Here is a 46,151-nt window from a genome sequence, read left to right as displayed (position 1 = left end):
CTCTGTGTCATCTTATGAGGGCGGTTGCGGATTTGAGGTAAGACTCTTTCTCTTCTGTATCTTTATACGTGCATAGCATTCTGCTATACATATCGGTTGTCTAACAAATATCTTTATGCCCATGCCAAGTTCTTTTATAACAAGAGATTTAGTTGTTGATAAATTGATTCGGGAGCGCTGTAAGTATGCCGATTCAAAATCCCAAAGAGAAAAAAAAGACGAATTTCTCAGCAAGATCAGTTTATCTGATACAAAGCATAAGGTAACTGAAATTGAAAAAGAAATCAGATCAATGTTTCCGCCAAGAAAACAGTGGTGTGGTTTGGGAAAACAACGTCAATTGCAGGATTCTGTTACCAGAAATATTTGGAAATTGCGATATACCTATCAAAAAGCAAAGAAAAATCATAGTAATGAATTATGGTATTTAAATTTATGTGACTATGCAGATAAGATAGTGAGGATAGTTTCAAGCTCGGGTTTTGGTATCAGACCGCCAAGAGTAAATGTCATAGAGAAGAAAGTTGATAAAGAACACGGAATAATCGAGTGCCGGCCAGTTTGTACATTTAGCCTGAAAATCAAAATTATCCTATCATTATTGAATAAGTATTTGACAAGGATTTTTGATGGCTACTTTTATGATTGCTCGCATGCGTTTAGATTGCCAAATAAGAACAAAAATAATCTTCAACATCTCAATGCTGTAACTCTAATCAGAGATTATAGGTTGTCACACTTGGATCAATCATTATTTGTTGCAGAATGCGATATGCAAAAGTTTTATGATACGATAAGTCATCGTATTATTAAAATGCGCTTTTCTTTGCTATTACATAGAGCAGTTAAAGATAATAAGATATCCAGAGATGAAGCGAAAATAGTTAAGCGTTGGTTCTTTTGGTATATAGATTGTTTTAATTTCTTAGACAATGTATATTGTAAAAACAAGCTGCCCTCATCACATCCTTTTTGGAGGAATATAAAAAATCCTTATGGGTATGAGTGCAGGATCAAATGGTTAAACAATGAGGACTTCGGGGATGGATATAGATCATATGTTAAGATGGCGAGAAAGCGAAAAGGTTTTGTTGGCGTTCCTCAGGGTGGGGCACTCTCTGGGCTGATAGCCAATATAACCATGCACAGTGTAGATAAAGCTGTATATAGTGCAATCAATGATAAAGATGTTTTGTATTGTCGATTTTGTGACGATATGATTTTAATAGGTCCTCAACAGAATGTAGTAAAGGATGTATTTAATGCATATAATCAGGCAGTAATATCAAGTCTTCTTGTTCCACATCCAAATAAAACAATATCATTGGAACATATGAAAGATTTCTGGAAAGGTAAAACAAGAGGACCTTACGAATGGAATGAAAAAGGACATAATGTCTTTCCGTGGATTACATTTGTAGGATTTGATATAAACTGGAAGGGTAATCTTAGAATAAGGGCAGGTTCATTTAAAAGACAGATAGAAAAGCAGAACAAGGTAGCCAATGATTTACTTGTACCTTATGATAAAGGTAAGATTCCTCGATATTGTTCTGCTTCTATAAAGGCAACTTTAGTCAAGAAACTTATTGGCATGAGTGTAGGGCGCATTAACTTGTGGGATTACCAAGATAATAAAAATATTCATAGTTGGATGAGTGCTTTTTCCATTCTTGATGAGAATCCATGGTCGTCAAAACAATTAAGAGAATTGGATAGGCATCGTCAAATTGTAATAGCACGAGCCTGCAAAAAAATATCTAAGATAAGATGTACAAATAAGAAACAAAAAGGTAATACAAGAGATCAACAACGCACTGCCTTTATATATTCGGGAAGTCCCTTCAGTTACTACGGACAGTGCTTTATATATAAAAACAAAAAAAGCAAATAAGCTTTCAGCCTCTAATAGGGTTGGCAGTTTTCAAAAATGACAAATTATGAAACTTATTGGAAATTTAGACACTTTAAAAAGAGATGCGTGATGCTATATATATAGGATGTATAGGGGGGATACACAGTACTTGCCGGAAAATGAGGCTTTAACAAGTGCTGTAGAATCATATTACTCAGACTCAGAAAAGCCTGTAGATAAAATATTGAGAGACAACCAAGTGTATTTTGAATCTTTATCAAATATTGAGATTATATATGTATGGGGAATCTCTTTCTCTAAGGTTGATAAGCCTTATATCAAGAAGATAATTGAGGTGAATGCTGATAAAGCCAACTTGCAATGGTATGTAAGCGCTTATTCTGATACAGATCATGATAGAGCTTTAGACTGTCTTATCTCTTTTGGGATACCAGAATCAAATATACATTTTAAATCAATGGCAGAATTCTTGAAGAGTTCAAGCTTTCATTAGATGTATAACTAGAGTATGGTTAATCATCTTATGATAACTTGATATGGTAGTTGCAGATGCTGGCTAATCATAAGTTAACACTGCTGCAGATATTGAATAAAATAGAATTTATTGATTGTTCAATGTGAGAAACTAATAAGGCGGTCCCATCCCGCAAAAACTGGCGAAGACCTTTGATGGTCCGCCAACCTTAGAGCGTAGCGGTTCTGAGCACCGGAGGGCGGTTACATCCTCTCGTCCCTGAGGGTTTCTGTCCCCTAGAAGGGGAACCGAAGGGGTCGTAAAGACTATTGAAGAGAGGCTTGGTGAGAAAGGTGGAGCCTTCCTTAAGGGTAAGGAAGGACGGGTAGGTTTTCGAAAAAAGCCTTTTTAAATGGTAAAGAAGGACGGGTTGATTTTAGAAAAAATACTATTATGGCAGATAAACAAGTTTTAGAGCGAATGCTCTCAATGCTCCCTGAAGAGTTTCAAGACATTTACTATGATACGATACCAGAGGCAAAGGAGATACGCTCGAAGATGGTAGTACTTTCTTCGGAAGTAAGGTTGTGAATGATATGAACATATTCAAGGCACAGAGCCATGCGATTATAGCCAACCGCTATGACCCGTGCCTTGACGATGTAGAGGATAAGGTATATACACGAGATATATTTAGGAGAGACTAAATATCCTCAATGTAACCGAAGATATGATTAGCATCCAGACAAGGACACTCCTTCGGTGTAGTGCCAGGCAAGTCACGATGCCCCACAATCTTCGCTTTCGGGAACAGTTTATGAAGCCTCGTCAAGACATCAACGATTCTTTCCGTCTGCTCAGGCGTACGAGTATCGCATGGTTTACCATGTTCATCCAAACCACCCTCATAGCAGATGCCGATAGAACAACGGTTATACGGTCTCGCATGTGCCCCCACTTCGAGCAAGAAGCGATGCTGCGTCATGGTCCCATCCTTTCGGATATAAAAGTGGTAGCCGATGTCATAGAAACCACGGCTCTTATGGTCACGTCGAAGCTGTTCCACACTATAGTCTTGATTGCGTCGTGTAGCCGAGCAATGCAACACCAAGAATCTCACGGAGTCGGCAGACATCATCATCTTGCCGTCCTCCACTTTAGAGAGGAGTGCCCGTTCATTCCGCACCATCTCCTCCCCAATACTCAAAGGAAATTTCTCATTAATCATCCTCATTTCTAATTTGTAATTTCTCATTAAGGTAGTCCATTTCTAATTTCTCATTTCTAACTTCTCATTAAACGAAGTTTGCACAAGAACTTACTCCTAATGCTGTCAGTGCAGCAATAAGCGCCTGAACAACAGCATTCACGATCGAAACCCAAGAAATCTTCTTGGAACCATTGTTAGGATTTTCATTTTGATTACTCATGTATAGATAGAATTAAAAGTGAAACATCATTTTGAAAATAAGAATTTGTTAGCGGTAGCCGCACCCGACACGAAGTCGGGCACGGCACGGCATTTACTAAAGCTCGTTGTCTTCACCTGTTCCGCTATCGGTGTTGCCAGAGTTTTCGCTGCCCTCACTACCGGATGGAGTGTTGCCACCGGAAGGAGCGCCTCCTGTAGGAGTATCACCTCCATCGCCCGATGGCTTGTTGTCACCATTGCCAGAAGAGGTAGGCTTCTTCTTAGCAGCTTCCAAATCGACAGTCTTCTCATTCGCCTTTTCAGCCTTGAGAACAGCAGCTTGTGCCGCACGGCTTGCCACAAGAGAGAACTCCGCTTTTGGACGAAGATCCATCAAATCGATTCCTGGATTGAAGTTGATGTTCACCTCCTTGATGTTGTCTTCGGTAAACTTGTCGAGCGACTCCGCACCCTCGCAACTGATGGAGAGGCTAAAGATACCAAACTCACCGAGTTTAATTTTGTTGCCGTTGAGCAGTTGCTCCACCAAGCAGTCGCACATGTCCGACAAGATGGCTTTCACCAAACCACGGCTGTAGCCGGCATTGTGTGAGGCGATGTGTTTGCAGAACTTGTTCAAGTCCCAGATTTCACGCACTTGGTTCTTGGCATACGCCTTAGGAGCCTCCTCCGGTTTGATAGGATTCCCCATCATGTAAATAGAATACTCAATCATAATTGATCCTTTCTTTTAAAATTGTGAATACTAAAGTTTGTCAGCTACTCCAAACATCGAATGTCGAGTGCCCTGGGTATCGAATTCATCACTCATCACTCTTCGTTCTTCGTTTAAGCTGATGCAAAGGTACGACATTCAGAAGGCGAAATCAATTCTATGGAAAGGCGTTGAAAAACGTTGAATATCTATTGAAAAATATGAAGAGAATCAAGAAGCTATCATAGGCAGCAAGTCATTTTTTACTTTTTTACCCTTTTACTTTTTTACCTTTTATAATATGGCAGATGTAACTTTCAACATATACGGAGGCAACAACCAAATCCTCCCCAATGCAACAAAGGCAGAGCAAAACTTCTTTGGCGACCAGTTCGCAGAGGAGAAGCTTGCCAAGGATGGCGAAGCACCTCAACCTCTCACCGAGGAAGAACAGGCTTTGTCTATATATATAAATAAGGTGGAATCCTTGCGAGGCTATATCACCCTCCTCCGCTCCTGCAAGACTGCGAGAGATTTGGGCGAGGTGGTGGCAACCATGCGCCAGCAAGAGCCGTCCCTCACGGATGAACTCATCGTCAAGCAGAGTTTCATCTCCCTCCTCCTTCCCTTTGTACCCACATGGGAAAAGGGACAGACCATTGACAACATCCGAGTGGCAATCAATAGCGCTTGGGCAACTCGCAAGAAAACTCTTCGCCAGTCAGGGCGACAAATCCCCTGAAAAAAAGTATCCTAAGATACATGGACAAGTATCTTAAGATACATCGCTAAGTATCCTAAGATACTTTGGAAAGTAACTTAAGCATCCTACTAATAAATGAAATCTTGAAAATGGCAGATACATCATTTGATATCAATAACGGAGTCAATCAAATCGCTCCCAACGCAATGACCCAACAGCAGATTTTCTATGGCGATCAGTTTGCCCGGAAAATATTGGGGAGTAAAGAAGAACCATTCACATTGGTTGTGCTTGGTGCAGGAGTAGATGCTACCATGGGACTTCCGACATCAGCAGACCTCATACCTCGCATTGTCGATTTCTTGGAAACCGATGAAGGCAAGACGCTTGATGCTATTTTGCGCAATGCCATAGGCAGAGTACATTTCCACTTTGACAAATTTGTGAGTACAGCCATCGACCGCTTGGCAAAGGACTTGGACAGGGAAATCGTTTCCATTTGCCATAATGTCAACGACGAACTTGCCAACAATGCAAGCCTTGATGAATCACAACGCAAGTTGGGGATGCTTATCGTTCGCCTTTTCAAGAAAGTGTTGGACTTCAAGAAGGGAGCAGAGATAGATGCCGAGACCATGAACTTGATAGAAGAGGTGTTTGATACAGTAGTAAAAGATGACAGCATCATAGATTTGAGCCACCTCAACTATACCGACACATTCAAGAACATCATAGTGGAAATACTTCAGAAGAGCATCCATGAGTCGAACAATCCCATCTTGCGCCACATCTACAAGAATATGCTCGATATAGAGCAATTGCTCTCACAATATTTCTATGGCTTTTACACTGGTCAGACCAGTTATATCCGCGACTATCTATACATATCCTGGATTCTTTGGGCATACTTGGTAAGCGAAGAACATCGAAAGGCGCAAGAGGATGTGGCTGTAGAGAATAAAGACCACCACAGCATTTATGAACAGCTGGAAGGCAAAGACTGTCAAGTCATCACTTTCAATTATACATCGTATGCTTCCCAAGCCTCTTCGACTGCGCTGTATTTCCATGGATCACTCAAAGAGTATGTAGATGTAGAGAACAAGAACGATTTTCAGCATGAAGACTTAGCGACCATTGATATAGAAGATTTCTTTAAGAATCAGCTTGCCGCAGAGATAAGTTTCGATCCTGATCACAAGTCTATACCCATTCCATCCTTCTTGCCACCATTAAAATTACGCCCTGTCATTTCCAAGCATTACATTGATACATGGTATCATGCTTCTCAGATGGTGCTGCGTGCAAGTAAGATAATCATTCTTGGTTATTCATTCTCATCTGCTGACAACTATTTCTGTGAAATGTTGCGAGAGAACCACGACGCACAAATCATCATTATCGACAAGAACATGGAGACAACAAGTCGTAATGTGTGTCGCGTACTCCAGTTGGATGCCCATCGTTATTCCAAGCAAATAAAGGATGGAAATGAGGTACGCAAATATAATAATCGAGTGACTATCATTGGTACCGATTTATTGACAGTAGAATTATCTACCTACCTTCCAATCCCTTCTATTTCAAAGGAAATGGGTCAAAGAATATAAAAGAACCATCTAATCACCCCCTTCAGCAATGCCGTCCACATCCCGCAATCAGCTGTTTGCGTCCTTGCTTTGAGCCAGCCTTCAGCAAGGCGGTCCCATCCCGCATAAGAAATATGGCGAGGGCTCTGATGCCTCGCCAACCTTAAAGCGCAGTGGTTAAGAGCGACAGGAGGAGCGGTTACATCCCTTGCCCTTTTGGAAAGGGCGAGGGCTTGGGAGTGGGTTAAGGACCCCCTCTTCGCAAGAGGGGGACAGGGAAGTCGAAAAAATTATGATAACAACAAGAATAGAACCACCATTACTGCCCCGATCATTTATACAGATTTACCTACGGAATAAGATACGTTAAAATCCGATAAATCCTTGGCGGTTTAGTAATAAAGTTGTATCTTTGTCAAATTCAAGAAGAATAAGACAATGAAAACAAAAGATCAAATATTAAAGATTAAGGCTGTGGTGCTTTACATTCTGAAGGCATTTCCAGAAGGAGTGGATTATATCCACCTCTTCAAGGTAATGTATTTTGCCCAGCAGAATCAGCTGAAAGAGTATGGCTTGCCAATCGTCTATGATACTTTTGTGGCAAGAAAGCATGGACCAGTTCCAACGTTGACCTATAAGGTCTTGCGTGGTGTAGAAGGAAAGACCGAACTTTCTTCAGAATTGAAAGACTTTGCCACTTCTTTGGATATTGAACTATCTAAGGAAGGTCATCAACTTATTTTGGCTTCAAAGAATGCAGTTTGTGATATGGACGAACTTTCAGTTGCAGACGTCAAGATGCTTGATAAGTGGATTGACAAATGTAAGGATGTAGATTCTTTTGACTTGTCGGACAAGTCCCACGAGGATAAAGCTTGGAAACGAGCGAAGCGTCAAGCAGACAAAACGGGTGAGGACACCAAGATTACTATGTATGACATGGCTGATGCTGCTGGTGCCAGCAAGGCTATGTTGGCAGTTATCCGTGAGCGCCAGTCTGTTCAAAAGGCTTTGGCATGGATTTAAGGGAACTACAAAAGGCTTATCTCGACAATCTTCGTCAAGTTACAGAAGAGAAGTTGGAGATAGGTTCATTAATCAGAACCATCATTTCTGTTGACGAGGGTTTGGTGTTTAAGGATGGAAGAAAGCAGAAGCCAAAGAAGTTGGTTATTATAGGAGTTGATAAGTTAAAGAAGGTTTGTTATGGTTCTGTTTTGGTAAATACCAAGATGAGTCCTAAATCAGCCTATTCTGCCTCATTTCTCTCTGCCCAGTATCTCCTTCATCAGACCGATTACCCTGAATTCTTGAAGTATGACAGTTATGTGGATTGTGGTATGCTTTTTTCCATTCCGTTGGAGAAACTCATGGAAGGAGAGTACTTCGGCTCCCTGACCGATTCAGACCTTCAAGGCATTTTTGATATTCTCAAAACAACTGAGACTCTTACGAACAAGGAAAAAAAGAGATTCGGTATTATTTAGTAAGGTCTTTGTCATAATGATGTATTATGAAAGATGGGGATAAGGACTATAAGTCTATGCTTCTATGTTACTATGTTGAGAAATCCGATGAGGTGAAGGAGTGCGCTCAGGCAATCCTTCATCCTAAAAGATAATGCAAACGAGCGCAATGAAAGCTGGCTTTCAAATTGCCGAGTGCAGCTTATCTTATGCAAAAACGATACAAAATATATTTTAAAAAACTGATAGGTGTAACTACTTGTAAAACAGTGGGGACGCTGTATTGGTGATATACTGTACAATTTAAAACATTAATATTATGTCATTTGATGCAAAACCACTTCAGATAAAAAGCTTGTTTACCAAGCATATATTTACGATTCCTCGCAATCAGCGTAGATATGTTTGGAATAAAGAAAACTGGTCAGAACTTTATGAGGACTTGAAGTTCTTAATAGAAAACAAAAAGGGTGATGCTATTCCTGGTCATTTTCTAGGCAGCTTTGTTCTTCAAAAGAAAAAAGAAGATAATGATGTTACATATTTTGAAATAATAGATGGGCAGCAACGTTCTATAACTATCGTACTCTTCTTGGCTGCGATTATGCAGTATTTCAAGGAGTATGATATGAAGGACTTTTTTGATGGTTGCCGTGATTTCTTAAAGGTGAAGGATGCTGTTAGCAAAGAGCATTGTGTTATAGAAACCGATTATTATGATGCAATTGAGAAAATCGTAGATAATGTTTGCGATTGGGAAAATCGGATTTCTGACGTTAATAAGTTCATAAAAACAATATCGGTAGGTAATATCAATTCAAAATTTGCTGACTGTTTCCTATATTTCTATAAGCTCTTGCAAAGTCAATCAAAAGATTTTGTGTGGAATGTGAGACGTGCTTTAGCTGATGCAAAATACATTCATATACAAGCTGACAACAATGAGGATTCATATACAATATTTGAAATTTTGAATGCCCGAGGAATGGCATTGGAGGATTTTGAACTTATCAAAAATTTTATCATGCGTTATATCTTGCCGCAAGAAGAAACCATGGTAGATAGGGTAAAGGAGTTGTGGAAGGAGAAAATAGAGAATCCTTTGAGCACGAATATCTCAAAATTCTTTCAGCATTATGCTAAGCATAAGTACAGAATGGACATTAATCAAAAAGATGTATTCAATTTGATTAAAAAGACAGCACGTAAGAATGTAAATGACTTCTTCGATGATTTATTGTTGAAAGCAGGTTATTATAAGCTAATTATCTCTCCTGGAGACACGGAGACATCGGATAATCTTTCTGAAATAGAGAATTTTGTTTTTTCTTTTTTGCGAAAGAAGCGAGCAATACAGTTTAGACCAATACTCATGAGCTTGATGCATTTGAAGGAAATTGGAGATTTGACAGAAGAAGCTTATAATGAAGTTTTGTTGTTTATATATAGATTCTTTGTTTGTTACAATATTATTGGAGAAGAAAAATCTAATAAGCTAGAGGATGTTATACGAAAATATGCTCCTCTTATAGAAAATGAATTCTCGGAGCAGGTGATAGACGAATTTGAGGAAAGTTTGAAAAAGAGAATTCCTGATTTCAATACTTTTCAAAATGCATTTAGGAACATAGGATGGTCAAATCATAATACTTTCTATAAAGACTCAAAACTCAAAAATCGAGTTGTAATAGTATTGGAACTAATTGAGTCCTATGAGTCAAGATGCCAGGATGTTCATTCTTTTACCATAGAGCATATAATTCCAGATTCATCAAATAATCCTGAAGCTTATAACATAGGTAATTTGATACCTTTGGAAGAATGGATTAATAAAGGTTTGAAAGACAAGCCAATAGACGAAAAGGTTCAAGCTTATAGAGATTCAGGCTTTAAGATGGCACGAAATATCGCTGGTTATTATTCATCTAACTTTGATCCAATAAAGCGGAATATACTTATGGCAAAGAAAATATATCATGATATATTAAAACTTGATTTGCCGGATGAATAAAAAAGTAAAATGCACTTTGCAAAATGCTCTTTATAATGGTCATGTTGCTATACACAAACCGAGGCATATTTATGTAGGGAGCGGAATGCATAATCGTAATCAGTTGAAAGGCATAAATGATTGGAATAATCCGAGAACTACAATGCCTAGTAACTCAAACTCGGATCCTGATGACTTTCGGCGAGAGCGGCAGATTAGAAGAATAGCGAAGTATCGCAATAATTGTTATTTTGTTGGCAGTCCGGAATCAGGTGTGCGTTTTGCTCGCCTGATATCCCACTTTGCCAATATCCGTAAGCACAATTTGGATCCTGTGGAGTATCTTTGTGATGTGTTCCGCAGGATCAAGAAAACGGCAAAGGACAAATTGGTAGACTTACTCGCTCATAGATGGCAGCTGGCTACTGTTACTGCTTGGGCATAAAATCAAATGATTTTTCTTAAAAGATAATAAAAGGCATTCATTTTATGGCTTAACGTACCTAAAGTGACCGCTTACGAATAAATATAAAAATGTCATGGCGATATATCGCCATGACACATCCTAATTTTAAACACTTTGTGACAATCTTACCCTATCACAATGGGTATCTTCTCTAAAGCGGAGAGAATGCTAAGGTTTTAACCTCTTGGTGGGAATGGGTCATTACCGTGTGAATCTCGCTCTCTGATTCTGCCGTGTCTGTCATGAATAAACAATTCTGATTGTTGATTCCTTGAAATGTTGCGAGCTGCGTCTATGGCATCACGCTGGCGGTCAAAAATCTGGGTGTATTTTGAGTTTCCTTCACCCTTAATTCCCCATTTGTCACCTGTCGGGACTACATGTTGGTTTCTCCCCATAATTAACACCTCCTTTCTGTGTTAGGATTTAGACACATATGTCTCAACACATAATATGCATAAACAAAATTCGTACCATGTGTAAAATATGAACAAGTGTATATGCCATTAATTTTGAGGAAAAGTGCAAGGTGACATATTGTCATTTAAACCCAATGATTCTGTCATTATGGCTGTAATGTAAGTATTCGGTGAAAGCCGTATTGTGCGCCTAAATAAAGTTTCGTACCTTTGCATCGTTAATTTAAATATTCTAATTATGGTACAAGGTAAGAAACAATTAAACAGTAAGCCAAAGTTCGCCGAGGGTGTAATCGGTGATAATGAGGCGAAGGCTATGCGTGAGTCTGATGTAGACAAAAAAGCGGAGTTAAGACCGAACAGATAGCCTCTCTTGTCAGAATGATATTTACTCAAAAGCGTGAGCGGGTAGTCTTTAGTAAGGAAGAACGTGAAACCATCTATGATAAGCTGACCAATTATATAGACATCCTAGATATGCCTTTGGACAACAATGATAGCGAACGCCTGATCCGTGACATGGTGATGGGTAAGAAGGCTTATATACTCTTCTTCCTGAGTTCTGGGAAGATGAGGGACAATAAAAATGAATTTCAAATTTAGTCAAATTAAGGTATAACCTCCATTAGCTTGTACTGATGGAGGACTAAACTTTGTATTCTTGTCTCAAAATTAGAAAAATGATGCCGCCGTGCAAAGTTACAATATTATTTTGAGATATGCAATACGGCGTTGAGCGGATACTTACTATGCTTTCTATATGGTTTTGTTCTGGTTGTGTATTAATGGGATTAGGCATAGTTGGCGAATATATAGGAAAAATATATATTGAGACAAAAGAGCGACCAAGATATAATATAGAATCTATACTGATGGATTAGTCTAAATAAATATTTAATTTGAAATTAATAAAAAAAATATGAAATTGAATCTTAAACAAGACAGATCATTGATGTCATACATTATAGTATCTGTAATTGCAATTTTGTGGAATTTGATGACTATAGGTCATTCTTTGCCGTGGTGTGACGAGGTTATGCTATTAGATACTAATGCTACTATGCATTATTATGGAGAATGGGCAACAACTGCTTATAATGATTACGGACAAGGAACCAGACCATTCAATGTATATATGCCACTTTATAATTGGTTGATGTACATTTGGATTTCAATTTTTGGATTTTCCATGTTGGTCATACGTACATTTAATCTTGTCTTTGCTTTTATGTTAGGCTGGGCATTATTACATTTAGCAAAACTAATTAACAGACAAAATTTCTCTAAAATTACAGTTATACTATATGCACTTTGTTTTTGGTGTACTGATATAATGATGGTGATTTATCGTATGTCACGGCCAGAGATGGTTGGTTCTTTAATGACTGTAATTTTTGCAATATACTTATATAAGACTCTTACATCTGAGCATAAGTATATATGGCAAATGATTTTATTTGCTGCTTTAAGCATATTAGCAGGAATACAATCTGCTCTTTATATAGTGCTTGGATTAATATTTGTTGCATTTTTCTTCAGACCCTTGAATCGATTGATAACACCATCTATTTGTTGTGTGATAGGACTTTGTTTAGGATTCTTGGCTGCTTTATTACATATGATTTATTTCCAAGAAGGACGTGCTTTTATAATTTGCATAATGAATAGTTCTGCAGTTATTATGAAAATCTGGGGGGGGCATCAGAAGTATAATATATCCTTTGTTGGGAAAAGAGATTACTCCATTAGGAATTCCTGTTAGTAATGAAGGTGATATTTCATTAATAGAAAAAATAATGGGAATATTTGCTTATTTAGGTGCTTCAGTTCTATTTATTTTAAATATATTTTTGATTATTTCCAATAGGGTATGGAAAAATATTCAAGAATATAAAATGCCAGTTTTATGCTTTTTGTTTTCTATATTTGTTGTTATAGGGTATAATTTAGCTGGCAGATATACAAGTTATTATAAATGGACAGCTATTTTACCGATGCTTCTTGGTCTCCTACTTTGGTCAAGAAATGTCAAACAAAAGATCAATACGGCAATAATAGGTATAACTTCACTAATCCTTTTAGTTGCGTTTGTCATTAAATATCCCTTGTATGGAGAAACTCCATGTGATAGGATTAAGGCTTTTGTAGAGAAACAAAATTTTAAACCAACTGATAGAATTGCAGCTCCATTCTGTACATTCTATGCATTAAAGCCAACAAATAGATTTACTTATTTTTATCAGATATATCCTCAAAATTTAATAGGTGATGTTGATTATATTATTATTCCAACTTCTGATAAAGAGTATAGCTATAATAAGGCTGGTATGAATAAATATCTAAATGAAAAACAAAAAGATACAAGATTATGCGTTGAAAAAATTGATTTTTCACTTAATCCAAATATAGCTTTATATAAGATTACAAAAAAATAGCAGTCCATATTTAAAGCTAATACAGCTACTTTTTAGGGCTTAGATATATCGTCTATAGTGAGTTTTTTATATTCATAAAATTTGAATATAATCTGTAAGCATCCAACCCCTATTTTGGCGGTTTGAACGATAAGTGTTACCTTTGCGCCATGTTAAACATTAAATGTTATAAATATGGCAATAAGTAGTAAAGATCTTGAGAGCCTGTGGCAATGCTATAAAGTGTAGGCGGTTCCAGCAGGCATTTCGGTAAAACAATTTTTCGAATCCAGGGTGCTATAGTCACGGCTACCTACCTTACTTTCGTTGAATCCTGCAAGCTAATGGCAAAGGCTCCACTGGATTTCTTCAGGGGATTCTTTCACATGATTGTAGCTGGAAGAAGGGATTATGCCATGATGACAAAGGTACTTTTAGTTAAATCTGTTCTAAAGAAGGCTGGCTATTACAGTTATGCCGAAGACAACAGCTTTGATGCGACAAAGGAGCATAACTGCGTGATTGGTGTCTATCGTCTGACAATGAAATCCAATTCCGATAACTTCCGCCAGTCTGCCATTCAGGGCATCATGAAGCGTATCAAGGCAAAGGGTGCAGAGGTCATCATCTATGAACCAACACTCGAAGAGGGTAGCACCTTCTTCGGCAGCAAGGTTGTCAATGATTTGGCTGCTTTCAAGGCTCAGAGTCATGCCATCATCGCCAACCGCTATGATGTCTGTTTGGGTGATGTAAAGGATAAGGTTTATACATGAGATATTTTTAGAAGAGATTAAAAAGTAGAAAATATGAGTAAAAAAGTTTATATTAGTGCCGACTATTCATCGTGTGATGGTGATCGTGTAGTTGTTGAAGAACTCAACAAATGGGGGCAAGATGGTTTGCATAAAGTTGACTTTGTTGATATGGCACAAGTTGTCTCTGGTACTGTAGCTGCTGATGATGATTATCGAATCTGTGACTTAAAGGCAGAGTTTAATAGACAAATCAATGCTTCTTCGGCAGTCGTATTTATTGTCGGTGATAAAACTGCTAATCGAAAAGCAGGCTCTGCATGTTCTCGAGCAAGTGAAGATCAGTGGAATAGTACATGTACACCTTATAAAGACAATAGTGGGGGCTCTAAACCTTGTAAGGTTGCAACAACTTGTATTCCAAAAGAGAATGATAATTATGGTTGTATTAATTCTTGTTCATACCTACAACATGAATTTATGCAAGCAGTTAAGAAAAATAAGGATATAGTAATTCTTTAAATAAATGAAACAACGACAGATTTATCTTGATAATGTTTGTGGATTATTAATAATTCACATGATATTTATTTGCCACCAGCCTTTGTTTTGTAATTATACTGATTCTGCAGTAGAATTTGTCTTGAAATTATTGTCATTTTTTATGGCATGGTTTTTCTTTAAGGCAGGAATGGTTTACAAAGAACGTCCAGTTAAGGAAGTTGTTCGATCTTCTTTCAAACGCCTACTTGTGCCATATATGATATTTTCAGTTTTTGGCTTTTTGATTATGGCATTACAAAAACTTCTCCAAGGCTTTAACCCCGTGTCATTGGAGTTTTTGAGTGAGGAGTTTTGGTGGTTAGTAAATAAGGAAACATTTTTCCCGACTCAAGCATGTTGGTTTTTGCTCTCTCTCTTTGTCGTTAGAGTAGCATATTCTTTTTTGCAATCAATCAAATTCCCCCCCTATACTATTATCGTGGCAATATCATTGATGATTGCATGGCTGGTTTACGAATTGTCTGTCAAGAATGATATGTATTATCCGTTAAACATAGGAAATTCGACTTTTAAGATGCATATACCTTTTTATATAGGAAATATGTTTCATGGATTAGCGTTTTATACGTTTGGTGCTTGGCTGAAAGAGAATCAATTTAATAGAAAACTTTTTTTATTAGCCTTGTGTTTTTTCATCCTGAAATTTTTTTATTTTGCTTTCATGGACTTTCGAGGAAATGATAGTGAAGGAAGTAATTATTTCTTATGTATTATATATGAATTGGCTGGTTGTATTGTCGTTAATAATGTGTTTCGCAACATTGCCAATAAAAAAATAATGTTGCTTTCACACATCGGTCAAAATAGTATGATTTATTACCTCGTACATTATCCTGTAATGACCTTTATCGTTATGTTTTTGAATCCATTTCCAAATTTGAGTTCATCTATTCGCTATTTTTTGTTATCTGCAGTATTAATTATTATTTTGATTATTTCAGATTATATGTTTAGGATAAAATGGCTTAAATGGATGATAGGTGGATAGCTTTATAAACGTTATGCCGTGTAGTGAAAAACTGGTATAAAGTAAAAAAAAAATAAAATAGAATATTTAAAAATGAAAGCTGTAATTTTTGCTGGTGGTCTTGGCACTCGTTTTAGTGAGAAGACACAATATATGCCAAAGCCAATGATAGAAATAGGCGGAAAACCTATTCTTTGGCATATTATGAAGATATATTCTGCATACGGAATCAATGATTTTGTGATTTGTGCAGGATACAAACAAAATGTCATCAAGGAGTACTTTATGAATTATTATTTATTGAATTCTGATGTGACTTTTGATTTGTCTGATAATTCTGTTCAATTGCTTGAAAATCATTCAGAAAAGTGGAAGGTGACAATTGTTGATACAGGATTGTCAACCATGACAGCGGGACGATTGAAACGCATACGCAAATATGTTGGTGAGGAATCATTTTGTCTGACATACGGGGATGGTGTTGCAAACGTGGATATTGCAGATACGATAGAGAAGCATAAAAAGAGCGGCAAGCTGCTTTCGATGACAGTCTATAAGCCTTCAGGCCGTTTTGGTTCTGTGCATATCAATTCTGAAACTGGTACGGTGGAGAGCTTCGAGGAAAAGCCTGATGGAGAAGGTAACTGGATTAATGCTGGTTTCTTCGTATGTGAGCCAGGAGTGTTTGACTATCTGCCAGAAGATGCAGATCCAGTTATGTTTGAGCGTGAACCACTTCAGCAGATTGCTGCTGATGGTGTTATGCATGCCTACAAACATACAGGTTTTTGGAAGCCAATGGACATGTTGAAGGACAATTTGGAACTGGAGAAAATGTGGAGCACAGGCAATGCTCCGTGGAAAGTTTGGTAAACCAATAAAATAATCAGAAAGAAATATGTCACAAATAGACAAGGTTCGTATTATTCCTCGACGCCTTATTTCAGATGAGAGAGGATGGTTCCTGAAGGCTATTACAGGAACAGAAGAGGATATCCCTTCACATACAGGCGAGGTGTATTTGACTATGGGTAAGCCTGGTCAAGGTAAGGGAGGACATTATCATCCAGAAGCTGTTGAGTGGTTTACGGTGATAGAGGGAGAAGCTGTCCTTCAACTCGAAGATATAGCAACTCATGAGCGACGTGATATTGAGATGTCTTTAGAAAAGGCAATCACTGTTTTTATTCCTAATAATGTTGCTCATATAGTCAAGAACAATTCAGATAAGGAATTTATCCTTTTGGCTTATACAGACAAGTTGTATGATCCCAAGGATACCATTTCTTATACCATTAAATAGTTTCATAAAAATGATAGATATATTTGATAATTTTTATAAAGGCAAGCGTGTTCTTGTTACAGGACATACGGGGTTCAAAGGCTCCTGGCTTTCCATTTGGCTTCATGAACTTGGTGCCGATGTTGTCGGTGTTGGTTTGGAACCATATTCTGATAAAGACAATTATGTCTTGTCTGGTATTGGCAATAAGATAAAGGCTGACATTAGGGCAGACATCCGCGACGGTCAGAGGTTAAAGGAAATCTTTGCGGAGTATCAGCCAGAGATAGTTTTTCATCTGGCAGCTCAGCCTTTGGTTCGATTGTCATACGAAATTCCTGTTGAGACCTATGAAACGAATGTCATGGGCACTATTAATGTGATGGAAGCCATTCGTGCAACCAAGAGCGTCAAGGTGGGTGTTATGATAACCACAGATAAGTGTTATGATAACAAGGAGCAGGCAGAAGGATATGTAGAGACAGATTCTTTTGGAGGCTACGATCCTTATTCCTCTTCTAAGGGAGCTTGCGAGATAGCTATTCAGTCATGGCGCCGTTCTTTCTTTAATCCTGCCGACTATGGCAAGAATCATACAGTATCTTTGGCTTCGGTCAGAGCTGGTAATGTGATTGGAGGAGGCGATTGGGCACTCGATCGCATCATTCCAGATTGTATCCGTGCCTTGGAAGCTCATCAGCCAATAGAAATCCGCTCGCCAAGGTCTGTACGTCCATGGGAGCATGTATTGGAACCCCTTTCTGGTTATTTGCTTCTTGCCCAAAAGATGTGGGCTCATCCAACGGAGTTTTGCGAGGGTTGGAACTTCGGTCCTGAAATGGAGAGTGTAAGTACCGTTTGGGAGGTAGCCACAGCCCTTGTCAATCATTATGGATATGGGGAGTTGAAGGATGTATCTGATCCGGAGGCTCTTCATGAGGCTAAACTTTTGATGCTTAATATTAACAAGGTAAAGACCCGTTTAGGTTGGAAACCTCGATTGAATATGAACTCTTGTATCTCTCTGGTTGCTGATTGGTATAAGCGTTACAAGACAACCAATGTCTATGACCTTTGTGTGGAAGAAATCAATCAATTTTTAAAATAACAATGAAGATAAGTATATTGGGGACCAATGGGTTCCTGTCAACAGCTATTGCCAGATATGCCATAGCAGAAGGATGGACTCTTGAAATGTATGGTTTGCAAGAGCCAAAGTTTCATTCCTGCCATCAGTTTCATCAGGTAAATTTGATGGACTCCGACTTGGATTGTACTACGCTTTTGGACTCAGATATCATAGTTTATGCTATAGGTGCAGGCATTCAGGCAAACTTGAAGGAGGGATACAATTTGATTTATAATTTAAATGTATCAGCGCCTGTGGCAATCTGCAATAAACTAAAGGAGCTATGTTATCAAGGTCGTTTTGTAACATTTGGCAGTGTATTTGAGATGGGGGCTACCAAAGAAGAACGTTTCTTTACAGAGCAGGATGTCCTCACTTCTTTGTGCGAGGCACCTAATGATTATACAGTTAGTAAGAGAATGTTGAGCCGTTTTGTGGCATCTTATAAGCATGATTTTACGCATTGGCATTTCTATATTCCTACCATCTACGGAGTAGGCGAGAACCCGAAGCGACTTATACCATACGTCGTAAATGCAATCAGAAACGGTGAAGAACTTCATTTCACGGCAGGCGATCAGGTACGCCAGTATGTCCATGTGTCTGAGATACCTCGTATGTTGGACGAGGCTATAACAAAGCAGCTTCCTTCTGGACTTTATAGTATTCAGGGATATGAGACCCTTACCGTTAAGAAAATTGTCACAAAAATTCATCATGCTTTGGGCAAGGAAGTGCCGGATGGTTGTTTTGGCTCTGTTCAGCGTGCCGATGCCGCTATGAAATATCTTGCTCTTGATGGTACCAAGTTGAAGAATGCCATTGGCTTTGAGGCGCAAAAGAGCATTGAGGAGTCATTAAAGGAATATTGATATAGTATGAATAAAATATTACTAACGATAGCAATACCCACATATAAACGTTGTAAATATGCGGTTCAAAATGTGAAATACTTACTTCCTCAGGTAATGGCTCATCAAGATAAAGTACGCTTGATAGTGACAGACAACCATTCGGAAGATGGTACTTTTGAGAAATTGTCCGAGATAGCCAACCAGCATGCAGATTTATTTAAGTTCTATGAGCAAAAAGAGAACATAGGTTGGATGAACAATTTCTTCTTTGGCATAGAGCATTCCGATTCCGAGTTTGTCTTTCTCTTGGGTGATGATGATATAGTAAGTCCTAATTTTCTGGATATTGTCATCCCTCTGTTGGAGCAGGGAGGTGACCATTTGGGTATGCTCCATTTCAACTACATTATGGCAGACGACAATCTGTCTGGTGGCCGCCTTCTGTATCCTAATCTTGAGAACGAGCAAATGGTTCTTACCTATAATGATGCTTCCGAATTCGTAAGAAAGTATCATAAAGGTCCGAGTTTCATTTCTTCTGTCATCTTCCGCAAGTCGTGTATGTTGAAAGGAAAAGAACTAAACCTGCAGGCAGACACCATCGACTATAGTTGGTTTCTTTGCCTTTACACTGGAATTGTTGGATATGAAGTGATGTTCTACAAGATGCCTTTATGCGTGCAGCGTGTTGGCGGTTTTTATCCGCGATACTGCATGAACTATGTCATAGGTATGTACAATGTGTTTAAGTATCTTGATCCGTATATGCCAGGAGTTTTACAGTTTTGGAAAGAGAAGTTCGCCAAAGAGCATGATACAATAGCCATGTGTATCAATCAAATAATAGAATATAGAGAGCTTTACTTACCATACGAGCAATTATTTGCAGAAGCGTTGCCGTCTGACGATTTGCGCAAGTTGCTCACCGTAGCTCTCCATTGGAAAAAAAACTGGGCAAGGAAGTATTTCCGTTTTTATTGGATGAGAAACAAGTAGCGACATAAAACATAACAAAAATTATGAGTTTAAAGAAAGAATTAGTATCAGGAACAGTTTACATGGCAATAGCGAAGTATTCAGGCATGGTTATGACCATCCTTATTTCTGCTATATTGTCACGTCTGCTAACGCCTGAGAATTATGGCGTGGTGGCTCTTGCCACAGTCATGCTTGCTCTGTTCAATCTGTTTGCTGATATTGGCATCGGACCGGCAGTTATACAAAACAAAACATTGACTGCTGAGGATATGAACAGCATCAATACTTTCAATAGCTATCAGGGATTGGTGCTCGGAGTTGCATTTTTCTTTTGTGCCCCTTACATAGCCGAATACTACGGAAACCCTCAAGTTACGCTGGTGTGTCAGGTAATGAGTGTCAATATATTGATGGGATGTGTCAATGCTGTACCTAATAATATATTGTATAGGCAACAACGTTTTAAGCTAATAACCATTATATCGTTGTGTTCACAGCTAATAGGTGGAGCTATATCCATAGCGATGGCTTTTCATGGTTGTGGACCTATATCATTAGTATTGCCAACAGCCATTATGTCAATACCCACTATGTTTATTCTCCGTTACATCACGAAAGTACATTTTGTTTGGCGCATAGATTGGGCACCTTTGAAGAGAATCTTCTCTTTCTCTGCATTCCAGTTTTTGGCTAATATGGTAGGCTATCTGTCACGCAATATGGACTCTATGCTTGTAGGTAAATACATGGGTATGAAGCAACTGGGATATTACAACAAGTCATACAATCTTCAGCTGATGCCTCTGCAGTATATTTCAGGTGTCTTAATACCTGTCATGCTACCTGTATTCAGCAAGTATCAAGATGACTTAGAATATATTCAGCAAAAGTATTCTCAGATTCTTCGGTTCTTTGCCTTTCTTGGTATTCCGCTCTGTGCCTTGCTCTATTTCTGTGCCGATGAGCTGATACTATTGTTCTTTGGAGACCAATGGGGGCAGTCTGTACCTTGCTTTAAAATATTAGCTATCAGCGTACCCTTTCAGATTATGGGTTGCTCCAGTGGCTCTATATTTCAGGCTACTGGTCATACTAAGGCAATGTTCTGGAACAGCTTTATCGGAGTCTTCTTCACATTGGGATCATTTGCAGTCGGTGTTATTGTATTTGGCTCAATTGAGGCTCTTGCATGGGGATACACCGCAGCAATGATTATCACCACCTTCATCTGCTTCTATATCATGTACACTTATGCGCTGAAGTCGTCGTTCAAGGTTTGGCTTCAACATATGGTAGCACCTGCTGTGTTCGGCATTTTCCTCTGTGTTGTATTATACATCACATCATTCCTTCCTATTTCAATTCCCTTTGTCGCAATGGTTGTTAAAGGTATAGTTGGCATTACATTCTCTGTTCTCTATGTCCAGTTGTTTGGTTATTATGATGTTTTCGCTTTCTTGCGCAAAGGTTTGAAAAAGGTTCATATTCTTAAATAAAACATCGTTATTATGATAGCAAAACTATTAGACTTCTTGGATGGAATCTATCCAAGCGTCAACTCCCTTTTTCCCTTCGTTGGGCTGAATCTGTTACGCCGTGTCATCCTTTCCGGCATATACCATACAAACAACTTCTTGTGTTGGTACTATCACAACATCAAGAAGAAGTCAATCTCCTCACCAGAGGAGGCCGACTATGTAGTGTCTCTTACTACCTATCCTGCTCGTGTAGGTAATGTCTGGCGTGTTATCGAGATGGCAGCAAACCAAAGAGGTATACAAGATAAGTATGCTATTTGTTTATATTTAATAAAGTCGGAGTTTGAAGGCATCGACCTGCCTGCAAAGATTAAAGAGCTACAGGCTCGCGGCTTGACAGTTAAGTTCAATGAGGAAAACCTCAAATGTCACAACAAGTATTTCTACGCTTTTAAGGATTATCCTGAGAAAACGATTATTACGATTGATGATGACTTGCAGTATAACCATCATTCTATTTCGGGATTGATAAAGAAAAATAAGGAATATCCTGAGTGTATTACGTACAATCTCGGTTCCTTTGTTTTGAAAAACCGCCCTTTCCAATCATGGCCAGATGCTATAGCTCAATGCACACCACACATTGATATCTATCCTTTAGGTGTCGGTGGTGTACTCTATCCTCCCCATTCATGCCATAGTTTGGTTCTAAAGAATGATGTCATCAAAAAGACTTGTCTTTGTGCAGATGATATGTGGCTCAACTTTTCAAGTAGAATGAATCAAACTTATGTTGTACAAACAAAATTTAAGTCAACATATATGGTTCTACCAGATTCAACTCAGGAGAATGCTTTATGGAAAATAAACACTAATATTGAAATTGCAGGTAATGACAAGCAGATTTCACAAATTTCAGATTGGGCAAAAGAAACGTTCGAGTGTGATTTCTTTGTTAGTTTATAACAATATAGAGCATAAGTAATATAATATTCTAATAAGAAAATGAAAATATCCGATCTAAGACACGACCTTACATATTTCAAATTCTATGTAAAAGGTCTATACTATTTAATGACAAGGAGCAACTGGAAACGGACTCAGCGAAAAGAACTGGTAAAAATGCTCCAATATGCTATTAAGCATAGTGCATTTTTTAAGGAAAAAGTAGGAGACATTTCAATAAACGAAGATAATGTATTGTCTGTATTGAAGAAGTTTCCTACAATCACCAAGCAAACCATAATTGACAACAAGTGGAATATTTTTAGTGATGAGGTTCCACACGATTTCAAATATTGGCGTGAAACGGGGGGATCAACAGGTGTTCCTTTGAAATATCCTTCATTAGCTTCGTCTTATTATATAGAGGATGTTTGCCAAATGATGCTGTATCATATGATGGGATTCTTTTGGGGAGATACTGTCGTTTATTTTGGTGGAGATAGAGTGACTGAGGAAAAAATCAACAAAAATGAATATTGGTTTAAGAGCAAAAATCTTCCGTATGGAAAATACATTTATTGTATAAGATACCTGAATGACGACACTTTCCCATATTATATAGAGTCTCTCAATAAAGTACGCCCAAAATTTCTTAGAGGTTTTACTTCTTCTGTAAAAGAATTTTGCAGATTTATAAAGAAAAAGAACATTAAACTTCAGTTTCAGCTTAAAGGAATGTATCTAACAAGCGAAAGCGCAACAGTAGAAGATCGTAAATATATAGAGTCTGTTCTACGTTGTCCTGTTTGGGGACAATACGGTCATACCGAATGTTCAATATTTGCAATAGCAAAGCCAAATGATCCAACGTATTATGCAAATCCACTTTATGGATACACAGAGATACTTGATGAGGATGGAAATCAGGTTGCTGAAGGTTCTATTGGAGAAATTACTGTAACAGGATTTAATATCTTGGGTATGCCTTTCGTAAGATACCGCACAGGGGATTTGGCTGTATATGGTGGTGAAACTAAATATGGCGAGACGATTCTAAAGGAATTATTAGGAAGATCCCGTGACTTCTTATACGATGACAATGGAAATAAAGTGTATGCTTTGTCGTTATTGTTTGATGCGGGCAATCTGAACTTGTTAGACTACATCAAAGCTTGGCAGATAGAACAAAATGAAGAAGGAATCATTATTGTAAGAATCATTAAAGATGATATATATAATAAAGCTATAGAAAAGGACTTAATAAATGTCTTTAAATATAAAAACATTACTATTAATATAGTATACGTTGATGATATAGCTAAGACAAAACGAGGAAAGCATAAATTCATCATTCAAAACTATAAGAAATGACATACGCACCAATAGCACTTTTCACATACAATCGTGCTGACCATACACAGAGAGCGGTAGAGTCCTTGCTCAAAAATGCCGAGGCAAAGTTTTCTGACCTTTTTGTCTTTTCAGATGGACCTAAAACCCCAGAGAAGAAAGCTGGGGTAGAAGAAAATCGTAAGTATATCCATACCATTTCTGGTTTCAAGTCTATCAGTATTATTGAGCGTGAGAAAAACTGGGGATTGGCTAACAGCCTTATTGCTGGTATTACCGAAGTCATCAACAAGTATGGAAAAGTAATAGTTGTAGAGGATGATTTGATATTATCTCCTTATTTCTTGCAATTCATGAATGAGGGCTTGGAAAAATATAAGGATGATGATAGGGTTGGAACGATTACAGGCTTTGTTCCTCCAATAAAAAATAAACTTCCAGAAACTTTTTTCTTGAAATATTTCCAATGTTGGGGGTGGGCCACATGGAAACGTGCCTGGGACTTGTTAGAGACAGATGCGCGCCCATTATTAAAAGGACTAAGATTTAAAAAGACAAAGTTTGATGTAGGCGGTGGTGTTGGCAACTATGGTAATTTGTATTGTCAGAAAGTAGGTCTTGTAGACTCTTGGTATCTCCGATATTATGCATCATTGTTTTTAAAAGATAAACTTTCTCTTTATCCTGGTCGCTCAATGGTAACAAACGATGGACTTGATGGAACAGGAACGCATTGTGGAGTGGATTTAGTAAAGGCCTTCCTATCTGATAATTCTCATGCTCCAATCATTCTTAGGAATATTGATGTTAAAGAGGATGTTCAATCTTATGAAGTATTTAAAAGTTATTTCTTGTCTCAACTTCCTTCTAAATCTTTCAAGTCAGAGTTTTCTCGTTTCAAATCATTTATAAGAAGATTATTTTTCATCGATTGTGCATAATATGAAATCAATTATTGTAAAACTTATTAATCTCCCTTCAACTCTTAGTATTAAATTCTATCCTCGTATTAATCGCATGATATTAAAGACTCATGATGCAATCTTGGGCAAGAACGTGCAAATTCCAGGAAAGGTTTCATGGTCGATATGGGGGGGCAAGGTATTAATAGGTGACAACTTTTATTTCTCCTCAGGAAGTGGGGTGAATCCTATTGCCAGTAATCTTCTGGGAGCAATCTATTTGGAAAAAGGTGCATTGCTAAAGATAGGAAACAATGTCGGCATGAGTAGTACTCGCATGTGGGTTCATGATAGTGTCACCATTGGTGATAATGTGAAGGTTGGAGCATGTGTACTGATAACCGATACAGATGCTCATCCTTTAGATTATTTGGCTCGACGTACATCCAATGATGGAACGAAATCTGCTCCAATTGTAATAGAGGATGATGTTTGGGTAGGTGCCCATTCTATCATTCTCAAGGGAGTCACTATTGGTGCAAGAAGTATTATTGGAGCTGGAAGTGTTGTCACAAAGAGCATTCCTGCTGATTGCGTGGCAGCAGGAAATCCGTGCAGGGTGATAAAGAATTTAAAATAATGAAACAACGTATTGATTATATTGACCGAATGAAAGGCTTGGCAATCTTCTTGGTTGTCATGGGACATGTTTATGGTATGGCTTTTGCGCAGTCTGATGATGTTGCGTATAGAGTTATTAGTTCTTTTCACATGCCTTTGTTTATGTTCCTGAGTGGTCTTGTGGCTTGCTCTGGTTTACTTTAAAAAGTACATTTATGTGAAAGAAAAAGTATATCACCATTACAGCGTAATCGTTTTAACGCATTAAGTATATGTCTTTGCATCACTTTATTAATAATAGGTGGATGATCAAATAGCAATCTTTATAGTTTAATGAGATAAGATAGTATGGAAACGCAGAATTTTATAATAGATGAAGAGAAAGTTTTGGAAGTGCTTGATGATGGTACATCTATGGACTTTCTAAACACTAAGGTTTATGCTGATGCTTTGGAAAAAAGTATAGAGTGTGTTCCTAAAGGAAAATCATTTACTATTGGTCTTTATGGTGATTGGGGAACAGGTAAATCTTCTATCATAAGAACCTTAGAAAAGAGATATGAGAGTTCCCAAGCAAAAAAATATAAGTTTGTAACTTATGATGCTTGGAAATATGCAAATGACTCTTTCCGTCGTATGTTTCTTTTTGAACTTCAAAAGCAACTTGGTGTGAAGAGGACAGAAAAGATGGACAGGTTCTATGATAACATAAATGAAGATATAGAGGTAAAACACAAAAGCAATCCATCGTATGGGATTGCAATTTTAATTGCAGCGTTGATTATTGCATTAATTTTGTTGATTATCCCCAAAGAAAATATATCATGGAGCTTTGGTTTTACAACTATAACATCTATCATAACATTAATCATTATTTATCTGAAGCATTCAACCGATGACTTAAAGGTCACTTGTCAAAAATCAAGATTGTTTGCGCCAGAACAATTTGAAGAATGTTTCGATGAATTAGTAGATGCCTCGTTAAAAGACAATGTACTGGACAAATTGTTGAAATGGGTAAAGAAAGATGATTCACCAAAATATAATAAGCTGATTATTGTAGTTGACAATTTAGATAGATGCTCTGCTCTACAGGCACAAGAGATGTTGACTGCGATAAAGTCGTTTTTAGGTAAGCGCTCTAATGTGATATTCATAATTCCATTGGCAGTAAACTCCCTAAAACATCATCTGGTTAAATCTTCTTGTGGAGAGGATAATGAGAATGAAGCCAATGAATACTTGCGTAAGTTCTTTAATGTATCAGTATGGATAAAACCTTTTCAAAATGATGAGATGTTTGACTTTACACAACGGTTAAATGAAGAGTATAATCTTCATCTAAGTAAAACAAGTGTTAGTAACATTTCTCGTGAATATGCTACAAATCCGAGGCGTATTATCCAATTGTTGAATAATCTTATTATTGAGTTTTCTCTTTATGAGAATGAGTTTGTTCAAGCTAATGAGTCTGCAATTTGTGTGTTAGCCATTATTCGTGAGGAATTTCAGGCATTTTATTCTAAATTGGTAACAAATCCATATTTACTTTATAAAGAATTGAGTGATGTAGATAAAGATGATAATCCAAAATTAGAGTTATTTCTGCAGAGAACTAAAGCAACGATGCTTCCTTATAAGGAAACTATAGGAATAATAGATCGAATTATATCAAATTCAGCCGTATTCCAGTGCTTGCCGGTTGATGTGTCTGAAGCTTTGGAAACATCAAATATTTCAAAGATTTCTGATTTTATAGGAGATAATGATAAGAAGAAAAATTTAGTTTTGGACTGTTTGAAGGATAAAGTCAACAAAGTTCTTTCAAGAGGTTTGTCTGATACAGATTTACCATGTCTTTTACGTTCTATTATAGGAATAGATAGTTTAGGCTTTTTAAGTATAGCTGATTATAAGATTCTTATAGATTTGCTCAATGAAAATATAAACTGGAAAAAGCAAATTGCTTATTTGCAAGATGTTGATTTTCATCCAGTCGTAGATTTTGCATGCAAACTTCGTGATGAGTCGTTTGGAATCTTGTTTAATGAGATTGTAGTATACTATTCAAGTCTTAAGACTGAGGGCAAAACATATTCTAACAGAGTTATAGATAATATCGGTTATATAGCGTCAAGGGCAATAGATAGTGATTATGATAATACGCTGATAAAATGTTTCTATGATGCTTATATCGGTAATCCTCAAATTTTATTTAAATATAAATATCTGAAACCATCATCTTTGTTTAGTTCAACATTAGTCAATGAAGTTGTTGCAAAACTATCTTATGAAGATTTGGTTGAAAAGACTGGCTCTCAATATCAATTGATGGAAATAAATAAACAAATAGATGAAAATTCAGATGTTATTTTTCAATCTTATATTAAGCAAGTCTTATCATTTACTCCTTCATATTCTTTTAATCCTAATAATAGTAATGAAATTCTTGAAATAACTGTTCATGTAGTAGACTACATGAAGCAACTTCCAAATATAAATATTACCGATGCTTCTGCTTTATCTGAATTTTGTAATCGAATAAACAATACAGTAACAGTACAAATAAGATATATTGCGGAGCAACATAATTTATATTCAGAAATAGCTTCTTCTGAAGAGTCGTTGAGGATATTGTGTGATTTCTTAAAATATACTTCTTTAAGGTGCGGAAAGATATTTGTTCCGCATAAGATGGTAGAAACTCTTATTGCTTCGAAGGAGGTAAAAGCTGTCGCAATGGAAATTTTTAGTGATTTTGTTGTTAATGGGATTGAAATCGCAGATTACGCCAAGGAACTTGTACAGTATACGATATATGATGATGCCTATTTGAAGGTTTTAGAAAACTTATTGGCTTTAGATACAGAAGGTAATTTCCGTATAAGTATTGATCTTGTTAATAAAGAGATTTCTGAGATGTTGGATTTCTTGTCAAGTGATACTGATGATATGGTTGAAAGCTGTGCGGTACGACTTGCTTCTGTACCTCAATTGCAATCGATAATGACAGATAAATTGAGTTCTAAACCTATTGATTATCTTATAAAATTGCCAACTGAGTTGAAAGCAATGATGGTTGAAAAATTTGCAGAACATTTGGGTGACTTTGAAGCCAACATTGGTGTATTAGAACTTATTGCATCTCATGGAACCAAATCCAATGTGAAAGAGCTTGTCAAAGTGATAACAAAAAAGTTAATGACTAAAGGACAAGAGGCAATTGCAGTTTCCCTTATTAAAAAACTTCATTATTGTAATAAAAAGAATTTCGATTTGTTGATATCTTGCTTGAAAAATTTTTCTGATGATGTGATTCCCGAGGAAGATAAGAATATATGTTTTGAACATTTGAGTAAGATAGTTCCAACTAAATAGTTCTGTTTAGAGAAATATTTGTTTAATTTAAATCGAATATACTTATTAGTGGGTTCATAGATCAAAATAATGTATCAAATAATGAAAATTGTAAAAGCCATTCCACCTTATATATATAAGGGTGCAAGTAATTTTAAATATTATCCTTGTGAAGCATGGGAAAAAATAGGGGGAAAGGTTTCAAGGAACTTCTATCCTCCTCAGTTTCTCCATAGCTTGATATATAGGATTACTTTGCCTTCTATCTTTAAAAATAAGAGGGAGGCAAGGCTGCGGTTTGTTTCTGGATATAGTATCCAGTTTGATACATTCCCTGATTATGCTTTCTATGAGGTGATTCCTCTTGCCTGGGATTGTTGGCCAAAGCAGGTGGAGAGTGTTGCTGCGTTTTTCCGTAAGCATCAGGTAAAAACGGCTATTTTTACTTCTTCTCAAACTGCTGATGTGTTTAGGAATTTATTTCCCAAAATGAATGTCCTGACAATAACGGAAGGAATTAAAATAGATTTGTATTCTCCTGGAAATGTATTATCTGATAGAAAAATAGATATTCTTGAGATAGGACGTAAGGATGGTAATTTCTTTAAGAGTCCTCTTCCAGAGGGTATCAACCATGTTAAGACAGGAAACTTTGCACGGACATTCCAGAGTGACGAGGAGTTTAGAGCTGCGCTTGCTGATACTAAAGTGACAGTTACTGTGCCCAGATGTGATGTAGACAAGAAGACTGCGGGCAACATAGAAACGTTGACTCAAAGGTATTGGGAATGTATGCTGTCTCGTATCGTGATGGTTGGTCGTGCTCCGAAAGAACTCATCAATTTGATTGGTTATAATCCTGTTATTGATTGGGATGGGAATGATGCATCTCCATTAGTTTCAGATATTTTAGGGAATATCGAGAAATATCAGGAACTGGTCAATCGTAATTACGAGACTGCTAAGAAAATGGCATCTTGGGAGATGAGAATGAAAGATATAATGATATATTTAAAAAATAAAGGATATAGCGTATGATACGTGTATTTCAGAAAGTAGCTCATGTTATTCAGTTGATGTGTTCTACAACATATAACCATTGGATTTGGTTTATTCGTGATATCAGATATGGAATGTTATGCCGTAATCGGGATGATTTGGAAAATCGCTTGTTAGTGGGTGGACATATCATAGAAAAGGGCATTACCATGCCTAACAGAAGATATGGTTTTGGTATAGGTGTTGTGAGGTTGATTCAATCTATGTGCGACAAATATATGGCAAAATATGGCTCGGATAATGAACAATTGCAATTTGCTATTGATGACCTTCGCGAATATCTGCAAATCCATAAAGATAACGGCTATGAACTGCCTGCAGATATGTTAGCAAAAATAGAGAGGACAATCGATATGGGGGGGCAAAATTCTCTTGGAGAAGTTGATTGTTTAGAGTTAAACAAAGAAGAATTATTCAAACAAACTTCGGATTTCAAGGAATTTGCACATAGTCGCCATACTTGCCGCTGGTACAGTGGAGAACCTGTAGATAAGGAACTTATTTCTAAGGCGATAGATTTAGCACGAACATCACCTTCTGCATGTAACAGGCAAAGTATTAAAGTATATGCAGTCTCTGTGGATAAGAAAGATGAGGTAATAGGACTGCAGAATGGTAATAGAGGCTTTGGTGAGGATATCGGTCAAATGCTGGTTGTTACATCCAACCAAATAGATTGGGATGCTGATTTTAGGACCTCAGCCTATTTGGATGGTGGTATCTTTACCATGAATCTCCTATATGCATTGCATTACTATCATATCTGTGCTTGTACCCTGAATGCCCATCTGTCTATAAAGAAACAGAAAAAACTAAGGGAAATCACTGGGATGAAAGCTTCAGAGATACCTGTATGCTTTATAGGTATCGGCATGCCTACAGAGAAAATGAGAATTGCCAAGAGCAGACGATTATCCATAGAGCAAGTGTTACATTTTGTAGATTAAAAGTTTATCTCTCTTTTAACCTGATATCTTATTCTTTTGAAATCCAAGTGAAATGGAAAGCTTGGATATGAAATTATATACGAATATCAAGTCTTATTCAGTTACATGGCTGGCAAATACATACGATCAAAGTAGTTCGCAAGGTATCATTGCTAATTACTATCTTCCTGAGACAATGGAAGAAATGGCAGAGTTGTGTAGAGACTTATATGACAGGAAAGAAAAGTTTTATGTAGTAGGAAGTACCTCAAACATCTATATCCGTCCGAATACCAACATTGAGCATCTGATTTCTGTGAAATTGCTTCATCAATTTTATGTAGAAGATGATTTCATGTATTGCGAATGTGGTGCAAGTGTGAAACAGATTGTGCGAAAAATGGTAAAGGATGGAATGAAAGGGTACTCTTGTATGATTGACTTGCCAGGTACGGTTGGAGGTGCCATCTATGGCAATGCCAGTGTCTCTTCAGATAGTATAGTTCAGCAGCTTGTTGACGTGAAAATATTACTGAAGGATGGTGTGATAAAGGCATTTACTCCTGAAGAATTAAATTTCTCTTTTCGTTCCTCTTCATTAAAAAGAAAAGAATGGGATGGTATTATCCTGTCATGTCGCTTGAAAAGAACTAAGGGAAATCAACAGAAGATAGAAGATGAGGCACAGATGGCTCATGCATGGAGAAAGGCCAACCAACCTGGTACTGCAAGAAATTTAGGAACCACTTCCTTGCTATCCATAGCTGACAGAACTATGTTAGGAATAGCATTGCGTGGTTTGGCAAGTTTTGTAGGAATGTTTGTTCCTTTAAAGAAACGAAATGATGTCAAGATAAAATTGATCATGACATGGTTGGGTAAGCCAGGGTTGGCAAAATATCTTTTCGGTCTTAATCGCTATATGTGGTTGGATTCTGCTGCCCATCTATGTTTTGATGATTATGTAGAAGTCATCAATCAATTATATGTTAAACCAAGATTAGAAATAGAAGTTTGGTAATTATGAAAATAGGAATAGTAACCTATCATCGTGCGTTGAATTATGGAGCTGTATTGCAGTGTATGTCTTTGTATTCGGCTCTGAAAAGATTAGGGCATGATGTCGAAGTTGTCGATTATCGTCCAGAGGCGATAGAGGCATACAGAATGTATTTCAGATGGAAGGATTTTAAGAAATGCAGGGGTGTCATAGCCAAGTTGAGATATTTATTTTCCTGCATGACTCTGATAGCTTCGAGATTTAAAACCGTCCGTAAGTTTAATCGCTTTCTAAGGGATAACATCCAACTGTCTTCTGTTGTTTCTTTTGTGAATGATGCACCTAAGTATTATGACGTTGTTTTCTTTGGTAGTGATCAAATTTGGAATCCTGCTATTAATGAGGGTGTAGATCAAGTTTATCTTGGTCAGATGCCAAAGGGTCATGCTAAGTTTTATACTTATGCGGTGAGTATGGGACGTCTGGATTTATTCCAGGGTAAAGTGGAAGAGGAATATCGTAAGTATATATCTTCTTTTGATGGACTGTCTGTGAGAGAAACGACTATGCAGTCTTTTCTCAAGGAGAAGCTGGGCAGAGATTCTGACGTGGTTTGCGATCCTTCTTTGCTGATTACCAAGGAGGAGTGCGAGGCTATGGCTGTAAAGCCAAAGGATGAGGGGTATGTACTCTTATTTATCCTTGATGGAAATTTTGATGCATTAGGATTTGCCAATAGAATAGCCCAACAGTTGGGTAAGAAAGTGATTCGCATTGGCGCTGTACAGAATCCATTCCATCGCTACCATAGTGAAGTACGTGCTGAGTTATCTCCTGCAGAGTTCCTTGGTTATATTCAGTATGCAGATTGTATCGTTACCAATTCTTTCCATGCAACATCTTTCTCTCTCATCATGCAGAAGAACTTCTACACTATATTGAGAAAGAATAATAATGACCGAGCTAAAACCATCTTGGGTGTTGCTGGGTTAGAAAACAGACTGGCAGATGCTAAGGCTCATGTAGAATTCAAAAAAATCAATTATCAGGGAATTAGGGAAAGACTTGAAGGATATAAGGAGAGTTCTATGGAATGGATTCAAAAATGTCTTGAAACTGCTAAATAGAAATTTTATTAAGTTCATATAAGATGAAAATAGCACATATTCATTGGTCACTTGGGACTGGAGGTATTGAAACGATGCTTCCTGATATTGTAAACGAACAGGCAAAGACGAACGAAGTGGAATTGATCATTATCAATGATTGGGTGGAACCTTCGATCCTTGCAAAGGTGAATCAAGAAAGAGTGAAGGTCGTATTGATAAATAGGCATGAAGGGAGTAAGAGTCCTTGGCCTATTATTAAACTCAATTTGTTCTTGATGAAATTCAGACCGGATGTTATTCATACTCATGCTCATCATTTGATTAATCTTGTAATTTATCCTTTTGGTAAGCGAGTAAGAACTATACATAACACTCATAATGTAAGTGATGAGTATCCGAAATATGATAAACTCATTTCTATATCTAAAGCTGTTTATGAGTTTACTTTAAATCAAGGTTTTGACTCTGTGGTTGCTGATAATGGTATTCCTGTGAGTAGAATAGTTCATACTAAAGTTGATCCTTTTTCTGATGGCAAGCTTCATTTTGTTCAAGTGAGCCGTTTGTATATAGAACAAAAAGGGCAGGATATCCTTCTTAACGCATTAGGTGTCTTGAAAAACAATGACGGTTTTACGAATTTCAAGATGCATTTTGTTGGGAACGGTGAAAGTGAGGATATGCTAAAAAGTATGGTACAAAATTTACATCTTGAAAATGAAGTTGTTTTTGAGGGTTTAAAAGATCAATCGTGGGTATATCAAAACTTGTGTAATTATGACCTCTTCATTCAACCCTCCAGATATGAAGGATTTGGGTTAACTGTGGCGGAAGCAATTGCTGCAAAGGTTCCTGTTTTAGTTAGCAATATTGAGGGACCTCTTGAGATTATTGATGGAGGGAGATTAGGAATGTCGTTTGAAAATAAAATGGTGAAAGATTGCGCAGAAAAGATAAAGCAGTTCATTCTAAATGGAAGAAATGACAAACAGGTTGATGATGCCTATCAATATGTGAAATCACATTATGATGTTTCTGTGACTGCACTGAAATACTTAGAAGTTTATGAATCAATATTTAAGAAATGAAAAGATTTTTTATATTAGTTGTTTCCTTGGTTGTTTTAATACCAAGTTTGTTTGCAAATGATAGTACAAAGGTTGCTTCTCCTTTCTCTGCATCTTTAGAGTTAAGTACCAAGTATATGTGGCGAGGTATAGAATATGGTACTGCTCCTACGGTATTCCCGATGATTGGCTATGGCTATAAGGGCTTTAATGCCTTTGCCATGGGTGCCTATGCGGTGAATGGAAGCCATCAGGAGGTGGATTTAGGTGTGTCTTATACCGTGAGCGAGTTTACTGTGGGGGTATCTGATTACTATTATCCTTCTGCGGTAGGTGAGAAGGATGGATATTTTAAATTGAGCAATCGCAGCACAGGACATTGGGTGGAAGCTTATGCCACATGGACTGGTGAGAAGATTCCTTTGTGGGTAACACTTTCTACTTATGTCTTTGGTGCTGATAAGAATGAGGACGGAAAGCAGATGTATTCCTCATACGCAGAAGTAGGGTACACCTATTCCTTCAATGACAACAACAGCATGGCACTCTGCATCGGTGCCAACCTAAATAAGAGTTTTTATACTGACTATCAAAGTGGATTTAATGTAGTTAATATCAATGCCAAGTATAATACGGCATTCAAGTTTGGAAATTATAAATTGCCTGTAAGTGCCAGCTACATCCTTAATCCCTACAAGAATAAGTCATTTTTCACCATGTCACTCTATTTCGGAATCTAATGAAAACAGCCGTAATTTTATCTGCAAGACAAGATAAGGATACATCTGTTCCTTATCCATTGAAAGCTTATCATGATAACGTGTGTTTGATGGACAGAACCATTGAAGCGTTGACAGCCCTCGACTATACCAACATCTATCTCATAGTAGGGGGGCAAGCTCCTTTATATCAGAAGTATGCTTCGGATCATGTTCATCTCGTTTTGAATCCTGATTATAAGTTTACTTCCTCCATGGGCTCCTTAGCTTGCGCTGCTCCTTATATCCAGGATGACTTCCTGCTGGTAGAGGGTGATACCTTCTATGAATATAAGGTACTGAAAGCTTTGTCGGAGACTGATAATGAGAATTGCTTTGCCATCACTGAAGAGTCGGGTAGCGGAGATGAAGCCTTTGTTGAAACCAAGAAGGGGTATATCACCAAGGTGAGTAAAGACCGCCATCAGATTTGTAACTTCGAGGGTGAACTTTTAGGTATTGCAAAGATATCTAAGCCTACCTTCGACAGGATGATGTTGAAATGGAAGCACAGCAATAATCCTTATCTCAATTATGAATATCTGTTGCTGGATTCAACGGATGTATTGGAACGTCCTTATATCCGCTTTACCAATCTGATTTGGGGCGATGTGGATTGTGAGGATGATTTCAATAAGCTTTGCAATTACATCTATCCAAAGTTAAGAAGAAAGGAAAATCCTTTTGACTATGATAATCTTGTGGCCTATCTCAGTGAAATTTTCCCTCATGACCAGATCAGAAATGAGGTGAATATTACACAAATTGGAGGTATGTCCAACAAGAACTTCAAGGTGGTAAAAGGTATTCATGAGTATGTTCTTCGTGTGCCAGGTAATGGTTCTGAAGGTATGGTGGTGCGCAGCAATGAGGAACAGAATTCCATGCAGGCGTGCAAGATGGGTATCAATCCTCCTGTAAGATACTTCAATGCAACTACTGGTATCAAGTTGGCTGATTATGTGAAGAATGCCGAAACACTGAATGGTGCTACTATCCAGCGCCCTTCCAATATGCAGAAGATAGCTACCATCTTTAAAACCCTTCATCACTCACACGTCCGTTTTGGTAATGAGTTTAATGTATTCAAGGAAATTCTCAACTATGAGCATCTTCTGAGGATTGCAGACGGAAAGATGTATGATGGTTATGAACCTGTCAGGGAAAAGGTTTTTAAGTTGGAAGATTACCTCAACCAGTTGGGCGTTTCTATCAAACCGTGTCATAATGACCTCGTGGCAGAGAACTTCCTGAAGGCTGAGGATGGTACTATCTATCTTATCGACTGGGAGTATTCTGGTATGAATGATCCGATGTGGGATATAGCCGCTTTGTTCCTGGAAAACAACTTCACAGAGGACAATCAGGACTATTTTCTCAACCATTACTTTGAAGGAAAGGAACCAGAAAATGCAAGAAGAAAAATTTTGGTTTACCAAATACTGATGGACTATCTTTGGACCGTATGGACGGTTATCAAGGAAGCACAAGGGGATGACTTTGGTACATACGGAAGAGATAGATATAATCGTGCAATAGAAAACTTAAAGAAAATAGAATTATAATGAAAGCAAACACATCTGCGCTCATGCGCAAAGGTTATACTACGGGTGTTCTCTCTGGTATGACATGGGGCTTGGACACGGTTTTGATAGGTGTGGCTATGGCAATGGCTCCTTTTGTAGAAAACCCGGTTCTTCTGATTGGTGGAACTTTTATCTGCAGTATGCTCCATGATGCCTTTGCATCTTTATGGATGTTGATCATCATGGGATGTAAAGGCCGACTGAAAGAACTGTGGCCAGCATTTAAATCAAAAGACGGATTGTTCTGTGCTTTGGGAGCTTTGTTTGGTGGTCCGCTTGCCATGACTTTCTATATGTTAGCTATCGCCAAAGGTGGTGCTGCTTTGACAGCTACAGTGACTGCCTGCTATCCGCTTTTAGGTTCGGCTATGGCAATGGTGATACTTAAAGAGAAAGTGCGTCTTCGCGGGTGGCTCGGATTGCTGATATGTATCTTGGGCATTATCTACATTGGTTATACACCTGCTGGTGATACAGATGTCAACATTGTCGGTGGTATTATGCTGGCAGCAGTCGCAGCTATTGGATGGGCAACTGAAGGTGTGGTCTGTGGATATGGAATGAAGGCTGGTAATGTGGATCCCCAGATGGCTTTGCTTATCCGAGAGTTGACTTCTGGTATTGTCTATATCTTATTGGTAGCACCCATTATGGTGGGAGGATACGAAAATTTAGTGACTGGTACATGTGCTGTATTCTCTGACACTGCTTGCTGGTTGACTCTGTTCTTTACAGCACTGATTGGTATGATTTCATTCTTCTGCTGGTACACTGCCATTGACCTGATAGGTGCAGCCAAGGCGCTTTGTCTGAATGTTACCTATTCTTTCTGGGCAGTGGTATTTACCTTCATCATAGTAGGCAGTACATTATCTGTGAATATTATCGTTGGTTCCATCTTAGTGGTTGCAGGTGTAGCTGTGGCTACTTTGGTATCTCGAAAGAAAAAATAATCTGAATATGAATGCAATTATATTGGCTGCAGGCATGGGAACACGCCTGCGCCCTTTAACCAATGACCGCCCGAAATGTCTGGTGGCGGTGAATGGTGTTCCGATGGTGGAACGTCAAATTCAGTTCCTGAAAGAAAAGGGGATAGATGATATCACTTTGATTTCCGGATATAAGGCTGAATCTTTAGCATATCTGAAAGATAGATATGGGGTGGATATCATATTTAATAACAGATATGATACCTGCAACAATATTAATTCTCTCTATATTGTGAAAGAGCGTTTCCATGATACATACGTTTTGGAAGGCGATGTGTATATGGATAAGAATGTTCTTCTGTCCGAAGTATCTCAATCTACCTATTTTGCTCGTAAAAAGAAATATGAGAATGAATGGGGATTAGATGTAGATGATAGCAACCGCCTTGTGAAAATCAACATCGGTGCTGGTGAAGGCTTTCTCATGAGCGGCATTTCCTATTGGAAGAAAGAGGATTGCCAGAAGATTATTTCTCACATGGAAGAAGTGTATGCTACTAAGGATTATACCAATCTTTATTGGGATAACATGGTACTTGATATTTATCCAGAACTGGATATTCATGTGAGAGAAATAGAGGGTATCTATGAGATTGATACACCTGAAGAATTAAAGGAAGTAGAAAACAAATTAAGTCAAAATCATGAAAGAAATTAAAAATGATGAATTGCGAACTATTCAACTGGATATTTTGCAAAACGTGCATGATTTCTGTATGAAACATGACATAAAATATACTTTAGCATACGGAACATTGTTGGGAGCAGTACGTCATGGTGGATATATACCATGGGATGATGATATTGATATCGCTATGCTTCGCCCAGATTATGAAAGATTCATGCAAGAGTATAAAAATGATATTTATAAGTTTACAGAATGCCGATTGGATAAGGATGTTCATATCGGTTTTGGTAAGGTAGAGGATACCAGAACCATTGTAATCGAAGGTGGCAATACGAAAAATTTAGGCGTGAGCATTGATGTGTTTCCAATAGATGATTTATGTGATACTTATGAGGATAGCGTAGCGTACTTTAAAAGCTTTAAGTGGAATTGGCTATTTAGAAAGGCAAAATACAGAGAACTCTCTATAGTAAAAACTTGGTGGAAAAAAATCGTTGTTTGTTTTCTTAAGTTGGTATCTTTGCCTTTTTCTGTTCATTCTTTGGCTTTGAAAAATATAGATATGGCGATGATGCATTCTAAAGTACGATCTAAATATGTTGGGCTGATATGCGATGTGAATGTATCTTTAGGAGAAATTATGGAACGTTCTATATGGGCTGGTTTTCAGCTAATAACATTTGAAGGTCGTGAATTCATGGCAGTTAAGGGGATAGATGCATACTTGCGTAGTGAATATGGTGACTATATGAAACTTCCGCCTAAAGAGCAGCAAGTGCCTAAACATGATTTTTATTCGATATACTGGAAGTAATTTACTATGAAGTTATGAAAGATATTTCTCGCTTTTTTACGATTTATTGGATTATCTATTTCCCAACTTGTATTGCATACAATGATCTTCCTGGTTTTTCCAGCATCGATGAGGTAATGACTGGAATATTGTTGGTTTATACTTTTATGAAGTATAATAATCGCAGCATTAACAGGCGTCCATGGAAAGAGTTTACTGTTTGTATAGGCCTAATTGCTTTTTACACTGTTTACTCGCTGCTATTTGGTGCAAATGTAGCTGGAGGAGTTTGGCTTGATTTGATGCAAGAAATTCGTCCATATACTATTATTTTTTGTACATGGATATTGAATCCTCGCTTTACAAAGAAGCAAAAGAAATGGATGTTAAGTACAATGGTCATAACTTTATTCTCTTGGATTATCTATCATCCGCAGACCTTAGATGCTCAGGTTGAAGCAGAATTCCCAGTTCTTGGTCAACTTGCTATATGTACAGGTATGTCGTGGTATCTTTTTACTAAAGAGACTAAACGAAACCGAAATATTGCTCTTTTGTTAGTTTTAACCGGTATGTTAGCACCTAAATTTAAATTCATGGGTGAGGTCGTTTGTTTTATTGCGTTTGTGTTTTATGTTAAACAGCGTTTGAATTTCAAATCACCAAAAACTATGGTATATGTAGCATTGATGATAACTATCATTTTGATGATAACATGGACAAAATTTGATGCTTATTATGTTTCTGGATTGAGCAACGATGAATTAGCTCGTCCTATGACTTATAAAACTTCGTTACAAATCCTATGGGATTATTTGCCATTCGGTTCTGGCATGGGATCTTTTGCATGTAATGGTGCCTGGAAATTTTATTCTCCTTTATATTATAAGTATAATTTAAATGGTATCTGGGGATTGGATGAAGGTGGAGGTTTTATCTGTGATGCTTATTATCCAACTTTAGCGCAGTTTGGTATTGTAGGTGTATTTTTCTTCTGCTGGTTCTGGAAGCGTCGTTTGGCTGCTTTTGATATTATTGCAGATATGCGCTATTATCGTGTAGCGATGATTACTTTCTGTTGTCTTGCTATTGAGCAGACTGCAGATTCTTCTTGGCTTTCAGGTAAGGGTATGGGATATTGTATGCTGATAGCACTGTGTCTGAATGCCAATAGAAACATCATGGAACAGAGAAGGAGAGAGGAAATGAGGAAAGAGATGATAGAAAAGCGACGAATGGCAGCAAATAGTGAAAATGAACAACTGAAATTGGCAGAGAAAATCTAAATCATGAGTAAAGTATTAATGGTCGGCTCTGCCGAACAGAGTGGTGGAGGCGTGGCGAGTGTGCTGTGCCTGATGAAGACGATGCCTTTCTGGGAAAAGTATCATTGTGGATGGCTTGGAACGCAGATACAGAGAGGATATGGCGTGAAATTGTGGTATGCGTTGAAGGCTTACTTCAAAGCACTGTTTACGATATGGCAGTATGATATTGTCCATTTTCATACGGTGCCTGATAAGATTTGCCTGATTATTCAAATGCCTGTGCTTTTATTAGCATTACTTGGCAGAAAGAAGATTATCATGCATATCCACATGGGGAATCAGTTGGAGAATCATACGCATAATAAATTGTTTATATGGTCTCTGAACCGAGCTGATTGTGTGGTGCTGCTGGCAAAGAAGTGGCAGAAGTGTTTTGCAGAATGGTTTCCTACAGTGAAAGCCAAGACTGCTGTTATCTATAATGCCTGTGCTCCGACTCCTGCCGTGGATTATTCTATCAAAGAGAAGAGCATCGTCATGGCTGCCTTTCTGAACGACAACAAGCATCCCGATTTGCTCTTGAAGGCATGGAAGAATCTGAAAGCAGATTTCCCTGACTGGCATGTGACCATCATGGGAAATGGTGAAGTGGAGCGCTTTCAGGCGATGGCTCATAATATGGGGTTGGATGATAGCGTCACCTTTACAGGTTATATCACTGGCAAGCAGAAAGATGATATTTGGAATAAAGCAAGTATCTATTGTATGTGCTCTCGCCATGAGGGTTTCCCTATGGTGGTGTTGGAAGCCTGGGCAAGAGGTATTGCTGTGGTAACTACTCCTGTAGGTGGTCTGCCTGATGTGATAGAAGAAGGAAGGAACTGCCTCACTTTCCCATTTGATGATGTGGATGCGCTTACCATGCAGCTTCGCAAGTTGATGGAATCGTCAAAGCTTCGCAGGAATATGGCTGAAGATTCTAAAAGCTTCGGAGAGAGGGTGTTTGCTCCTGTTATGGTGAATGAGAGCATAGAGAAACTATATGAGGAGATATTAAAAGATTAATAGTGACGTTTTGACATTATGAATATTTTTCAGATATTACAAAAGATAAGTCTTGTGCCTTCGTATCTTTGGGACAAGATGTGGGCTCCTGTATGGAAGCGGTGCATGAAGCACTGTGGCAAGGGGGTATATATCCGTCCGATGTCTTCGGATTTCAAGGGTTTGTGGAACCTCTCGGTAGGGGATGGTACTTCGATTCCTAAGGGGAGTACCATTTATTGTACGGATGCAGAATGTACTATTGGTAAGAAGGTGCTCTTCGGTCCTAAACCAACAATCATCACTGGTGATCATCGTATTGACATTTTGGGTAAGTATATGATGGATGTTACCGTAGAGGAGAAATTTGTGGATGGGGTGAATGTATATGACCTGCCTGTCGTCATCGAGGATGATGTGTGGTGTGGTGCGAATGTGACTATCCTGAAAGGTGTCACTATCGGGCATGGTTCGGTAGTGGCTGCTGGTGCTATTGTCACTAAATCCTTTCCTCCTTATAGTATTATCGGTGGTATTCCTGCTAAACTGCTCAAAATGAGATTTACAGAAGAGGAAATCAGGGAGCATGAAAGAATGTTGGCTGACAATATGTGATTCTATGACTAAGGAACGTTTATATTCGTTGGATATGATGAAGTGCATGGCTGCTATCTTCATCACGAATTCTCATTTCCAGCCGCTGTTTTGATTTATAAAGGTATAATTTAATAGATTAATAGACAAAGAGAGGCGTATTTTTTTACGTTACTTTACATTAAGGAGAACGAAAATGATTTATCATTATCTACTAACTCGATTTAATTTAGCTCTCTGGATAGAAGATAAGAATGGGGCAGCTATAGATCGGGAGGAATGGCTTAAAAGGCGAATGGCTCTTTTTGAAACATTTTGTCTGCCTTCTGTAAAAAATCAAAGCTGCCAGAATTTCAGCTGGATTTTGCTGGTGGATGCAAATACGCCTGCTGTATATCGGGAGAGGATTAAGACTTATCGTAAGCTTTGTTCTCAAATCAAGTTTGTCGGAGTTAAGGCTGAATATTCTTACCAGTTTGCTGATATATTCCGTCAGGTGGTGATGCAGGATTTGAAACAGAAGGGATGGAATGATGGTGATTTGTGCCTAACTACTTATCTTGATAATGATGATAGTATCGCCAACAACTTTATGGAGCGTGTACAGTCTGAATGTCTTTCTTTCCATCTAAATTCTTATGAAAAGTGCTTTCTTTCCTTTGATTATGGATTGCAGACCTATACTAAGTTTGGACATTTCTCTACCCGTATCTATTATCCCAATAATCATTTCCTGACTTTAGCTGAATATCTACTGTCTTCAGATTCTTCTCTATCCTCTCTACGAACCTGCTATGGTTATGGAAGTCACTTTCTATTGGAGAAGCGTGGATTGGTCAAGGTGCATCACATCAAGGAAAATATGCATCCGATGTGGATAGAGATCATTCATGAAGAGAATGTGGATAATGATGTAAAAATGACTCTTGATACACATATCGTTTATGATAAGGATATGCTCCGCCGTGTTTTTTCATTGGATATGGATATTGAATCCCATCATCTCTTCGCTTTCATCTTGAGAGTCCTGAAGCAAATGTGGAGGAGGAGTAAGAATAAATTTTAAAACCAAATGAAAATCTTAATCAATGCATACGCTTGCTCTCCTGGTATGGGAAGTGAGCCGGGAATGGCATGGAACTGGGTGAGTAATCTCGCCAAGTTCTGTGAACTATATATTATCACCGAAGGGGAGTTTCGGGAGAAGATAGAGGAGGTGGTGCCTACCTTGGAACAGGGGAAGAACATGCACTTCTATTATAATCCGGTATCGGAGGAAATCAGGAAGATGTGCTGGAACCAGGGGGACTGGCGCTTCTATAAATATTATAAGGAGTGGCAGTGGAAGACGTATCTCTTGGCAAAGGATATCTGTAAGGTGGAGAAGATGGATGTGTTGCATCAGCTCAACATGATCGGATTCCGTGAACCGGGGTTTCTCTGGAAATTGTCGCAAGAGAATGGTGTGCCGTTTGTGTGGGGACCTATCGGTGGACTGAAACAGTTCCCTACGGCTTACCTGCAGGGTGCTGGCTTGAAAATGAAAGTATTCAACCGCTTGAAGAACTTTCTGAATATCTGGCAATTGAAGCATGATAAAAGGGTAGGTGAGGCTTTCAAGACAGCTAAGGTTCTGGTTAGTTCCATCCCTGACTCTTATCGTGCTATCAAGAAGTATAAAGGGTTGGAGTCTGTTGTCATTCCAGAAACTGGTTGTTTCTTATCTGAGGATATTCCTACAGAGCGATTTGACAATCAGGAGTTTCATGTAATGTGGGTTGGCAAGTTTGACTTTAGAAAGCAGTTGCCTCTTGCTTTGCAGGCTATTGCCATGACGGGTAATCCTCGTATTGTATTGGACGTATATGGTAGTGGTTCTGATGATCAGGTAGCTGCTGCTAAAACATATGCTGACTCTTTGGGTATTACTGGTAAAGTGGTATGGCATGGTAATCAATCGAATGATGTCGTGATGAATGCGATGCGAAAGGCTCAGCTTTTCTTCTTCACCAGTGTGAGCGAGGATACTTCTACTGTTGTGCTGGAGGCTGTTAGCAATCGCTTACCTGTCCTTTGCTTTGATGCCTGCGGCATGTCTGCTGTTATTGATGACAAGGTTGGTTGGAAGGTTCCTCTTTCTTCTCCGAGCCAGTCTGCTCGTGATTTCGCCAATCTGCTCAATGAGCTTGAAAAGGACAGGGCTTTGCTGAGGCTCCTTTCGGAGAATTGCAAGGAAAGACAAATGGAGCTTTCCTGGGAGGAAAAGGCTAAGGTTATGGTGGAGTGGTATAAGAAGGTTTTCTAAAATCAACCCGTCCTTCTTTACCATTAAAGAAGGCTCCACCTCTCATCTCGGTCTTCTACCCTCAGGGAAGAAGAGGAAACCGCTCCTCCCCGTCGCTCTTAACCGCTTCGCTATAAGGTTGGCGGGGCATCAGAGCCCTCGCCAGGGTTGTTTTAGCGGGGATGAACCCGCAGGGAGAAGACTTGCTAAAATGGTTGTGCGGGATGGGACCGCTGGAGGTGACTTGCTAAAACCAATGGTTATAAGGGATGGGACTGCAGGGACAAGGTGGATGGCGCATTGCGTAATTTGCTGATAATTTTCAGATTTTCTGCTATTTTCTTGGTGGTTTCAATCAAAAAGCGTATTTTTTTGGCAGATATATGAACAATATAAAGGAGACTTGATTATGATGTTAGGTATTAATGCAAAAAGATAGATCAGTTTACGTATCGTTTGTGTTAAAATCATGTAAGAAGTTTGGCGATGTGAGGGGAATAATGTATCTTTGCATAGTCAAAAAGACTTTAAACGTTTAAAAGGAGAAGATTATGGAACAGATATTAGTAACGGTAGATTCAAACCAGCCTCTGCAAAACATTCGTAAGGCTATTAATATGCTTCGTGGTGTTGTGTCAACTACGGTTGTAAAAGAACCAATCTTGACAAAAACACAGAAGCAGCAAGCTTTTGTGAAGGAAAGTTTGACAAGAGCTTTGCAGGAAGTGAAACTTGCTAAGTTGGAAGGAAGAAAACTACCTGATGCAAGGGATTTATTAAAAGATTTAGAAATGGAGGATTGACATGAATGTACATATTGAATATGGTCCTGAGTTTAAGAGACAGTTTAAACGTTTGGCTAAAAAATATCATTCATTGAAGACTGACTATGGTGCTTGGTTAGATGAAATTTATAAGAATCCTCTTGTTGGAGATGATCTTGGTGGTGGTGTTCGTAAGATAAGAATGGCCATTGCTGACAAGGGAGAAATCTCTAATGTCAAGGATGAATTTATTGAATTCTTGATTAAAAACTTATCTTCAGAACATGGCACTTCTTCAGGAGAATGAAGAACAAGAAATAACAAAATACAGAGATGAAACTTTGTATACTCCTGAAATCATCCTTGATTAGTAATATTATAGCCCTAAGGATATATATTCAAGAATAGCACTAACTTCTAACAGTGACATCACCTACCCGTCCTTCCTTACCGTTGTTCTAAAATCAACCCGTCCTTCTTTACCATTAAAGAAGGCTCCACCTCTCATCTCGGTCTTCTACCCTCAGGGAAGAAGAGGAAACCGCTCCTCCCCGTCGCTCTTAACCGCTTCGCTATAAGGTTGGCGGGGCATCAAAGCCCTCGCCAGGTGGTTGTGCGGGATGGGACCGCATGGGGATAGTTGATTACAATTAATAGTTTGCAGTTTATAGCTTACTGTTGATTTGGGGGTAATTTGCTGATAATTTGCAGATTTCTTTCGATTTTCTTGGTGGTTTCGAAGAAAAGGCGTACTTTTGCGACAAGTTATATAAACTAAATAATAGGAGATAAGATTATGGCATTAGCAATTAGTGGTATCCCTATGCTTACAGGTGATGAGGCTTTAGCTTTTAGAGAAAAAGCTGAAGAAACATTGAAAAAGCGTGGTAGCATAGATTTCTCAAAGCAACGTGCTGAGATGAAGGCTATTTTGGCAAAAGCAAGATTTTAAAGTTAGTATTATGGGATTTCTTGCAGACAAAACGGTGTTTTCACCATTGACAAAAGAAATTTTGGAAGAATCTATTTCATTTTCATGTGGCAATGAAGACTTGGATGGATTCTTCCATAATGATGCAGTGTCTTATGCCGAAAACTTGTTTGGTAAATCTTACTGCTATTATCTTGAGGAATCAAAGGCTGATATTGTATGTGCTTTTACGGTCTCAAATGCCAGTATTTTCACGAAGTACTTGCCTAATGCGAGAAAGAAAAAGGTTGGAAAGCATGTTCCTCATATAAAACAGGATTTGATATATCCTGCTGTACTTATAGGAAGATTGGGAATTTCAACAAAATTTCAGCATCTTCATATAGGAACAGAAGTATTGGACTTTATTAAGTCCTGGTTTGTTGAACCATATAATAAAACGGGATGTCGTTATTTGGTAGTTGATGCCTATAATGAAGATGTACCTGTAGCTTTTTATAAGAAGAATGGTTTTGATTTTATGTTCAGTACAGAAGAGCAGGAAAAATCATATAGAGGTATTGTTTCTGATAAGCCATTAAAGACTCGTCTAATGTACTTTGATTTGATACTTATCAAGTAAGCCTCAAATCCGCAACCGCCCTCATAAGATGACACAGA

The 46,151-nt window shown here is 38.0% G+C and carries 50 protein-coding genes and 3 pseudogenes; 49 read left to right on the top strand and 4 right to left on the bottom strand.

The genetic code is table 11. The features are described 5' to 3' along the window. The first annotated feature begins 115 nt into the window (after window positions 1–115). From DW917_RS09315 to DW917_RS17740, 4 genes and pseudogenes are all read left to right on the top strand, one after another. On the top strand, window positions 116–1,894 hold the full coding sequence (locus tag DW917_RS09315) for a reverse transcriptase domain-containing protein (RefSeq protein WP_118118079.1): 1,779 nt from the start codon (window positions 116–118) through the stop codon (window positions 1,892–1,894). 106 nt (window positions 1,895–2,000) lie between these two features. Then, window positions 2,001–2,369 carry an AbiH family protein gene (locus tag DW917_RS09310; RefSeq protein WP_118118077.1) on the top strand — a complete coding sequence of 123 codons (369 nt, stop codon included), beginning with the start codon at window positions 2,001–2,003 and terminating at the stop codon, window positions 2,367–2,369. Window positions 2,370–2,783: 414 nt separating this feature from the next. Continuing rightward, the gene (locus DW917_RS17225) at window positions 2,784–2,921 is read left to right on the top strand and encodes a hypothetical protein (protein ID WP_158570104.1); all 138 of its coding nucleotides are present in this window, start codon (window positions 2,784–2,786) and stop codon (window positions 2,919–2,921) included. Next, window positions 2,879–3,037 (top strand): annotated as a pseudogene (locus DW917_RS17740) (UDP-glucose 6-dehydrogenase); the annotation flags it as partial. The gene DW917_RS17225 and the pseudogene DW917_RS17740, both read left to right, overlap by 43 nt. On the opposite strand, the gene DW917_RS09300 reads toward DW917_RS17740, so the two are convergent. The 3 genes from DW917_RS09300 to DW917_RS09295 form a co-directional block, all read right to left on the bottom strand. Next, window positions 3,034–3,558 (bottom strand): N-acetylmuramoyl-L-alanine amidase, encoded by a 525-nt coding sequence (locus DW917_RS09300; RefSeq protein ID WP_118118075.1) that lies wholly within the window; start codon window positions 3,556–3,558, stop codon window positions 3,034–3,036. The pseudogene DW917_RS17740 and the gene DW917_RS09300 overlap by 4 nt on opposite strands. 67 nt (window positions 3,559–3,625) lie before the next feature. Further along, window positions 3,626–3,760: a smalltalk protein gene (locus tag DW917_RS17220; RefSeq protein WP_158570102.1), complete on the bottom strand. Its 135-nt coding sequence runs from the start codon at window positions 3,758–3,760 to the stop codon at window positions 3,626–3,628. Window positions 3,761–3,856: 96 nt separating this feature from the next. After that, a complete protein-coding gene (locus DW917_RS09295; RefSeq protein ID WP_118118073.1) occupies window positions 3,857–4,477 on the bottom strand; it encodes an HU family DNA-binding protein in 621 nt (206 codons plus the stop codon). A 280-nt stretch (window positions 4,478–4,757) separates the two neighbouring features. On the opposite strand from DW917_RS09295, the gene DW917_RS09290 reads away from it, so the two are divergent. The 6 genes from DW917_RS09290 (at window position 4,758) to DW917_RS09265 (ending at window position 10,652) form a co-directional block, all read left to right on the top strand. Then, the gene (locus DW917_RS09290) at window positions 4,758–5,198 is read left to right on the top strand and encodes a hypothetical protein (RefSeq protein WP_118118071.1); all 441 of its coding nucleotides are present in this window, start codon (window positions 4,758–4,760) and stop codon (window positions 5,196–5,198) included. A gap of 110 nt (window positions 5,199–5,308) precedes the next feature. Continuing rightward, on the top strand, window positions 5,309–6,769 hold the full coding sequence (locus DW917_RS09285) for a hypothetical protein (protein ID WP_118118069.1): 1,461 nt from the start codon (window positions 5,309–5,311) through the stop codon (window positions 6,767–6,769). Between the two features lie 417 nt (window positions 6,770–7,186). Then, window positions 7,187–7,777: a Panacea domain-containing protein gene (locus tag DW917_RS09280; RefSeq protein ID WP_118118067.1), complete on the top strand. Its 591-nt coding sequence runs from the start codon at window positions 7,187–7,189 to the stop codon at window positions 7,775–7,777. Further along, a complete protein-coding gene (locus DW917_RS09275) occupies window positions 7,768–8,238 on the top strand; it encodes a hypothetical protein (protein WP_118118065.1) in 471 nt (156 codons plus the stop codon). The genes DW917_RS09280 and DW917_RS09275 overlap by 10 nt, the downstream gene beginning before the upstream one ends. 298 nt (window positions 8,239–8,536) lie before the next feature. Beyond that, window positions 8,537–10,228 carry a DUF262 domain-containing protein gene (locus DW917_RS09270; protein WP_118118062.1) on the top strand — a complete coding sequence of 564 codons (1,692 nt, stop codon included), beginning with the start codon at window positions 8,537–8,539 and terminating at the stop codon, window positions 10,226–10,228. A gap of 142 nt (window positions 10,229–10,370) precedes the next feature. Further along, on the top strand, window positions 10,371–10,652 hold the full coding sequence (locus tag DW917_RS09265; RefSeq protein ID WP_147344154.1) for a hypothetical protein: 282 nt from the start codon (window positions 10,371–10,373) through the stop codon (window positions 10,650–10,652). A 197-nt stretch (window positions 10,653–10,849) separates the two neighbouring features. Here the strand turns inward: DW917_RS09265 and DW917_RS09260 are convergent, their stop codons facing one another. Further along, the gene (locus tag DW917_RS09260; RefSeq protein WP_199545530.1) at window positions 10,850–11,071 is read right to left on the bottom strand and encodes a DUF2188 domain-containing protein; all 222 of its coding nucleotides are present in this window, start codon (window positions 11,069–11,071) and stop codon (window positions 10,850–10,852) included. A gap of 259 nt (window positions 11,072–11,330) precedes the next feature. Between DW917_RS09260 and DW917_RS18080 the strand changes: the two genes are divergently transcribed. From DW917_RS18080 to DW917_RS09075, 39 genes and pseudogenes are all read left to right on the top strand, one after another. Then, window positions 11,331–11,459: a hypothetical protein gene (locus DW917_RS18080; RefSeq protein WP_255415329.1), complete on the top strand. Its 129-nt coding sequence runs from the start codon at window positions 11,331–11,333 to the stop codon at window positions 11,457–11,459. A gap of 14 nt (window positions 11,460–11,473) precedes the next feature. Beyond that, entirely contained in the window at window positions 11,474–11,695 is a 222-nt protein-coding gene (locus DW917_RS09255) for a transposase (protein ID WP_118118057.1), read from the top strand. A 146-nt stretch (window positions 11,696–11,841) separates the two neighbouring features. After that, a pseudogene (locus DW917_RS17735) lies at window positions 11,842–11,973 on the top strand (glycosyltransferase); the annotation flags it as partial. A gap of 38 nt (window positions 11,974–12,011) precedes the next feature. Beyond that, window positions 12,012–12,854, top strand: a complete 843-nt coding sequence (locus tag DW917_RS09245) for a glycosyltransferase family 39 protein (protein ID WP_118118055.1) — start codon at window positions 12,012–12,014, stop codon at window positions 12,852–12,854. Beyond that, window positions 12,817–13,527, top strand: coding sequence for a hypothetical protein (locus DW917_RS09240; RefSeq protein ID WP_147344153.1), 711 nt, complete (start codon window positions 12,817–12,819; stop codon window positions 13,525–13,527). Before DW917_RS09245 ends, DW917_RS09240 begins: the two co-directional genes overlap by 38 nt. A 425-nt stretch (window positions 13,528–13,952) precedes the next feature. Further along, window positions 13,953–14,282, top strand: a pseudogene (locus DW917_RS09235) (UDP binding domain-containing protein); the annotation flags it as partial. Between the two features lie 33 nt (window positions 14,283–14,315). Further along, window positions 14,316–14,783, top strand: coding sequence for a hypothetical protein (locus DW917_RS09230; protein ID WP_118118051.1), 468 nt, complete (start codon window positions 14,316–14,318; stop codon window positions 14,781–14,783). A gap of 4 nt (window positions 14,784–14,787) precedes the next feature. Then, window positions 14,788–15,813 (top strand): acyltransferase, encoded by a 1,026-nt coding sequence (locus DW917_RS09225; RefSeq protein ID WP_118118049.1) that lies wholly within the window; start codon window positions 14,788–14,790, stop codon window positions 15,811–15,813. Window positions 15,814–15,885: 72 nt separating this feature from the next. Continuing rightward, on the top strand, window positions 15,886–16,665 hold the full coding sequence (gene rfbF / locus DW917_RS09220; protein ID WP_118118047.1) for a glucose-1-phosphate cytidylyltransferase: 780 nt from the start codon (window positions 15,886–15,888) through the stop codon (window positions 16,663–16,665). A 25-nt stretch (window positions 16,666–16,690) separates the two neighbouring features. Next, a complete protein-coding gene (locus DW917_RS09215) occupies window positions 16,691–17,095 on the top strand; it encodes a cupin domain-containing protein (RefSeq protein WP_118118045.1) in 405 nt (134 codons plus the stop codon). Window positions 17,096–17,105: 10 nt separating this feature from the next. Then, window positions 17,106–18,182: a CDP-glucose 4,6-dehydratase gene (gene rfbG / locus DW917_RS09210; protein WP_118118043.1), complete on the top strand. Its 1,077-nt coding sequence runs from the start codon at window positions 17,106–17,108 to the stop codon at window positions 18,180–18,182. Between the two features lie 2 nt (window positions 18,183–18,184). Next, window positions 18,185–19,075: an NAD(P)-dependent oxidoreductase gene (locus DW917_RS09205; protein ID WP_118118041.1), complete on the top strand. Its 891-nt coding sequence runs from the start codon at window positions 18,185–18,187 to the stop codon at window positions 19,073–19,075. A 6-nt stretch (window positions 19,076–19,081) separates the two neighbouring features. Then, a complete protein-coding gene (locus DW917_RS09200; protein ID WP_118118039.1) occupies window positions 19,082–20,053 on the top strand; it encodes a glycosyltransferase family 2 protein in 972 nt (323 codons plus the stop codon). Between the two features lie 23 nt (window positions 20,054–20,076). After that, window positions 20,077–21,531 (top strand): lipopolysaccharide biosynthesis protein, encoded by a 1,455-nt coding sequence (locus DW917_RS09195; protein WP_118118037.1) that lies wholly within the window; start codon window positions 20,077–20,079, stop codon window positions 21,529–21,531. Between the two features lie 12 nt (window positions 21,532–21,543). Further along, a complete protein-coding gene (locus DW917_RS09190) occupies window positions 21,544–22,479 on the top strand; it encodes a hypothetical protein (protein ID WP_118118035.1) in 936 nt (311 codons plus the stop codon). 39 nt (window positions 22,480–22,518) lie between these two features. Further along, window positions 22,519–23,829, top strand: coding sequence for a phenylacetate--CoA ligase family protein (locus DW917_RS09185; RefSeq protein ID WP_118118033.1), 1,311 nt, complete (start codon window positions 22,519–22,521; stop codon window positions 23,827–23,829). Beyond that, window positions 23,826–24,749, top strand: coding sequence for a glycosyltransferase (locus DW917_RS09180; protein ID WP_118118031.1), 924 nt, complete (start codon window positions 23,826–23,828; stop codon window positions 24,747–24,749). Before DW917_RS09185 ends, DW917_RS09180 begins: the two co-directional genes overlap by 4 nt. Before the next feature lie 76 nt (window positions 24,750–24,825). After that, complete coding sequence (locus DW917_RS09175) at window positions 24,826–25,350, top strand: DapH/DapD/GlmU-related protein (protein ID WP_158570099.1); 525 nt, start codon at window positions 24,826–24,828, stop codon at window positions 25,348–25,350. Beyond that, the gene (locus DW917_RS09170) at window positions 25,350–25,535 is read left to right on the top strand and encodes an acyltransferase family protein (RefSeq protein ID WP_118118027.1); all 186 of its coding nucleotides are present in this window, start codon (window positions 25,350–25,352) and stop codon (window positions 25,533–25,535) included. The genes DW917_RS09175 and DW917_RS09170 overlap by 1 nt, the downstream gene beginning before the upstream one ends. Window positions 25,536–25,679: 144 nt before the next feature. Further along, the gene (locus tag DW917_RS09165; RefSeq protein WP_118118025.1) at window positions 25,680–28,709 is read left to right on the top strand and encodes a P-loop NTPase fold protein; all 3,030 of its coding nucleotides are present in this window, start codon (window positions 25,680–25,682) and stop codon (window positions 28,707–28,709) included. Between the two features lie 81 nt (window positions 28,710–28,790). Beyond that, window positions 28,791–29,726, top strand: a complete 936-nt coding sequence (locus DW917_RS09160; protein ID WP_147344152.1) for a hypothetical protein — start codon at window positions 28,791–28,793, stop codon at window positions 29,724–29,726. Further along, the gene (locus tag DW917_RS09155; protein ID WP_118118021.1) at window positions 29,723–30,694 is read left to right on the top strand and encodes a nitroreductase family protein; all 972 of its coding nucleotides are present in this window, start codon (window positions 29,723–29,725) and stop codon (window positions 30,692–30,694) included. Before DW917_RS09160 ends, DW917_RS09155 begins: the two co-directional genes overlap by 4 nt. A gap of 67 nt (window positions 30,695–30,761) precedes the next feature. Next, window positions 30,762–31,694 (top strand): FAD-binding protein, encoded by a 933-nt coding sequence (locus DW917_RS09150; RefSeq protein WP_158570097.1) that lies wholly within the window; start codon window positions 30,762–30,764, stop codon window positions 31,692–31,694. A 2-nt stretch (window positions 31,695–31,696) separates the two neighbouring features. After that, entirely contained in the window at window positions 31,697–32,800 is a 1,104-nt protein-coding gene (locus tag DW917_RS09145) for a polysaccharide pyruvyl transferase family protein (protein ID WP_118118017.1), read from the top strand. 23 nt (window positions 32,801–32,823) lie between these two features. Further along, window positions 32,824–33,870, top strand: coding sequence for a glycosyltransferase family 4 protein (locus DW917_RS09140; protein WP_118118015.1), 1,047 nt, complete (start codon window positions 32,824–32,826; stop codon window positions 33,868–33,870). Next, window positions 33,867–34,589 carry a hypothetical protein gene (locus tag DW917_RS09135; protein WP_147344151.1) on the top strand — a complete coding sequence of 241 codons (723 nt, stop codon included), beginning with the start codon at window positions 33,867–33,869 and terminating at the stop codon, window positions 34,587–34,589. The genes DW917_RS09140 and DW917_RS09135 overlap by 4 nt, the downstream gene beginning before the upstream one ends. Then, on the top strand, window positions 34,589–36,172 hold the full coding sequence (locus DW917_RS09130) for a phosphotransferase (protein ID WP_118118011.1): 1,584 nt from the start codon (window positions 34,589–34,591) through the stop codon (window positions 36,170–36,172). The genes DW917_RS09135 and DW917_RS09130 overlap by 1 nt, the downstream gene beginning before the upstream one ends. Further along, entirely contained in the window at window positions 36,172–37,146 is a 975-nt protein-coding gene (locus DW917_RS09125; protein ID WP_118118009.1) for a DMT family transporter, read from the top strand. Before DW917_RS09130 ends, DW917_RS09125 begins: the two co-directional genes overlap by 1 nt. Before the next feature lie 7 nt (window positions 37,147–37,153). Beyond that, window positions 37,154–37,843, top strand: coding sequence for a sugar phosphate nucleotidyltransferase (locus DW917_RS09120; protein WP_118118008.1), 690 nt, complete (start codon window positions 37,154–37,156; stop codon window positions 37,841–37,843). Continuing rightward, on the top strand, window positions 37,830–38,627 hold the full coding sequence (locus tag DW917_RS09115) for a phosphorylcholine transferase LicD (protein WP_118118006.1): 798 nt from the start codon (window positions 37,830–37,832) through the stop codon (window positions 38,625–38,627). The genes DW917_RS09120 and DW917_RS09115 overlap by 14 nt, the downstream gene beginning before the upstream one ends. 14 nt (window positions 38,628–38,641) lie before the next feature. Continuing rightward, on the top strand, window positions 38,642–39,892 hold the full coding sequence (locus tag DW917_RS09110; protein ID WP_118118004.1) for a hypothetical protein: 1,251 nt from the start codon (window positions 38,642–38,644) through the stop codon (window positions 39,890–39,892). A gap of 3 nt (window positions 39,893–39,895) precedes the next feature. Beyond that, complete coding sequence (locus DW917_RS09105; RefSeq protein ID WP_118118002.1) at window positions 39,896–40,939, top strand: glycosyltransferase family 4 protein; 1,044 nt, start codon at window positions 39,896–39,898, stop codon at window positions 40,937–40,939. Window positions 40,940–40,957: 18 nt separating this feature from the next. Next, window positions 40,958–41,533 carry a DapH/DapD/GlmU-related protein gene (locus DW917_RS09100; protein WP_199545528.1) on the top strand — a complete coding sequence of 192 codons (576 nt, stop codon included), beginning with the start codon at window positions 40,958–40,960 and terminating at the stop codon, window positions 41,531–41,533. 175 nt (window positions 41,534–41,708) lie between these two features. Continuing rightward, window positions 41,709–42,578 carry a glycosyltransferase gene (locus DW917_RS09095; RefSeq protein WP_118118000.1) on the top strand — a complete coding sequence of 290 codons (870 nt, stop codon included), beginning with the start codon at window positions 41,709–41,711 and terminating at the stop codon, window positions 42,576–42,578. Window positions 42,579–42,584: 6 nt separating this feature from the next. Further along, window positions 42,585–43,817, top strand: coding sequence for a glycosyltransferase family 4 protein (locus tag DW917_RS09090; RefSeq protein ID WP_118117997.1), 1,233 nt, complete (start codon window positions 42,585–42,587; stop codon window positions 43,815–43,817). A 530-nt stretch (window positions 43,818–44,347) separates the two neighbouring features. Next, a complete protein-coding gene (locus tag DW917_RS09085) occupies window positions 44,348–44,599 on the top strand; it encodes a hypothetical protein (protein WP_118117995.1) in 252 nt (83 codons plus the stop codon). A 1-nt stretch (window position 44,600) separates the two neighbouring features. Beyond that, a complete protein-coding gene (locus tag DW917_RS09080; protein ID WP_118117993.1) occupies window positions 44,601–44,867 on the top strand; it encodes a hypothetical protein in 267 nt (88 codons plus the stop codon). Window positions 44,868–45,356: 489 nt separating this feature from the next. Then, a complete protein-coding gene (locus tag DW917_RS17525) occupies window positions 45,357–45,512 on the top strand; it encodes a hypothetical protein (RefSeq protein ID WP_199545526.1) in 156 nt (51 codons plus the stop codon). Window positions 45,513–45,522: 10 nt separating this feature from the next. Beyond that, window positions 45,523–46,113, top strand: coding sequence for a GNAT family N-acetyltransferase (locus DW917_RS09075; RefSeq protein ID WP_118117991.1), 591 nt, complete (start codon window positions 45,523–45,525; stop codon window positions 46,111–46,113). The last annotated feature ends 38 nt before the right edge of the window (window positions 46,114–46,151 follow it).

Source organism: Prevotella sp. AM42-24, assembly GCF_003461825.1.
Classification (GTDB): Bacteria; Bacteroidota; Bacteroidia; order Bacteroidales; family Bacteroidaceae; genus Prevotella; species Prevotella hominis.
The sequence above is the reverse complement of the archived record's forward strand: the minus strand, read 5'-3'. Positions and strand labels throughout refer to the sequence as shown.

Excerpts from the sequence above, each read along its gene's own strand:
- DW917_RS09315 (WP_118118079.1), top strand. The coding sequence starts at position 116 with ATGCCCATGCCAAGTTCTTTTATAACAAGAGATTTAGTTGTTGATAAA.
- DW917_RS09310 (WP_118118077.1), top strand. The coding sequence starts at position 2,001 with ATGTATAGGGGGGATACACAGTACTTGCCGGAAAATGAGGCTTTAACA.
- DW917_RS17225 (WP_158570104.1), top strand. The coding sequence starts at position 2,784 with ATGGCAGATAAACAAGTTTTAGAGCGAATGCTCTCAATGCTCCCTGAA.
- DW917_RS09300 (WP_118118075.1), bottom strand. The coding sequence starts at position 3,558 with ATGATTAATGAGAAATTTCCTTTGAGTATTGGGGAGGAGATGGTGCGG.
- DW917_RS17220 (WP_158570102.1), bottom strand. The coding sequence starts at position 3,760 with ATGAGTAATCAAAATGAAAATCCTAACAATGGTTCCAAGAAGATTTCT.
- DW917_RS09295 (WP_118118073.1), bottom strand. The coding sequence starts at position 4,477 with ATGATTGAGTATTCTATTTACATGATGGGGAATCCTATCAAACCGGAG.
- DW917_RS09290 (WP_118118071.1), top strand. The coding sequence starts at position 4,758 with ATGGCAGATGTAACTTTCAACATATACGGAGGCAACAACCAAATCCTC.
- DW917_RS09285 (WP_118118069.1), top strand. The coding sequence starts at position 5,309 with ATGGCAGATACATCATTTGATATCAATAACGGAGTCAATCAAATCGCT.
- DW917_RS09280 (WP_118118067.1), top strand. The coding sequence starts at position 7,187 with ATGAAAACAAAAGATCAAATATTAAAGATTAAGGCTGTGGTGCTTTAC.
- DW917_RS09275 (WP_118118065.1), top strand. The coding sequence starts at position 7,768 with ATGGATTTAAGGGAACTACAAAAGGCTTATCTCGACAATCTTCGTCAA.
- DW917_RS09270 (WP_118118062.1), top strand. The coding sequence starts at position 8,537 with ATGTCATTTGATGCAAAACCACTTCAGATAAAAAGCTTGTTTACCAAG.
- DW917_RS09265 (WP_147344154.1), top strand. The coding sequence starts at position 10,371 with ATGCCTAGTAACTCAAACTCGGATCCTGATGACTTTCGGCGAGAGCGG.
- DW917_RS09260 (WP_199545530.1), bottom strand. The coding sequence starts at position 11,071 with ATGGGGAGAAACCAACATGTAGTCCCGACAGGTGACAAATGGGGAATT.
- DW917_RS18080 (WP_255415329.1), top strand. The coding sequence starts at position 11,331 with ATGGTACAAGGTAAGAAACAATTAAACAGTAAGCCAAAGTTCGCCGAG.
- DW917_RS09255 (WP_118118057.1), top strand. The coding sequence starts at position 11,474 with ATGATATTTACTCAAAAGCGTGAGCGGGTAGTCTTTAGTAAGGAAGAA.
- DW917_RS09245 (WP_118118055.1), top strand. The coding sequence starts at position 12,012 with ATGAAATTGAATCTTAAACAAGACAGATCATTGATGTCATACATTATA.
- DW917_RS09230 (WP_118118051.1), top strand. The coding sequence starts at position 14,316 with ATGAGTAAAAAAGTTTATATTAGTGCCGACTATTCATCGTGTGATGGT.
- DW917_RS09225 (WP_118118049.1), top strand. The coding sequence starts at position 14,788 with ATGAAACAACGACAGATTTATCTTGATAATGTTTGTGGATTATTAATA.
- rfbF (WP_118118047.1), top strand. The coding sequence starts at position 15,886 with ATGAAAGCTGTAATTTTTGCTGGTGGTCTTGGCACTCGTTTTAGTGAG.
- DW917_RS09215 (WP_118118045.1), top strand. The coding sequence starts at position 16,691 with ATGTCACAAATAGACAAGGTTCGTATTATTCCTCGACGCCTTATTTCA.
- rfbG (WP_118118043.1), top strand. The coding sequence starts at position 17,106 with ATGATAGATATATTTGATAATTTTTATAAAGGCAAGCGTGTTCTTGTT.
- DW917_RS09205 (WP_118118041.1), top strand. The coding sequence starts at position 18,185 with ATGAAGATAAGTATATTGGGGACCAATGGGTTCCTGTCAACAGCTATT.
- DW917_RS09200 (WP_118118039.1), top strand. The coding sequence starts at position 19,082 with ATGAATAAAATATTACTAACGATAGCAATACCCACATATAAACGTTGT.
- DW917_RS09195 (WP_118118037.1), top strand. The coding sequence starts at position 20,077 with ATGAGTTTAAAGAAAGAATTAGTATCAGGAACAGTTTACATGGCAATA.
- DW917_RS09190 (WP_118118035.1), top strand. The coding sequence starts at position 21,544 with ATGATAGCAAAACTATTAGACTTCTTGGATGGAATCTATCCAAGCGTC.
- DW917_RS09185 (WP_118118033.1), top strand. The coding sequence starts at position 22,519 with ATGAAAATATCCGATCTAAGACACGACCTTACATATTTCAAATTCTAT.
- DW917_RS09180 (WP_118118031.1), top strand. The coding sequence starts at position 23,826 with ATGACATACGCACCAATAGCACTTTTCACATACAATCGTGCTGACCAT.
- DW917_RS09175 (WP_158570099.1), top strand. The coding sequence starts at position 24,826 with ATGATATTAAAGACTCATGATGCAATCTTGGGCAAGAACGTGCAAATT.
- DW917_RS09170 (WP_118118027.1), top strand. The coding sequence starts at position 25,350 with ATGAAACAACGTATTGATTATATTGACCGAATGAAAGGCTTGGCAATC.
- DW917_RS09165 (WP_118118025.1), top strand. The coding sequence starts at position 25,680 with ATGGAAACGCAGAATTTTATAATAGATGAAGAGAAAGTTTTGGAAGTG.
- DW917_RS09160 (WP_147344152.1), top strand. The coding sequence starts at position 28,791 with ATGAAAATTGTAAAAGCCATTCCACCTTATATATATAAGGGTGCAAGT.
- DW917_RS09155 (WP_118118021.1), top strand. The coding sequence starts at position 29,723 with ATGATACGTGTATTTCAGAAAGTAGCTCATGTTATTCAGTTGATGTGT.
- DW917_RS09150 (WP_158570097.1), top strand. The coding sequence starts at position 30,762 with ATGAAATTATATACGAATATCAAGTCTTATTCAGTTACATGGCTGGCA.
- DW917_RS09145 (WP_118118017.1), top strand. The coding sequence starts at position 31,697 with ATGAAAATAGGAATAGTAACCTATCATCGTGCGTTGAATTATGGAGCT.
- DW917_RS09140 (WP_118118015.1), top strand. The coding sequence starts at position 32,824 with ATGAAAATAGCACATATTCATTGGTCACTTGGGACTGGAGGTATTGAA.
- DW917_RS09135 (WP_147344151.1), top strand. The coding sequence starts at position 33,867 with ATGAAAAGATTTTTTATATTAGTTGTTTCCTTGGTTGTTTTAATACCA.
- DW917_RS09130 (WP_118118011.1), top strand. The coding sequence starts at position 34,589 with ATGAAAACAGCCGTAATTTTATCTGCAAGACAAGATAAGGATACATCT.
- DW917_RS09125 (WP_118118009.1), top strand. The coding sequence starts at position 36,172 with ATGAAAGCAAACACATCTGCGCTCATGCGCAAAGGTTATACTACGGGT.
- DW917_RS09120 (WP_118118008.1), top strand. The coding sequence starts at position 37,154 with ATGAATGCAATTATATTGGCTGCAGGCATGGGAACACGCCTGCGCCCT.
- DW917_RS09115 (WP_118118006.1), top strand. The coding sequence starts at position 37,830 with ATGAAAGAAATTAAAAATGATGAATTGCGAACTATTCAACTGGATATT.
- DW917_RS09110 (WP_118118004.1), top strand. The coding sequence starts at position 38,642 with ATGAAAGATATTTCTCGCTTTTTTACGATTTATTGGATTATCTATTTC.
- DW917_RS09105 (WP_118118002.1), top strand. The coding sequence starts at position 39,896 with ATGAGTAAAGTATTAATGGTCGGCTCTGCCGAACAGAGTGGTGGAGGC.
- DW917_RS09100 (WP_199545528.1), top strand. The coding sequence starts at position 40,958 with ATGAATATTTTTCAGATATTACAAAAGATAAGTCTTGTGCCTTCGTAT.
- DW917_RS09095 (WP_118118000.1), top strand. The coding sequence starts at position 41,709 with ATGATTTATCATTATCTACTAACTCGATTTAATTTAGCTCTCTGGATA.
- DW917_RS09090 (WP_118117997.1), top strand. The coding sequence starts at position 42,585 with ATGAAAATCTTAATCAATGCATACGCTTGCTCTCCTGGTATGGGAAGT.
- DW917_RS09085 (WP_118117995.1), top strand. The coding sequence starts at position 44,348 with ATGGAACAGATATTAGTAACGGTAGATTCAAACCAGCCTCTGCAAAAC.
- DW917_RS09080 (WP_118117993.1), top strand. The coding sequence starts at position 44,601 with ATGAATGTACATATTGAATATGGTCCTGAGTTTAAGAGACAGTTTAAA.
- DW917_RS17525 (WP_199545526.1), top strand. The coding sequence starts at position 45,357 with ATGGCATTAGCAATTAGTGGTATCCCTATGCTTACAGGTGATGAGGCT.
- DW917_RS09075 (WP_118117991.1), top strand. The coding sequence starts at position 45,523 with ATGGGATTTCTTGCAGACAAAACGGTGTTTTCACCATTGACAAAAGAA.